We start from the raw sequence: 53532 nt of genomic DNA on the forward strand, positions 1-53532 counted from the left end.
CGGTAGCACACTGGCAAACGGGCAGATCTCCCAGGGTAATTCGCGCGACCTTCCTGCTTATGCCTGTCGGATCTACGTCACAGCGTTCCGTGCAAGTATTGGGCTTTGGCAATTTTGGCTACCTTACCCCGCTGCACCGCCTAATCCGCTTCCTGTTCGTCAGGCCAGCATTTTGCCTCGGGCTTCCTTCAGATTCGCAGTCACCCGCGACACCCTTGCCTCTGGCTAACACTTCCCCTTGCCGGGTGTGTAGAGGACTTTCACCTCCAAGTCACCAGCGTGACCACCACAGCCAAGCTGGTTGCGCTTGCGCGCAACGCGCCATGCCTGGCGCACCAAAAAAAAACGGCACCTTTCGGTGCCGTTCGTTTTCACGCTTGGGGCTTTACTTGCGTGCTGCCTCCCACGATTTCAACAGCTCGGTGTAGCTCACTGTTTCACCTTTAGGCTTCTCGTTCGCCAGTTTCGGCTTCGGTGCGCCCGGTTGGTCGAACCAGTATTGCGCGTCGCGCTCGGGGTTCATTTTCGGGGCGCAGGTGGCTTGGGCCTTGGAGCGTTCCAGGCGCGTCATGATCGCATCCTGGTCCTTGGCCAAGCCATCGAGGGCCTGCTGCGGGGTCTTCTCGCCACTGGCGGCTTCGGCGATGTGGCTCCACCACAGCTGAGCCAGGCGCGGGTAGTCCGGCACGTTGGTCCCGGTCGGGGTCCATTGCACGCGGGCCGGGCTGCGGTAGAACTCCACCAGGCCACCGAGTTTCGGCGCCAGGTCGGTCAACGCCTGGGAGTTGATGTCCGACTCACGAATCGGCGTCAAGCCAACGATGGTTTTCTTCAGCGACACGGTCTTGGACGTCACGAACTGCGCATAGAGCCAGGCCGCGAGCTTCTGCTTCTCCGGCGTGGACTTCATGAACGTCCAGGAACCCACGTCCTGATACCCCAGCTTCATGCCCTCTTCCCAATACGGGCCGCGTGGCGAAGGTGCCATGCGCCATTTCGGCGTGCCATCGGCGTTCACCACCGGCAGGCCCGGCTTGGTCATGTCGGCGGTGAAAGCGGTGTACCAGAAAATCTGCTGGGCGATGTTGCCTTGGGACGGCACCGGGCCGGACTCGGAGAAGGTCATGCCCGCTGCTTCCGGCGGTGCGTATTTCTTCATCCAATCCACATACTTGGTGGTCGCGAACACAGCCGCGGGACCGTTGGTGTCGCCGCCACGGGTCACGCTGGAACCGACCGGATGGCAATCCTCGACGCGAATGCCCCACTCGTCCACTGGCAAACCGTTGGGCAGGCCCTTGTCGCCGCCGCCGGCCATGGAGAACCAGGCATCGGTGAAGCGCCAACCCAGGGACGGGTCTTTCTTGCCGTAGTCCATGTGACCATAGACGCGCTTGCCGTCGATTTCCTTGACGTCTTCGGAGAAGAACTTGGCAATGTCCTCATAGGCCGACCAGTTCACCGGCACGCCCAGCTCGTAGCCGTATTTCTCCTTGAACTTGGCCTTCAGGTCCGCACGCTCGAACCAGTCAGCGCGGAACCAGTACAGGTTGGCGAATTGCTGGTCGGGCAGTTGATAGACCTTGCCGTCCGGCGCGGTGGTGAAGGAGATACCGATGAAGTCCTTGAGGTCCAGGGTCGGCGAGGTGAAGTCCTTGCCTTCATTGGCCATCAGGTCGGTGATCGATTCGGTCTTACCATAGCGAAAGTGCGTACCGATCAAGTCCGAGTCGTTGACCCAGCCATCATAGATATTCTTGTCCGACTGCATCTGGGTCTGCAGCTTCTCCACCACGTCGCCTTCCTGGAGCAGGTCGTGGGTCAGCTGGATCCCGGTGATTTCGCTGAAGGCCTTGGCCAACACCTTGGATTCATATTCGTGGGTGGCGATGGTTTCCGACACCACGTTGATTTTCATCCCACGAAACGGCTGGGCGGCCTTGATGAACCATTTGAGTTCTTCGAGCTGCTGCTCGGCTGTCAAGGTAGACGGCTTGAATTCACTGCCGATCCACTTTTTAGCGGCGTCTTCATAGGCGTCGGCCCAGGCCGCAGCACTCAGCCCGCTGAGTGCCAGCATGGCTGCCAATGAAACGCTATGTCGCAGCTTATTGTTTTTATCGAACATAGAGACCTCCTGTTTGGGTTTAAGAGCCTGATCGTCGAATTGTCGCGATTAGCCCCACCGCATCACTGCCAACAGCCACACCACAGACAACGCGAACGCTATCCAGATGCTCCAGTCGGTAACGCCAATCACCAGCAGATGCAGATAGGCGCTACCGAGAAGACCGATAAACAACCGATCGCCACGGGTGGTGGCAATCGGCAGGAAACCACGCCGAGGGATACTCGGCGAACGCAATTCCCACGTGGTCATGCCTGCCAGCAGCAAGGCGATGACCCCAAAGAACACCGCCGTGGGGGCGGTCCAGTTCATCCATTCCATCATCGACTCCTCAGACCCGGCCCAGGGCAAAGCCCTTGGCCACGTGGTTGCGAACGAACCAGATCACCAGCATGCCCGGCAGGATGGTCAACACCCCCGCCGCCGCCAGCACGCCCCAGTCGATACCGGACGCCGACACCGTACGGGTCATGACCGCCGCGATCGGCTTGGCATTCACCGAGGTGAGCGTGCGCGCCAGCAGCAATTCGACCCAGGAAAACATGAAGCAGAAGAACGCCGTGACGCCGATGCCGGAGCCGATCAACGGAATGAAGATCTTGGCGAAGAACTTGGGGAAACTGTAGCCGTCAATGTAGGCGGTCTCGTCAATTTCTTTCGGCACCCCGGACATGAAGCCTTCGAGGATCCACACCGCCAATGGCACGTTGAACAGGCAGTGGGCCAGGGCCACGGCGATGTGGGTGTCGAACAACCCGATGGACGAATACAGCTGGAAGAATGGCAACAGGAACACCGCCGGTGGCGCCATGCGGTTGGTGAGCAGCCAGAAGAACAGGTGCTTGTCCCCCAGGAACCGATAGCGGGAAAACGCATAGGCGGCCGGCAACGCGACGCCCAGGGAGATCACCGTGTTCAGGCTCACGTAGTACAGCGAGTTCAAGTAACCGGTGTACCAGCTCGGGTCGGTGAAGATCACCTTGTAGTTGTGGAAGGTGAAATCCTGCGGCCACAGGGTCAGGCTGCCGAGGATCTCGGTGTTGCTCTTGAACGACATATTCAGCAGCCAGTAGATGGGCACCAGCAGGAACAGGATGTAGATCAGCAGGGGTATCAGCTTTCTCTTGCTCATCGTGCGGGCCTCAACGGTTGGCGTCGGAGTGCGTCATGGCGGTGTAGAACAGCCAGGACACCAACAGAATGATCAGGAAGTACACCAGGGAAAACGCCGCCGCCGGGCCCAGGTCGAATTGGCCGATGGCCATCTGCGTCAGGGTCTGGCTGAGGAACGTGGTGGCGTTGCCCGGCCCGCCGCCAGTGAGTACGAACGGCTCGGTGTAGATCATGAAACTGTCCATGAAACGCAGCATCACCGCGATCAGCAGCACGCTTTTCATCTTCGGCAACTGGATGTGCCGGAACACCGCCCAGCTGGAGGCCCGGTCGATCCGCGCGGCCTGGTAGTACACGTCGGGAATCGCCCGCAGACCCGAGTAGCACAGCAGCGCCACCAGCGAAGTCCAGTGCCAGACATCCATCACCAGCACGGTGACCCAGGCGTCCATGGTGTTGGCCGCATAGTTGTAGTTGATACCCAGGCCGTTGAGGGTCGAGCCCAGCAAACCGATGTCGGCGCGGCCGAAAATCTGCCAGATGGTGCCCACCACGTTCCACGGGATCAGCAGTGGGATCGCGAGGATGATCAACACCAGGGACGACCATTTGCCCTTGGTCGGCATGGTCAGGGCGATGGCGATGCCCAGGGGGATTTCAATCAGCAGCACGCACGCCGAGTAGATGAACTGGCGCAGCAGCGAATCGTGCAGCCGTGGATCGAGCAGCACCTGCTTGTACCAGTCGGCGCCGACGAAGTAGCGGCTGGACTGGTCGAAGATGTCCTGCACCGAATAGTTGACCACCGTCATCATCGGGATCACGGCGCTGAAGGCCACCAGCAGGAACACCGGCAACACCAGCCACCAGGCCTTGTTGTTCTGCACCTTGTTCATGGCTGCACCTCACTCAACGGTTCCAGCAAATACTCATCGGCATAGACCATCAGCCATTGGCCCGGAAAACTGATGTACGCCGTGCCTTCAGGCACGGGCTTGTCTTCGGCCAGCCGCACTTTCAGCGGTACGCCATCGAGGTTGAGGGTCAGGATCTTGTAGGTGCCCAGGTCTTCGACATGGACCACGTCAGCCCGCATCGCGTCGTCGTAAGGGCCATCCCAGACATGCACGAACTCGGGACGGATACCGACCTTCAGGCTTTTGCCTTCGGCTTCGGCGACCCGGCTTTGCAAGGTTTCCGACAGCGGCAAGTGCGTCGAGGCGAAGCCGACGCCACCGGGCTGTACCGTGACCTCGATCAGGTTCATCCCCGGGCTGCCGATGAAGTAGCCGACAAAGGTGTGGCTCGGGCGCTCGAACAAATCCCGGGGCGTGCCGAACTGCACGATCTGGCCGCCGTACATCACCGCGATCTTGTCGGCGAACGTCGAGGCTTCCAACTGGTCGTGGGTGACGTAGACCATGGTGATGTTGAACTGCTCATGGATCTGCTTGAGCTTGCGCCGCAGTTTCCATTTCAGGTGCGGGTCGATCACGGTCAGTGGCTCGTCGAACAGGATCGCCGACACATCGTCGCGCACCAGCCCGCGGCCCATGGAGACTTTCTGCTTTTCATCGGCGGTGAGGTTGCGGGCCTTTTTGTCCAGCAGGCTCTGCAGGTCCAGGACCTCGGCGATTTCCTGGACCTTGGTGTGGATCCTGGCCTCGGCCATGCCCTGGTTACGCAGCGGGAACGCTAGGTTGTCGAACACGGTCATGGTGTCGTACACCACCGGGAACTGGAACACCTGGGCGATGTTGCGCCGCTCCGGGGTCAGGTCGTTGACGACTTTGCTGTCGAACATCACCTGCCCTTCGGAGGGGCTGAGCAGTCCGGAAATGATGTTGAGCAAGGTGGACTTGCCGCAGCCCGAAGGTCCGAGCAGCGCATAGGCGCCGCCCTGCTCCCAGATGTGGTTCATCTCGCGGATCGCGTAGTCCTCGGGGCCCGCCGGGGTGCTAGTGTAGCTGTGGGCGAGGTTCTGCAAACGAATTTCGGCCATCAGGCAACCCTCGCGATACGCTGCCCTGGGGCTTGGACCAGCTTGCCCTGGGCGTCGAAGACAAACAGTTTGTGGGTCGGAATGTAGATGCGGATCGGCGCATCCACGTCGTACTCATGCACTCCTGGCAAGTGCAGCACCAGCAGGAAATGCTCGTTGCGCACGTGCAGGAAGGTCTCCGAGCCACTGATCTCGGCCACCTCGACGGTCACCGCCAGTTCGAGGTCGTCGTCGTTGCTCGGCACCAGGGAAATATGGCTGGGGCGCACGCCGAAACGGAACTCACCCTCGCCCACCGGGCGCAGGTCGACATTCAGCGGAAAGTGCACGAAATTGGCGAAGCTGACTTCGTTGCCGGCGATACGACCCGGCATGAGGTTGATCGGCGGTTCGGAAAACAACTCGGCGGCCAGCACGGTTTGCGGCTGGTGATACACAGAGGACGATTTGCCGCTCTGGATCACCCGGCCCTCATGCAGGATCGTGGTGGTGCCACCCAGGGCCAACGCCTCGTTGGGCTCGGTGGTGGCGTAGACAGCGATGGTATGGCGGGCCTGGAACAGCTCGCGCATTTCCTGGCGCAGCTCTTCACGCAGCTTGTAGTCCAGGTTCACTAGCGGCTCGTCGAACAGGATCAGTTCGGCGTCCTTGACCAAGGCCCGGGCCATGGCCGTGCGCTGCTGCTGGCCGCCGGACAATTCCAGCGGATGGCGCTGCAGGAATTTCTCGATGCGCAGCATCCTGGCGGTTTCCAGCACCTTGCTCTGGATCACCTCGTTGGACACACCGGCCTGGCGCAACGGCGAGGCGATGTTTTCGAAAACAGTCATGGTCGGGTAGTTGATGAACTGCTGGTAAACCATCGACACATTGCGCAGCCGCACCGGGCGGTGGGTGACGTCGACGCCGTTCATCAGGATGCGGCCGCTGTCGGGCTTGTCCAGACCGGCCATCAGGCGCATGAGACTGGTCTTGCCGGACAGCGTACGGCCCAACAGGACGTTGAAGGATCCGGGTTCGAAACTCAGATTGGCATCGTCGATCCAGGTCTGGCCTTCGACGGTGCGACAGATGTGCTCAAGCTTTAATGACATGGCTCGGCCTTTTTATTATTGGAGTCAAGCGACCCGAGTTAGAAAGCGAAAGCCGTGCCAGAAATGACAAGCCGCTGATCTGGCTTGTTTTTTTCAGAAAACCTGAGAAAGCCACGTTCGCAGATGAACACAAGTGAACAGCCACGACTGAACAACTGAACAACTCACGGGTTGACAATGAACAATTTTGAACAACACTGAAAGAACGTTTTCGGCTAGCCTGGCCATGCCCTTGTGGGAGCTTGCTCGCTCCCACAAGGGCATGTGTATGAAGTGGTACTCAGGCCTGCCCCAGCACAAGGAGTCTGTGCGAGACTTGCCACAACAATAAAAACAGCTCCTGCGAGAGTGCCCCATGGCCGCACCTGCTCCAGCCTTGTCCCACGAGGCCATCATCCAGGCCTCCTGGTCCCGTTGCCGCGCCTTCGGCCTGAACCATCAAAGCGTGCCGGCCTTCGACCAGTTGCCCGCCCAAGGCATCGCCCAGTTGCTGGAGAGCCAGCATTCGCTGGTGCAGACCACCCACCAGGAAGTCTTGCCGTACTACGAAAACATCCTGAGCAACTCCAACTGCCTGATCATGCTGGCCGACAACCAGGGCCAAGTGCTGACCTCCTGGGGCACCCAGCGTTTCATCGAGCCGAAACTGGCCCATGGCTTCAGCGTCGGGGCGAGCTGGATGGAGCGCTGCACCGGCACCAACGCCATCGGCACCGCGCTGGCCTGCGAACAGGCGGTGCACATCGAACACGATGAACACTTCCTCAAGGCCAACCGCTTCATGACCGGCTCGGCCGCGCCGATCTTCGATGCCGAGCGCAAGGTCATCGCCGTGCTCGACGTCTCCAGCGACAGCTACCTGCCGCCCTCCCACACCCTGGGCATGGTCAAGATGATGAGCCAGACCGTGGAGAACCGGCTGATCCTCAACCTGTTTCGCGGTGAACACTTCCAACTGACCTTCAACACCGGCCTGAACAACCTCGACAGCCAATGGGCCGGACTGCTGATCTTCGATGAGAGCGGCCAGGTCCTGTCCGCCAACCGTCGGGCCGACAACCTGCTGGGCCTGAGCCTGTCACGGGTCAGTATCGAAAGCCTGTTCAAGGTCTCGCTGCTGGAACTGCTGAACCAGCCCGACGGCCTGCCGTTCGCCCTGCAAGCATCCGGCAGCAATCGTTTCCAGTGCTTGCTCCGGCGCCCAAGCCAGGTGTCGATCAAGGCTCGCGTGTTCACCGAAACAGCACCTGCGCCGGCCCCCGCCAGCAACGCTATCAGCCTCAACACCTTGCACTTCGGTGACAGCCGCGTGGAGAAAGCCGTGCGCCAGGCCGAGCGCTTGCTGGAGAAGGACATTCCGCTGCTGATCCACGGCGAGACCGGTGTCGGCAAGGAAGTCTTCGTCAAAGCGCTGCACCAGGCCAGTTCACGCTGCAAGCAGCCGTTCATTGCCGTCAACTGCGCAGCGATCCCCGCCGAGTTGGTGGAGTCGGAACTGTTCGGCTACGAAAAAGGCGCCTTCACCGGTGCCAACCAGAAAGGCAGCATCGGCCTGATCCGCAAGGCCGACCGGGGTACGTTGTTCCTCGACGAGATCGGCGACATGCCCCTGCCAACCCAGGCCCGGCTGCTGCGGGTCTTGCAGGAACGTTGCGTACAGCCGGTGGGCAGCGCCGAGCTGTTCCCAGTGGACATCCGCATCATCTCCGCCACCAACCGCTCGCTGCGTGAACAGGTGCAACTGGGGCGGTTTCGCGAAGACTTGTACTACCGCATCGGCGGCCTGACGCTGGAGCTGCCACCGCTGCGCGAACGCAGCGACAAACAGGCCCTGTTCAAACGCCTCTGGGAACACCACCGCGAACCGACCCAATGGGCCGGCCTGAGCCGCGAGGTACTGGACCTGTTCGAACGCCATCCATGGCCGGGCAACCTGCGACAGGTCAGCAGCGTGCTGCAAGTGGCCCTGGCGATGGCCGAGGAACAGCCGATCCGCCCGGAACACCTGCCCGACGACTTCTTTGTCGACCTTGAAATGGAACCGGTGGAAACACCTGAGCCCCTGACGGTGGACCTGAACGATGCCGAGGACCTGAACCGTCAGTTGCAGGCAGTGGGCGGGAACATTTCACACCTGGCGCGACGGCTGGGGGTCAGCCGCAATACCTTGTACAAACGCTTGCGGCAACTTGAAAGCTGATACAAGCCCACTCCCACAGGTGTGTTGCTTAACTGATTGGCATTACTCCGACTTAGTCGAACGCACCATTGAGCACTTCATAGATGATGCCAGTGGCAATCGCCACCAGGATCAGGTCCGTACCGACCTGTTGCCACTCATAACCGTCATAGTGCGGCAACCGCCCCAGCAGTCGCCCATCGAGCTTTTTGGCGATACCGGGTGGCAACGGCTTGCCTCGTGCAAGATTTTTCTGGATGCCTGGCGGCAACGCCGGGCCGGGGCTCCAGTAATCGCGATATCCGCCAATCACACCCAGGATGCCGCTGCGGTCGAGGCTCGGGCCGTTATGCCAATCGCCGCCGCCACCACCTTGGTTGCCTTTGCCGCCCTGGTTCCCCTTGTTACCGGGATTTCCTTGACCGCCCTTGTTGCCTTGCCCGCCTTTGCCTCCCTGGCCAGGACCTTGATCGAATTGAGCATTCCCCTTGCCGTTGCCCGGGTCCGCGACAACAATGCCTGGGCCAGCCGCCAGGGCGAAACACGTCACTGCAGCAATCAACGAGCGCGATTTGAACATGGCAGTTCTCTCAAAAAAGGGATGTCCCCTGTAAAGATATAGAGACTAACGGTGATATTAGTTCCATATCACACTGCGCGCCGCTTGCCTGGACCGGATGCACCTGAACACAGCAATCAAGGAGTTTCATGCGCAAGGATTACCTGGCTTTTTTCGTCTCGATGTTCCTCTCCCGGTTGGCCGACCAGATTCTGCTGTTCATCGTCCCGCTGATTGTTTTCCAGACCACCAACAGCGTCTCCTGGGCAGGCCTGGCGTTCTTCGTCGAGTCCCTGCCACGCTACCTGTCGTTCCCGATCTGCGGCGCGCTGTGCGACAAGTTCTCGCCGATTCGCATCCTGCACATCAGCCAGGTCTATCGCGCCGTCGCCTGCGGGGTGGCGGTCGTGCTCCATGGCGTCTTCGGCGGGATCTATTGGATCGTCGCGCTCTCGGCCCTGTGCGGCGTGCTGACCACCCAGGGCATCATGGCCCGCGAAGTGGTGATGCCGTACATCTTCAAGCACTACACCTACACCAAGACCCTGTCCTACTCGCAAATAGCCGACCAGACCGGCTTGGTGCTGGGCCCGCTGATCGCTGCGCTGCTGCTTGAGGTGTGGGCGTGGCACTGGGTGGTACTAGCGATTGCCGGGCTGTTCCTGCTGGCAGACCTGGCGATGCTGTATTGGCAGCGCATCAGTTCGGTCACCCTGGAAACCTTCGAGCAGCATCATGACCTCTGGCTGAACCCGCTGCGCATTGCCTTCGGCCACATCCGCAACCTGGCAGAACTGAAAAAAATCATCAGCCTGGCAGTGGGCGTCAACCTGATCATCGGCGTCACCCTCGCCACCTCGGCGGCCATGGTCATCGGCCATTACGGCGCCGGCAAGGATGACTACGCAGGCCTACAGGCAGCCGGTGCCGTAACCACCATCCTCATTCTGTTCCTCCTCGCCCGGCTGACCCTGCCCTTGAAACTGCTGGGCGCCCTCTCCTACACGCTGATTGCCGTCGGCGCCTTCATCACTGCGCTCAGCCCGAACACAGGGGGCTACGTCGTCGGTTTCTTGCTGATTGTCGGTTTCGACAAAATGTTCAACGTCTACTTCCGCACCCTCCGCCAGCAAGTCATTCCGCCCCAGGACTTCGGCAAGACCGTCGGCGTCATCACGCTGCTCAACAACCTGTCGCAACCACTCGCAGGCCTACTGGTCGCGGTGCTGGCCGCGCCTATTGGAACGCAGCAGGTGATTCTGCTGCTGGCGGTGGCCACCAGCCTGATCGGCGCCGGGGTGGTTGTGGTGCACAGGTATTCGACACACCGGTCAAGCATCTACAGCGCCGAGACCGACTGACCCTGCCGGGGAGCGGTTTGTATTATCAGTGACTTATTGTTGAGGCATGGTTGCAACGTTGCCGCCGTCAATGCACGTCTGCCCCGCCATTCGTCACCTGTCCAGTGGCGGAGCCAACAGGCGGCCACGTCTGGCTCAGGGCTTGCACTGACTTGTCTCAGCAGCCAAGAACGACGTAATTCTGACGCGGCGGCAAATTAATCAATGCTTGGTCAGCAAACGGAGATGTACCGTGTCAACTCTCAACGAAATCGCAGCGAATCACGCGAGAATGGCAAAGTTAAAGGAAGAAGAGTCGATGCGGCTGAGTGCGCTTCAGGGGCAGGTGGTGGGGAGTTTTGAAATTCCGCCCATCGAGGCGCCACAGGAGATGTCGCTGCACTTTATGACGGGTGTACAGGATCACTCGTTTGGGGAAGCGGCGGCGCTGAGTTTTTGACCTGGGTGTTGATGGGGTTTCGTCGCTCGCTTGTTCGCGGGCGACTCGACCATTCAGAACTGCCTGGCTAAAGCCGCTGCAAGTATGCCGGCCGCAATTGCCGGCAACGGTTTTTTCAGTATCAGCATGACGATCGCCGTAGTCAGCAAAGCCAGGCGTGCGCCGTTATCACCTTTAACCGCCAGCGGAGCCAACACCGCCACCAACACCGAACCGGACATGGCCGTGATGAATTGTTGCACCCGATAGTTGATCGGCACGAACGACATCACGAAAACACCGCCCCACCGAGTCGCCAATGTCACCGCGGCCATTATCAATATGACAATCAGGGTGCCGTAACCCGCCGTTTCAATGCTCATTGTGTTTTCTCCATCCACAGCGCACCCAGAATGCCCCCCGCCAAAGCGCCGACCACGACATGACTGTTCGCCGGCAAGTACCAGTAAGCCAACAGCGATGAGCAGGCCGCCACGGTCCAGATAATGAACATGCGCAGGTTTTTCTTCCCGCCCACGACCATCGCCAACAAGAAACAGCCCATCACCATATCGAGTCCGAAACTGACCGGGTTCTCAATGGCGCTGCCGAAATGAAGTCCCAGCCAACTGCCCAGGATCCACGCAACCCAGAGCGCAATGCCGCCGCCGAATAAAAGCCCGAGCCCCGGCTTGCCACGACTGAGCGCCTGCATCGCCATGGCCCAGTTGGCGTCAGAAACAACCAGCATGACACCGTAGCGTTTGGCAACGGGCAGCTCCCGCAGCCACGGGTAAAGCGTCGCGCCCATCAACAAGTGCCGGGCGTTGATAGCGAAGACGGTGATCATCAGGGGAACGACCGGCACTTGCTGCCCCCACAGATCCAGTGCGGCAAATTGAGAAGCGCCGGCAAAAACCAGCGTGCTCATGAGTACGGCTGACGTATCACTCAAGCCCGTTTGCGCAGCCGCCAGGCCGAAAGCAACGCCGAACACGACGACGAAAAGAGAGATTGGGATCAGCTGTTTGAAACCGTCATAGATGTGATTCAACGTCAGCGCGTGCAAGTGGGGTTCAACATTCGACAAAACAGGGCCTCATCTGGATATCTACGGTGCAAAAACCGAGAGTATGGGGCTGAATCTGCTTGCCGAACACTTTTTGGCGGGGCTATGGGCAACTCAACCCACCGAGATCAGGTCATAGGACAGCTTGCTGATCAGAATCACCAGCAGCACCAGGAACAACGCGCGGACAAAGGGCACTCCCTTGCGCACCGCCAGCCAGGTGCCGGTCAGCGCGCCGAGGATATTGAACAGCGCCATCGGCAGCGCTACCAAGTAGAGCACGTTGCCGCTCGGGATAAAGAACAGCAGCGCCGCGACATTGGTGGCGATATTCACCAGCTTGGCCGACGCCGAGGCGTGCAGGAAGTCGAAGGCGAAGCAGCGAATGAACAGGAAGATCAGGAAGCTGCCGGTGCCCGGTCCGAACAACCCGTCGTAGAAACCGATGGCGCCACCGACCAGTACCGCCAGCAGCTTCTCCTTGGTGCCGATGCGCATGGGCTTGTGCAGGCTGCCGAAGTCCTTCTTCCAGAAGGTGTAGATCGCCATCAGCACGATTAGCACCAATACCGCCGGGCGCATCACGGCCTGCGGCACGAGCGATACCGTCGCCGCGCCAGCGAAGGCCATGACAAAGGCCGCGCCGGCGGCAGGAACCACCAGGCTCCAGTCGATCACCACCTTGCGCACGAACGAGCGCGCGGCAAAGGCCGTGCCGCAGGCCGCCGCGACCTTGTTGGTGCCGAGCAGGGCGGCGGGCTGGGCGCCGGGCAGCACATTGAACAGTGCCGGGATCTGGATCAGGCCGCCGCCGCCGACGGCCGCATCGATCAGGCCGGCGGCGAAGGCGAAGACACATAGCAGGACGATATCGAACATTGGATCAGGCTCTGGCGATAAAGGGGTGGGTGGCCGAAAACGGGAGCAGGCGCTTGCGGTCGTTGACGCCGAAGACCCGCAGCATCCAGCGGTCCAGGCCGTCGTAGCGCGGCGCGAAGCCATCGCGTGCGTGCAGGGTCTGCTGGTTCTTGAAGATCAGCATGTCGCCGGGCTGCAGCAGTACCGAGCGGACCACGTCGGGGTGATTGGCCGCGGCGGCGAACAGTTGCAGGGCCAGTCGCGAGTGCTCGCAGTGAGCGCTGATGCTGGCCATGTTGTAGCGACAGTGCAGGCCGCCGCTGCTGGGCCGGTAGAGCAGCGGGACTTGTTCCAGGACCGTGTCCTGGCGGGCGAACGAGTCCGGCCGGCGGACTGAAAAGCTCGGGCGCAGCAGTTCCTGCTCGACGAAGTCCGGCAGCATGTTGAGCACGTCGGCAATCGCGACGATCCGCGTCGGCACCGTCAGCTCGCAGCGCAAGCCGGTCAGGCTCAGGTACTCGGGGCAGGCAGACAACTGCTGCACGGCCTCGCAACTGAGCGGCAGGTGTGGATTGTCGACATGCATGCCCAGGTCCAGGCGCGAGCCGTAAGAACTCCTCTCGGTTTCCCGCTGCTGCTTGGGCGAGACATGGCGAAATATGCTGTCCTCGCTCTCGCCCTGGTAGCCCACCGGGCAGGTGCCGAGCACGGCGAGTACCGCGAGGATCGCCCCGGCGACCACCGGCAGTTCGGCAATATCCGGGTTGCCACCGTAAGGCGTCGCCGGCAACTGCGCGTCGACCGGCAGGCCACGGATCACCAGCGCCACCTCGTCGCAGTGCTGGAAATCACGCAGCAAGCGGGATTTTTCCGGAGCCAGCAGTTGTTCCAGGCAGCGTCCGAGGGCGGGCATCTGCCGCAGGCCGCTGGCGCTGTCGCCGATCGCGAAATGCCTGAGTTCGTTGTGGAGTTTTCTTTTTTCTTCGTAGGAAAGCTGTAATTCGACCAAAGGCTTTTCTGTCGAGAGGGGGGCTTTTGGCACCAGCCATTCGTGGGTCGCTTCGCCCGCAAGGGCGGTTGCTTTTCTGAGCGTTTCATCCAGCGTTGACATATCCATCGCTCCTGTCTACCTACGTCCTTGTGCTGAGAACGGGAAGGCTAACGGAAGGGGCTTTTTTGTGTTGCAATGTCATATTGTGAAAAGTGCAATGAGGTAGCCGGTGGCACTGGATATGTTGGCTGATCTTGAAGCCTTTGCGACGGTGGCCCGCAAGCGCAGCTTTGTCGTCGCAGCCCGCAGCCTGGGGCGCTCCCCCAGCTCGCTGACCCGCGTCATTCAAGGGCTGGAAGAGCGCAGTGGGGTCAAGCTGTTCAATCGCTCGGCCAATGCCGTGACGCTGACCGAGGCCGGCGAGCGGCTACTGCCCCACGCCCACAGAATGCTCGATCTGCAACGTGAGGCGGACGAGGACCTGGCCGGGCTCAGCGGCCTGGCCACCGGCTGGATCCGCTTTTCCGCACCGCAATCCTTGGCCCACACGGTGGTCCCCCAGTTGATCACCCAGTACAGCCAGCGTTATCCCGATGTCAGCGTGGATGTGATCTTTACCGATGCGGCGGTCGATCCGGTCGAGGGCAAGCTGGACTTTTCGATTCGCGGCGCCTTCCCACAATCCAGCGACCTGATCGGCTACCCGCTGTGGAGCTATTCGCGCTACCTCTATGCCAGCCCTGGCTACTTGGAGCGATGCGGGCTGCCGACATCCATCGAGGCGCTGGAACAGCACGCATTGATCCTGCACACGGCGCCGCGGATTCTCAAGGAATGGAATTTTCGTGGGCCGGGCCAGGCCGGCAGCTTTCGCGTGCACCCCAAGTTTCGCTTCAGTTCCGGCACGGCGGTGTTCCAGGCTGCGCTGGCCGGTGCCGGGATTGCCCGCCTGGCCGACTGGCTGGCGGAGCCGGAAGTGGCTGCGGGACGCCTGGTGCGGGTGTTCCCTGAGTACAAGCTAACCTCCAGCACGGGTGAAGACCCGCGCATGCATGCGGTCTATCCAGCCGGCAACCTGCCGCTGCGGGTCAAGAACCTGCTGGACATGATCCGTGTCTACGGTGACCGCGTCAGCCGCTCCTGAAGGTCAACCGTCTAGTTGTGCTGCTCTGTTCTCGAGCTGCTGCTCCCGATCCGGATTCAGCACACCGGGGGCCCCATTGAAAAAATAGGGTGAAGCACGTCACAGACCAGGCGACCGTTCCAGCGGCCAGTGCGGAATGTTCCACACCAAGGCCCATAAAACGGCAAAATAAACACCTCAGGCGACTCACTCGCGCCCTTTGTCAAAGATCAAAGCAATCAATGCGCTAGAAACAGAGCACAGGATTTCTTGGAAGAAAGAAAAATTACTAATGGAAAGCAGGAGCCTTGCAAAATGAGCACAACTGAACAAGTACAAAGCACGGGTAAATACAGCGCCAAGTGGCAGGAACGCTTTGACTTCTTTGAAACCTATGGCGCACCAAACGACCCGCGCTATAAGGAAGCCGTCAAGACGCTGCCAGGCGTCAAGAAGAAAATCCTCATCAACGCCAACGTGATTGCTTTTTTCTTTGGCCCTATCTACCTGTTCGTCCTCGGCCTCTGGAAGAAAAACCTCGCCCTGCTGGGTATTTTCCTGGCGATCAATATCGCGTTGAGCGTGATTTTCGCGATCCTCGGCATGGAGTTTCCGCGGCCGTTGAGTACAGGCCTGAGCATCGCCATGTCGATGATGTACGCACTCATGGCCAACTACGCCTACTACCTCAAGGAAGTGAAAGGCGAGCAAGGCTGGAACCCGTTCAAAGGCATGCGTCTCTGATTGCAGGCTTGGGTCATCGAGAGCCCGCGCCTCATCATGAGTGTGCGGGCTTGTTGTTTCTGAGGATTAAAAATTCTTGGGAAGCAGTATCAGGCCGACGCTCAACTGCCCCGATGAGCTGAATGTTGTTTTTTTACACCATTTTTAGTCTTTCGCTCAAAATAGGCGTGAACAAACCACAGTGCCAAGGCAAACCCGGCAAAGCCAAAAATGAATAGCAGCACCTCTATTGCAGCACCTTCATGAGAAAACATTGTGTTCACCTCATCCTTAAGTCGGTTGACCGAAAATTGCCACGCTTGAATTTTCTCGTAACAATCCAAACATTTTCAGGGTAGTCGCCAACAACCTGAGTGGCAACCCTTGACCCGGCATAAACCCCCGGTCTAGACGAGTCGCCGACCAATGACACCCTGCCACGGCGGGCCAATGTGTGGTTTCATGACGGTCGACCCAGACCTTCCAAGGAGCTGCGGTGCCCCCCAGGACGAATCAACCACCACCCCGTTACACGCATCGATACCAAGACCTGGCGCTGGCAACTCGGGACATTGCCGAGGGGTTGGGAGAACAATGGGTAGCGCCGTTTCTGCGGCGATATGGAGTGATCGAGGTTGATCGGGATAGAATTTATTTTTATCGGCTTCTGGATGAGTTTTTTAGCATCGGCACCCGGTTATGACTGACGATCAGCAACAACCAGGCGCAATGTCACGTCGTGCAACTGACTCAGCGGGCGCTGGACGCAGATCCCTGATCGGTCTGCGCAGAAAGCGGAACATCGAACACTCGATCGAACACCCATTGAAAAACCAGTGCGTAAAAAAAGAAAAATACAAACAACCCCAGATTGGTCACCAGCGCCAACCACAGGCTGATGCCCAACCACGCGCCAATCACCGGGGTAAGAATCAACGTCAAGCCGCCTTCAAATCCCAGAGAATGGAGTAGTCGCCGCTGCCAGTTACGATGGCGACTGGGTTGGCGGCGCTCCCACCACTCGAACAGGCCGTTGAAAAGCATGTTCCAGGCCAGCGCGACGGCGGAAATCACCAGCGACAGCAGGGTTGAATAACCCATGCCTTGACCGTAGGTCAGCGCCAGCGCCGGTGCCACGAACAGCACGCCACCGGCTTCGTAGAGGATGGCCTGAAGGATTTTACGGGGCGTACCTTGCATCGCTGGGCTCCTGAGCCGGTTTGGAAGACCCCAGCCTGGCAAGTTGAGCCCTCGCGCACAATTGAGCTAAATTGAGCCACGCTCAACCTGAGTAACCTACCCGCCCATGTTCGCCAAACTGCCCCTCACCGCCTTGCGTGGCTTCGAGTCTGCCGCACGGCTAGGCAGCTTCAAGGCAGCAGCCCTGGAACTGAATGTCAGCCCGGCGGCGATCTCCCATCAAATCAAAAGTCTTGAAGCCTTCCTTGGCGTGCGACTGTTCGAACGCTCCAGCCAAAACGTGCGCCTGAGCGCCGATGGCGAGCGCCTTCACCCTTTCATGCACCGCGCCCTGCTTGATATCCAACATGGCCTGCAGGTGCTGTCACCACCTTGTGCGGCACAGTCTCTGGTGGTGAGCACGACGCCGGCATTCGCCAGCCTGTGGCTGATACCGCGGCTCGGGGATTTTCATCGGTTGTACCCGGAGATCGACGTCAGGCTGCATACCAGCAACGACGTGGTCGACCTGCAGCGTGACGCCAGCATCGACCTGGCGATCCGCGCCCTCTTCAGGCCGGCCCCACAGCTGTTTGAACAGCCTCTGTTGGATGAGCACTTTGGCGTTTATTGCCGCCCCGGTTGGCAACCACCCGCGGCGGGCTCACCCGTCGAACTGATCGACGTGCCATGGCTGAGCAGCGCAAACGTTGCAGTCGACTGGCCTGCATGGTGTGCCAAGGCCGGCACCCTAGGCTGGCTGGAGAACGCGCGTTTTCGGCGTTATGACGAGGAACAACACGCCCTGCAGGCGGCGATCGCCGGGCACGGGCTGGTGCTTGCCAGCAATGTGTTGGTTGCTGAGGCTGTTGCGCGTGGGGAGCTGGTTGAATATCGCCCTGAGGTTCGCTTGGCGGGTGCGCGGTACACCGTGGTGTGCGTGCCGGGGCGGGAGCGGCAGGTGGCGGTGCGAGGGTTTAGTGAGTGGTTGTTGGGGCGGAGTATTGGTTGAATTAGTTCTGCCTACATCCCCACGAATCGGGACGCTTGCAGCCTCGGGGTAGAACCGGGGACAGGCCACGATTTGAGCTCACCTGTTACCAGCCCGGCTCATAATCGTGGTCTTTCCCCAATTTTTACTATGCCCCGGAAGAATCATACCGTTTGACAAAACGACGCTCGTCGACCACATAACCTTGCTGCTGATAAAAAGTGTGAGCCTGTATTCGGTGGTCACTGCTAGTCACCTCAGCCCGTACGCAAAGTTGCTCTGTAAAAAACGCGTCAGCAGCGGAAACAAGCATTGCCCCCACTCCCCGCCCTCGAAAGTCTTCATCGATGACAAGGGAGGTAATGCGTCCGAGCCTACCCGACTGATGAAACAGCTCAAGTACGTGCAAGCTTATGACACCGACAATATTTTTACCGTCTTGTGCCAGCAGCACGGTATCGCGAGCGCTAAGTTCTAAAGCCTCAAGCTTATCTCGGATTAGCTTTGGCGAGGCTTGGTAGCCTAACTGGCCTAGGAGTTTGGACACCGATTCTGCATCGGCTAGTAAGGCTTTTCGAACTTTCATGTTGTTCTCAACTGGGTATTGCATAGGCTCGCCCATCATTTGTATCCGAGCGGCACAGGGATGCTACTCACTGGACAAAAATCGGTTGATGATCATCGAGACCGCTTGCACCGGAGAGGTCGAGGCTGTGTCTATGCAAAACGGAGCTTCATCCCACGGCTCATATTCATGATCCAGCACAGACTGCCAAGTTGGTGGAGTCAGGCCGGGAATATCAACCATCCGTGTTTCGACCCGGCGCTGATGCTCATGTTTATCGGAGCAAACCACTTGGATATTTGCCAATCGAATACCCGCCTGTGAGGCGATTTCGCTCCACGCGACTCGGCTTTCGAGGACGGGATTGACACAATCAACGATGACTGTCCGCCCCAAACGAAGGTTGCTCAGGGCAAGCTCATTGGCGACCATGTAACCACTGCACCCCACATCTTGCGCAAGAACACCCGAGTTTCGAATCGCCTGCTCAATCGTATCGATCCGCAGGTACACGGCGCCTGTTGTAGCGGCAAGATCATTGGCGATAGTCGTTTTTCCGGTGCCGGGAAGGCCGCTGAAGACGATGAGCATTCCATGTCCTTCGATTAATGAGCTAATCCAGTGTAGGCGGCAGCCGGTTATGCGGCAGCGATTGGTCGATCTCACTCGCTCGCCACGTCGACAACTGGATCAACATTTCTTTAATGGAACCAGGGGCACCACGATTTTAAAACTCGTACTGAACGCAATCTTTCACATCCCTTTCACAGCCGAGCGCCTATGGTCATCTCAGCTCCTAGTGAAACCCTTTCAGCCCGGCCTCCCCAGTCGGGCTTTTCTTTGCGTGCCAAAGGTAGGTCGACGCCTAGAAACCGGTGACAATCCACGATGTTGAGTTTATCTGTAATCAGTCCGTCCCATAATCGTGGTTTTCTCCCGCTTTCCCCTGGGGCTAAAGCACTGCCACTTCCAGCTTTGGCCAGTTAAATTTGTAGTTGAGAGGAGGCAGCTCGAAATGCTGGGCCAAATAGAGGGCCAACATCTCCCCTTCTTTTGCATAGGCGGCTGTCTTATCGAGAGTCGGACACCAGCTAACCCAAAGTGTGTCCAAAGGGAAAACGGTTTCGAAAGAGGCGTAATTAAACCGCCAGCCCGCCATATGCCCTGAGACTCCGGGATTCCTTGCGCAGCGCACAAACGCAGCAAGACGCCGCCGTAAATTGTCCGATTCGCCAATAGTCAAGATACCGTGCTCGTCGGAACCGACAGCCCGGCGAATCTCGTGGTCTGCACAGATTATGTAGGCGCCGGGTGCCGCCGGTGCATTGAGGAAATGCTCAGTCAGCCTAAGCCACTCGGGTTCCCAGCTTTGCCAATTATCGACTTTCATCGCTTGCCTCCATTGCTAAGTAGCAGAACGATATCACGACTTGCATGGGCTTGATAAAACGCCAACAGACTGGCCAGGCATCCACCAAGGACAAAAGCCCAGTGGTTGGCGGGGATGGAACTGGGGGACAGACTACGGTTCTAGCCCCTTGCAATCGGCCCGTTTCATATCGTGTCTGTCCCATTTTCCTTCGCACTTCAATGAAGAACCCTGCGACTCTCCCCAATCCTGATCCTATCGAGCGCCCTGTTTAAAGCATCCAAGGCATCGAGCAGGGCTTTCGCCTCAGCCTCCCGACCATCGCCCCAGAGGCGTTCAGCCATCTTGTTCAGTGCCTGGATAGAGCGCTCAATGTCAGCAGCCGTCGCTGCTTTGCTTTCCTGAAGTTTCTTTGGCATTGATTCCCTCTTCCTCAGGGCGTGCTTCATCAGCTTCAGAGAAAACTGGGGAAAACTGAGTACAGACCATTGCGTGAGCTCAAATGTAATCGGTCCGTCTCATAATCGTAGTCTGTCCCATCTGCCCCCGTCTTATCTAGAAATCATACGACAGAAGCATGAAAAGCCATCAAGCGGAGCCCATATACCTGATAAAGGTATCACCGTACCCCCAAACTAAAGCCCCCATTAATGCCACCACCATCGCAGAGGCACGCGCCTGATATATTTTTTTCAGATAAGCATCAACAGCTTCTTGTGTATGAGTACGAAAGTCTTCACTAGGCTTGGGTATCAAACGAACAGCAGTGTCGGCGAGCGCAATACAGACCAATGAAAACACAGTAGTTATGCAGCCTGTGCGTTGAAACCAGAAGACAGGGTTTTCAAAAGCAGGACGGATATCAAAAAAAGACATAAACGGAATAGATGTCGCAATGAATAGGAGGAGATAACACGTCCAAAGGCACATTCTAGCTTTCATCCAAGACGCTGACCCCACATTAGATCGGAAACTCTTCGCAGCATTATCCATTACGTCCACCTACAAAAAGAAACCAACTACCCACAGGCAATTCATGCCTACACAAAATCTATAACGAGGTTACGTCATATGCAGCCTTCTGACGTTGATGGGAATTGGTGGAAACTGGGAACAGATCACGATTTTTGGTTAATTTTCAATCAGCCGTCTCATAATCGTGGCCTGTCCCGGTTACCCCCAATTCTTTCTGCCCCTCACCTCATCCGCTCACAGCATAAAAGTGATTCAGCGCCATCAGCTCAAACACAGCCACCAGTGTGCAGAACGCGATGAAGCCGGGGCTGAAGACCCGTTTGCGTTTGGATGGGCCGTCGCCCAACCAGGGCGCGTCGGAGTAAAAGGAAAACACTACGAGAAATACCAACACCACATAGGTCCACGCCTTACTCCAGAATCCCTGTGTTTTCCATTGACTCATCCGCGCTCTTCCGCAACCCGCTTCATTCGTCCGTTCATGAGCTCATCCGCATAGCGACCAAACCGATCGTCGACTTCCTGAAGTTTCACACAGCGTGAATCAGATCGACGGCCCGGTCGCCGACGCTCATTAGCCAGAATCGCATTACTTGGCTTTTGCGCTCTTGATATCACTTATGATTTTTTGGGAAATAGCTTGAACCTGCTCTTTGGTCATAGCCGACATGACACCTTCCCAAGCCGACGAAGACGTGTCATAGGTACGAGTTCCAATCAGGCGGCCCGATTTCAAGTCCGAGTAGTCTGCACTGGAATTGACCCACGCATTTCCCACCATGACCCCGGCTCCGTAGCGCGCGCCAGGGGTCAGGTAACGGAAATTGGTTACGTTGATCTTGATACCGACACCGTCCTTGCCCTCGAGGCTTGATGCCTGAGCCTCTTTAAGGCTGTAGCCGGCGCGAGTCGCTTCGACGTGCAGGGCGTCATTCCACTCTTGCTTCAAGCGAGGCCAGTCCTCGTTTTGTTGAACCTTGCTATTGCCTTGAAAGTTTACGACCAGGTTCTGCTTGGCTGACTCCTGAATGACGAGCGTTTCAGTCCCGCCGCTTTTTACAGAGGCAGCGCATCCGCTCAACATCAAAACAGCTGCAGCGCAGGACAGCGTAATCGAAAGCTTGAATGTGCTCATTGAATTTCCATATCCACAAAATCGGTTGAGAGAGGCGTTAAATATCCCGCCGAGCCAGATGGGCCCGCAGGCTGGACGCGCAGAATTTAGCACCAATACTTCGCTGCTACGAGGCAAGGACGAGACGCAGTGAGCATCAGGATTTCCCGCAGGACTAACCCCGGCGCTGCTGGGTCACGTGGACGAGAAGATGACTGGCCGGCTAGTGGCAAGGGTACTCAGCTTGTAGCGCAAGCATTGTTATCGACACCGCATTACTCTTCAGCTTGTCAGGGTGGTTTTCCAAGAATCTAACGACAGTCTTTACGCCCATGCTCTCAACGTAGTCGGCAGGTAAACACAGTTTGGCATGATCATTTTTCATCCACCCATTGAGGTTTTGCAGCGTTCCACGGACCCCATTCACCACGCCCACACAGTAGCCCATAGCCGCTACATCAGCGTCTGCTGTTAACAGTTTTCCATCCCAGAAGCTAAGCAGGCCCTTACAGCCGTTTAAAAACTTCAGTCCCTCCCCACCATCTTCAGCATTGACCGTACCACTTGCCAACATCCCAACCAGTACAATCACTGCCGCTAACTCTACCTTCATGGTGACTCTCTCAATGTGCGATTCACAGTCCTGGGGAACCGGGGGGACAGCCGACAATCTTGAGTTCACTTGTAATCGGCCCGTTTGATATCGTGGTCTGCCCCTTTCCCCCTACTTGAGTGAAACCAGGGGCACGAGACTGTGGACAGACCACGATCTTGAGTTCGCCTGTAATCAGCCCACCTCATTACCGGTACGCTTACCGGGCCTGCGGTCGAGACTAAAGATGACATTGGCTCTACCGACACAGTGGAAAACCGAACATCGAACAGCCCCGCTTTTCAAACGTACAACTCATGCGAAATGGTGTGTGTGTTTCGGCTCAGGAACGTCTTTTACGCCACTATGGAAGAGTACTCAGTGAAGAAGCTTTACCCCTTGATTTTCGCGGCCCTGTCTTGGGGCGCTCATGCAATGCAAGCATCAGATCCTGCGGTCGGTTCATCGGTGAAAGTCGACCACACGGTTCTACTAGGTGCCTGGGCAATGGCGCCCCTACGCAACGGCATCGCCAACGTAGCGGAATATCTACCAGATGGAACAGTGGCATTGCATTCATTCAACTGCACCGAGCCAAACGTCCCAGGGGAGGTTGAAGTATCCAAGTACACCCTTGCTCATGACGGTAAGTCGATCCATATCGAGTCGCCGAACGATACCTTCGATCTTGAGGTTCTTTCGCTGACGCCGACTGCCATGCGCCTGAGCATGACGCTGTCAGGCTACCCCCTGATCTTTAGCTATCAGAAGGTGCAAAAAATCGCCCCATTGTGCGCTTCGTACGTAGTAGACACTGCAGAAGAAGCCAGGAAGTCTCCGTACCAAGTGAAGGATTTCGTTCCCGCGCCTACTGTACCTCCACACACCGACCTGAACCGATACATCGGCCAGTGGGCAAATGAGCAAGGGGATGTCCAGCTTGAGGTCCGTATGGACAAAGGCGGCGACGCATATCTCTATCAATCAAACAGCGAGAACTGGGTCTACCTGTTCAACGGTGTTAGTTGGAAAAGCGACGGTCTTCACTTTACCGCCTTCGCCTACAGCAATAAGCCCGACCTCTATGACCACCCCTATCATAAGTCCAAGACACCGAACGTGATTGCTATCAACGAAGACGGGACGCTTAAGCAAATAACGTTCATCAAAGGAACCCACCGCTTCGAGTCCACGCTTATCCGTAAAAGCGACAAGTAAGGCCGAAGAAGCTGGGGGCAGACCACGGTTTTGAGTTCGCTCAAGATCGTAATCTGTTCCCATTTTCTTCCTCACCCCGCCACCCGGATTGAAGATACTGGGGACGACCAGCATCAGCATCTTGACTTCCAGTATCCAACTGGATACGGCCCACTCATGAATTATCTCATCCAGCAAACGCAGACGTTCACTGCTTGGCATTCATCGGTCCGTGATCTGCGAACAAAAATCGCTATCGCCCGCCGCATTGATCGCGCCGCAGCAGGAACCTGGGCGATGTGAAACCTGTCGGTGATGGTATTTCAGAGTTGCGTGTGGATGTAGGCGCTGGCTACCGGGTCTATTTCACCATGCGCGGTGGAGTGGTCATCGTGCTACTGGCGGGTGGTGACAAGTCTTCACAGAGTGCTGATATCCGGCGAGCGAAGAAATTGGCAAAGGAGATTTGAACATGAGCCAACACCTGACGACATTTGACATGGCGGCACTACTCGATAGCGACGAAGCCATCAGTGAATACCTTTCCCAAGTGCTGGCTGACGGTGATAGCGAGGAGTTTCTCCGAGCGATCGGCTATGTCGCCAAGGCCCGCGGCATGGCGCAGATCGCCAAGGACTCTGGCATGGGGCGAGAAAGCTTGTACAAGGCGTTCGCACCCGGATCAAAGCCGAGATTCGATACCGTACTCAAGGTCATTCATGCGCTAGGCATTGATCTTCATGCGCAGCCTGGGCATGCAGCTAATCATTCACCTGCCTGACGAACGGATTAGACACCGGGACAAACCACGATTTTGAGTTCGCTTGTAAAATTGGCCGGTCTCATAATCGTAGTCTGTCCCTGTTCTCCGCTTATGAAACGGGCGGCTTATAAGTCGCCCGTCTTCATTATTCCGCCGCCTGCGCCCGCAATCGTCTTCCAATCACATCCATGACATCACAACCATCGCGTAACGATGTGGTCAGCAATTTACAAAAATCAGTCAGCACCACAGTGTCTGAGCTGATGTCCGAGCGAAACGCGATATTTTCCAAGACTTGGGTCACCGTGCGGATGCGGTAATCGGCGGTTTCGAAAAGGACGTCTAGAGGCGCTTCGGTGTCGATGAGCAGGGTTGCGGGGATGCAGTCGATGCCGGTGATGGGCATGTATCGGGTCATGAGCAGTACCTTCATTCAATTGATTTAGGAGCAGGAGCTTCTGCGCTTCATTCAATCGAGTCGCCAAACCCGAATCGCCATCTGTGCGACACAAAGACAATAAGTTGCATACCCAAATGCTGCAATGCGCTCGTTTCCGAGGTTTGTGTAGGAATTTGCGTCAATGCCTCTCGCAACGCTCGTTTGAACCCTCATAACAGCGCTGCCGCGAGTTCTAAAGATAATTATCTTCTGGTGTGATGCTTCGCTTAGCTCTTGAAAAGCTCATTGCACCGGGTACACCACCCTTCAGCTGCGCTCCGGTTCATTGGAAAACGGAAGGGAGGATGACTTGTATCGGCAACCGTCAAAACCAGTGAGAATTTTATGAATTTACGCCGAAGCTCGTCGATAGGAACGCTCATGCCTGCCCCATCGACTATTTGCAGAACCCCGCCCGACACCCGGCTGTCAATCCGTAGCCACTCAAACTGCCAGCCTGTCACCCACGTGAAGTCTCGAATTTGATAGTCGCCGGTGGCGCTTTGGCATTGAGCGAGTTTCTTGTTGGGGAGGTCGAAGACAAAAAATAGGGGGCTTGGATAGCCGAGCAGCCGAGTGTCGTCAAGGTTCAGACTTTCTTTCAGGTTGATGGAGGCTACAAGTGCTTTTGCTCGTCGCTTGCGCCGTATCAAGTGCCATATGGCGAGAAAAAAAATAAAAAAAGAAGCCAGAAAGAGCTGACGTCCTTCGACTGTAAGCTTATCGGGCCAAAACACTATCATGCCCCACAAGAGTCCTATCGTCACAAGCCCCGATAACCAAGCGGCGGGGATCACTATACTGTTAGCGAGGCTAGCTCCGAGCGTCCTCAAACAGCGTGTCATAACTGTATCCAATATCATTTATAGAAGAGCTCGTAGACTATCACTTACAGGGCGCTAACTTATAGGACTTGGCCCGCAAGGCGCGGGTACCAAAATAAATCTGAGAATTTTTTCATCCTTTTTTCCTTTCTCATTCGACTTGACCAGCAAACGAAGCAGTGAGCACCGGCAGAGAACGGCCAGAAGTGAACGCCTGACATGCCCCCCCGACCTTCACATCGCCTTGGAAGCGATCGCACGTGCCAACCCAAAACGTGCCTTGAGCAAACGCGGCTAGGCGCGTTCACGGCGCTATAGTCGACTCTATTGCCGACCGTACTTCCAGGAGCCTTTTCCAAGTGTCTGACATGTCGACCAACTTCGCTTACGCAAAACGCTTCAACGCCGTCCTCGCCTACATTAATGAGAATCTCGAAGGTGATCTGTCGGTGAATACGTTGAGCCATGTGGCGAACTTTTCGGCATTTCACTTCCATCGACAATTCACCGCGTTCGTAGGCGTGCCTGTTTCACGTTATGTGCAACTGATGCGATTACGACGCGCGGCGCATCGCCTAGCCGCGGTTGCTGATCACTCGGTACTGGAGGCCGCACTCGGTGCCGGCTTTGAAAGTCCGGAGGCATTTTGCAGGGCGTTCAGGCGGGCGTTCGGTATGACGCCGAGTGCGTTCAGGAAAGAGCCGAACTGGCAGGTCTGGAATGCGGTGTTCTCAATCCCTCATTTTTCCAGGACTATCATCATGCAAATACGAATCGTGCAATTCCCTGAAGTCAGGGTCGCAGCATTTGAACACTGCGGGCCCGCCGGGCTCGTCAATGAGAGCGTGCGTAAGTTCATCGAGTGGCGTAAGCAGAGCGGACAGTCGCCGGTGGCGTCGAGTCGCAGCTTTGGCATTCCCTATGGCAACCCCGACACGACACCTGCGCAAGCATTCCGCTTCGCAATCTGCGGCGAGATTCACGAGGCCGTGGCGCCGAATGAGTTCGGCGTGCGCGAAATCGTCATTCCCGGCGGTCGCTGTGTCGTGGTGCGACATGAGGGGTCACCGGATCACATCGGCGAAACGATCTATCCGATTTACCGCGATTGGCTTCCTGGCAGTGGAGAGGAACTTCGTGACCAGCCGCTGTTCTTCCATTACTTGAGCATCTATCCCGAGACACCGCAGGATCACTGGCAAACTGATGTGTATGTTCCGCTGCAATAGCGGAGCAAGCAGTTTTCGACCCTGAACTGACGTCGATGAATGTCCGTTCAGGGTTGTGGATTCAACCGGTCGACGCAACACAGCTGAGAGGCACCCGCTTACATCCATCAACTGCAAACAGCTGGTCTGCGCGATGCTCGTTTTGCTCGTCAGTTCATCCAGGTAGCTGTGCCTGTGCCGAGATCAGTAGGGTCCATCGTCCTTTCAGAATAAAAGTGGCCTGCATGGCCCGGGCACTGCTCGAACCAAACAACACACAAGTGTTGTATTAACACAGAAATGTTGTAGAGTGGACTCATCCAAGCAACCAAGCAAAGTGATGAAGCTCAGCGAGCTCAGACGATGGTTGAAGACCCAAAGGATGGCCTTCGAAGCAGGCAAAGGAAGCCACTTCAAAGTCCTCCCACGGCAACAAGGCTACCTCGCGGATCACAGTTCCAAGGAAAAGCCGGAACCGACCGGTAAGGCGATCATTAAACAACTGGGCTCTGAAGAGCCCTTTCACCACGCCTGAGCACTGGACTTCACCTCCAAGGAGTGACGATGTACGACTATCCAATCCGATTCGAACAGGACGTTAGCGCCCCAGGCGTTGCCGTGTTCTGCCGCGACCTGCCAGAGCTGAACAGCTACGGCGATGATCGGAAGCACGCTATCCGCGAAGCCTTGGACGGGATTGAATCCACCCTCTCCATCTACGTCGATGAGCGCCGCTCGATTCCGCCGGCGTCCGCCCCGCTGGAAGGCGAACACGTTGTTCATCTACCTGCGGTGACCGTGGCGAAGATCGCGCTTTGGAACACCATGATGGAGCGAGATATGCGAAAGGCCGACTTGTGCCGACTGCTCGGTGTGCATCAGGCCCAAGGCGATCGCTTGGTCGACTTTCTTCACACCTCCAAAATGGATCAGGTCGAGCGCGCCCTGGATGCACTTGAACTCTACGTTGATGTCAAGGTAATGAGCCAGAACCCAACCAAATTGTTGATTCGCCAAATTCAAGAGCCGACGGCCACCCGTTACCTCGTGCATCTTGCAAATAAAGGCTTGGATGAATTGAGCCTGCCAATTGGACTGGCACAGGAGTACGCCGCCGTTCCACCAAAGCTCGCAACCGTAGTTCTAGACGATGACGACGATAAGTTCTGGTGGCTCAGTGAAAGTTCTGAACGCCTCAGCAACTTTGGCTGGGACGCTTTTAGCCTTGCGAGACTGAAACATGAAGACCTGGGCCCTACTCATGACGAGGATTTGAAGCAACAAAAAACCCAGCGTGGCTGAAAACGAAAAGGCCCCGATTACTGTAGAGGCGCCTATGCCTCTCGTTATCCGCCGCAACGCAAAAGCCCCGATCCAAGTCGGGGCTTTTTCGTTTCTGCCAGACGCAAAACCCGCTCAATGGCGGGCTGTGCCTATCAGTTTTTGCAGACCACCTGCGGAGGCGCAGCAGGCGTCAGCTTTTGGGGGATCACAATCGAAGTGCCAGGCAAAGTGGTAACTTCAAGAACCGCCAACATGCAAATAAGCGCTGGCTCGCCATCTTTGCTTGGTCTGCCATCCACCCCTACCACTGCTTCGTAGTCTTTCCCGGGTTCCAGCTTGTAAACGAGCGCCTGGCCACCACAGGTCCGGTAAGAGCTGCCGCTGCCCGCAATGGTCGCGCCCCGGGTTGCAATTTGGAATGGCAGATCCGTCCTGACGCGATACTCGGTCACGACCTCTTTGTAAGCCCCTTCCCCCATCCGAATTGCAGGGACGTACTGGATAAGACTGGGCCAAACTCTTTTCGGTATGCCAATGCTCGCCGACTTCAGGGGATACTGCGGGTAGTTGATGCTCGCCGTACCGTCCTGCCCGAAACGTCCGGCCTCTGCCATCTTATGCCGGGTAGCAGGAGCACAACTGCCGACGATGCTATCTCCATACACATCGGAGTTCGTGATAACGCGAACACGCGCCACGCCCTCTGATTGAGCAGGCTCTTCGTATGGAACTGAAGGTATTCCAGAGCAACCAGCAAGTGCTAAAGCAAGAAAAGTTATGGAAGTGACAACCCGCATGACCATGTCCTTATGTGTACGCCAACAAAAAAGGGCCCACCTTTCGGTGGGCCCTTCTAGACCGCCCAGCAGAGCGGATTTTGTTTGGTAGGCGCGATTGGACTCGAACCAACGACCCCCACCATGTCAAGGTGACCGAGACGCAACTGTAACCTTTTGATTTTAAAAATAAAACATACGATTTAAGACCTTATCAAATTCGTCAAATCAGCCTATAAGAATCAACAACTTAGCGTTGGATATTCCTACAGTACCTCGCCCCCCCCCTCCGGCGTCCTGCCGACCGCTCACAACCCAAACTCCTACAGCTCGTCGCCTCGCCCTCGCCCGAATTGTCGCGCCTCAATTACTGTACATCCAAACAGTAATTGAGGCGTTACCCGTGGGCCCGTTAGAAATCGAAGACACCAGCGACTGGCTGGGCTGTCCCACTCCGCTGGAGATGTACAAGCACTCCTGCCACATGCTGGAGAACGAGGTGCAGGAGTTGACCAGCCAGCTACGCAAGGCTCGCCAGGACATCTTCGGGCTTGTGGAGATGTATGCGACCGAGGCCAAGGAGTGCGCCAGGCTTCGGGCTGAACTTGATAAGGCAAAATGGGCGTGGAATTCCGAACACCTTCGATATGTCGAACTGATGAACAGGTCTAATGGTGAGCGCGTGGCGAACAGCACGCTTATCGCCGAGCTGCATCGCCGGCTCAAGGTTTATGAAGGGGATAGGCTTCCCGATGACATAATCCCGAGCCCCCACCCAAGGTGACAGAAAGGGTCAGGCAGCATGTGCGGAAGGGTCTCGCAATACACAGGCATCCACGACTTCGTGGCGGCGCTGAGCATGCCCAATGCCCTGGTCAACTCTGCCGGTGACCTACCCCTGGAGAAGTACAACGGCGCGCCATCGAGTCAGCTCGCCCTGTTTCACCAGGAAGGCGATGTGCTGCATGCCGACATGGTTCGCTGGGGCTGGCGACCAGCCTGGGCCAAAGACCGGGCAGCGCCAATCAATGCCCGGGTCGAGAAAGTCGCCCACGGCCCCTTCTACCGGTTGATCTGGCCGAACCGCGCCGTCACGCCGATAAACAACTGGTTCGAGTGGGTCGATGAGGGTGGGCCGAAGAAACAGCCCTACCTGATCCGCCGGCGGGACCAGGCCCCGGTCCTCTGCGCAGCCATCGGCCAATTCCCCGTCGGTGGTCGTCAGCCAAGCGAGCATGACGGATTCGTCATCATCACCGCCGACAGCCAGGGCGGCATGATCGACATCCACGACCGCCGCCCCGTGGTGCTGAATGCCGAACTTGCCCGGGAATGGCTGGACCCGGACACGCCCAAGGAGCGGGCCGAACAAATGGTCCTGCAGCAGGGCGAGCCGGCCGAGGTCTTCGAGTGGTTCAAGGTGGACAAGGCCGTCGGCAACGTGCGCAACCAGGGCCCCGATCTGATCCGCCCTATTGCTGACTCAATCCCCTGACATACGCCTGGCATGCCCGCAACGCAATCAGCCCCCGGTCGCCGGTGTCGGTGATGGCGACAATTCTTTGAGCATGCGCTGGGTCAAGTTGGGCTCGACGGGCTCCATGAACCACGCCGACGGCGCCGGCGGTGGCAGGCACTGCATTGCAACTGGCTGGATCCTCGAGGAGGACTGACAGCCGCAAATCAGCAGTGGCAATGCGATCGCGCAGGCGGTCTTGAGTGGTTTGAGCATCGCTCAGTTCCTTGTAGTGGGTTTGTTCGCTGGCCGAAAGCCGCTGTTCCAGGCTCAGGCGCTTGTCCTGCTCGACTCGGGCCTGAGTGACTGCGGCACTGCTGATTGCTGACAGGTCGGCCTGGTGCAAGCCGGCCTGCTCTGCCAACTTCTTGCCCATTCGCCATTCCTGCACCTGCCAGGTCGCTCCCGCGGCGCCGGCCATCAGCGTCAGGACCAGCAACAACAACCCGACCATCCTCTGCACCGGGGTCATGCCAGCGCCCGCCGCACGCCTTCAGCCAGCACCGCGTCAGGGTAGGCATACCCTGCGTTCTCATGATGGATGATCGCTTTGACGAAACCAGCCATGACCGCCGGCTGACTGAGGTCCACCTCGGCGCCCGGCCTGGTGCCGGTGTTCGCCTCGACGGCGCGCACGTAGGCGGTCGTGTCGTTCTCCGCCGCCGGCGCCCAGCGGCTGATGATCGCCTTCACCGTCTTGAGACCATGCTTGCGCTGGTAGGTCAGCAACACCTTGCCCAGGGCGCGGATACCGTTCTCCGGCGTATCGAACCGGGCAAAGCGCTTCTCGATCGCAGGGTCTGGCTTGAGCTGGCCCTGCCACTGGTTGGCCGGGTTGTAATCGATGTTGCCGGGGTTGCGGTTGCGCACCCCTCGGGTTTCGGTGGAAGGCATGGTTTTCTCCAGGCAAAAAAAATCCCGCTCAATAGCGGGTTGCGTTGTTCAGCGTTGATCAGGTTGCTGGGGCGGTAACCAGCATTGGCGCGGCGATGATCTCGGGGATAGGCGGCTCTACCGGCCACACTGGAGCCTGGTACCAAGTTGGCTGAACCGTGACCTTGCCGAGGGCGAACTTGTAGGTCTTCCAGGACTTCAGGATCAGCAGCAGTGCGGCCTGCTCTGCCTCGTCTTCCTCGGCTGCCTCGCCGATGTCGATGCCGAAACCGATCGTGTCAATTCGATCTTGGATGCGGGCGATCTGGCTCACGGCGGTGGCATTGCGGGTGGACAGCGCCGATTTCGCGGCAGTCAGTTGAGCGGCAGCGGCAGCCTCGTCCTTCATGGCCTTGGTGATCAGTTGGGACCAGTCAATGTTCACTGGGCGTCCTCCTGCATTGGTGCTGATACTTGCATCGGCAAGGGTCCCGGCAATGCCACCGGGCCATTTGGTACGTTTTCCAGCGGAGCCGGGAATGCCTGCTCTTGGCTGTAGTTCCATGGATTTGGGAAAAGAAGAGTGAGTACCAGCTCACCTTCGATGCGATCCACCGGGCCGGCAAACCAAATGGACGCAATAGCTTCGCGAGGCAATGTGTCGCCATCGCCTATCGGAGAGAGATCGAAGTCTTCTCCATTGATAGTAAGGACATCCCCGGACTTGATAACCTCAAGCACATCGTCCCGCCGTTGCGGGCTCAACAATATTCTCATCAGTACCACCTGCCTACGAAGTTGAAGTACAAGATGTAGTTCTGGGTGACGCTAAAATTGGTTCGGAACTGCGCGTCCGCAACCGAAGCCATGCCCGACTGGAGTTTGTTCGTGTTGTAGACGTTAGTACTGGAGGGCGACCTCACAGAAACGCTAGGCACTCCCGTGTTTAAGGCGGCGCACGGGTAGGGGAGCGTCCACGTCGTGATCAGGTCCACGTTAGCCGTGTGAGAGAGGGCAGTGACAGCGGCCAGCCAACAATGCAGTGTGCCGTCCGCGTACCTAACATACTCTCCGTTCACGTTCGAGCCGCGCTCAATGATTGCGCCTGTAGGAACCCCACCCGATTGGGATACGGTGCCGACGATATCGGCGACAGAAGCAGACTTCAAACCAAGTCCAGTTCGCGCGGTCGCCAAGGTTGTCCCGCCTGTCCCACCTCTTGCAACCGGAACAACGTTATCCGTTGATACCGCCCCAAGCCCGAGCCCCGCACGCGCTTCTGCCTGCGTTGTGCCTCCGGTGCCCCCCTTGCTTACCGGCAGCACGTCATAGTTACCGGTGGTTTTGAGCGCGGCAAGCTGGGCGCCGTAAGTGTTGACGATGGCACGCAAAGCATCAGCCGAATCCTTGACGTAGCCCTGCATGGGAGCCAATGCGTAGCTGCCGCCAGACGCGGTTGCGCCAATGTATGGAGGGTCGATGGAGATCGCAGTGTTGCTCGCCACGTTGGTGACTTCGTACCAGCGACCATCGGGGCCGCGGAACGCATCGCCAACCCGTGAGTTCACGATGAACGCTGTGCCAGTGCCTGTTACGGCATTGGAATTCAGGACGACAGAAACCGTCCCAGTTTTATACCAGGGCATAAGAAGTTGTCCTTTAGAGTTTGGCGAATACTGCGGGCAGGAAGAAGGCTATTGGATTATAACCTGGAGGGCCAATTACTATCGCATAAAGATTACCCCCCGAAAAATCCCACCAGCAATACAGTTGTCTATCGTAGGGCTCATATGCGAGCATCGGCATGCTGAAAGTATTTATCAGCATATATTCACCAACCGGAAAATTGAATGCAACCCGATAATAGTTCCGCGACTGCCCTTGATCAGTGGAATCGTTTTTAACGTAAGTCCAATTCTGGAATGCTCTGGTAAACCTGGCATAAGGTGTTCCGCTATCGAACAACAACTTCGAACTACCATCCCATAATCGCATTCCGTAAGAAGCCAGGGCAGTTGCAGAAAATCCACAGGCAAAATAAGAGCCGTTCGGCTGTAGTGTGAGTGCGTTGTATGCCCTGACATAGAATCCCGTCCAAGCGCCCGGCGATCCAATCACCCGCATCAAACACAACCCTGCGATACCAGTGCTTCCCGCGGGACGTACAAAAACAAGCGGCGGCTCTTGGCTAGTAATTGTACGTGGAAATGATGTGACCGATCCAAGTCCAGACTCTTGAGTTGGATGATAAGTCCCTTTCGCCAATACAACGAGTCTTGTGAATTCGGAATCTACGGTCACAACATTGCTGTCATTGGTAAACTCTAATCCATATGACATTATGAGAACCTTATTACAATTAGACGCATAGTTGAACTAGTTGTGCTGCTATACTGTTCATAGGGTGAACCCCTTATATAGCTATAGACCCTAACTGCGCCTGAGATAACCTCAGTTTCAAGTTGTCTGTCTACAGCATCGTTCCATGCCCCGATTGGGACGACGAACGCCGCCCCGTTCGTCGTGGTTAAACCGGGTACTGAGATTGTCTGGTAAGTCTTGGCGTTACTTCCAGTGACTACACCGCTATAAACAACCCGCATCGTGAACGACGAAGGATCGAGAATTACGTTTCCATTCTCGTCTCGGATTTCCAACCCATAAGTCATGCTGAGAGATCTCCAAGTTGCACCCGCTTGACGCCGTTCTCGTCGTAGACCTTGATTGCACGGTTGGTCATGGTCAGGCGACCACCACCCGGGGCCGGTCCGTTGAACTCCAGATTCCCGGCCTTATCCAGGCGCCAGCCCTGCGAGCCGGCAACATAGTTGTCTGATTGCAGGTACTGGCCGATCTTCAGCATCGTGATGCTGCCGTCCTGGATGAAGGCCGAGTTCATGAACACCTGGCCGCCCTGAACCGCGAACGGAACCGAGATGGCGCCGCCGGCGATGGTGTTGACGATGGCGAATCGGTCAGCACTGACCAAGAACTGGCTTTGTAGGCCGGCAGCGGTGTTCTCGATGCCAAGGCCAATGCCTGCGGCAACGTACTTGCCGTCGGCGGTCAGCTGCATCTTCACCGACCACATGGTGTTCAGCTTGCCGCTGGTATCCGCGTAGGCCGTGGCCGTCTGCTGAATGGCTGCGGTATTCGAGCCGACCGTTGCAGTCAGCTGGTCGATCTTCGTCGAGGTCGCCGAGTCGTTCGTGGCCACCACCTGCTCGAGCGTGGTGAGGTTCGCCGCGTTCTGACCAATCTGGGCATCAAAGGTTGTCAGCCTGGTGGCTGTCGCCTCATTCTCGGAAGCCCGAACGCTGGTTTCCTGAGCGATTGCCGCAGTGCTGGTCCACCCCTTGAGGGCATCGGCCAGCTCACCTTCCCCATTGTCATCGCGGTACGACGCCCGCAACGCCTCAAAGGCTGTGGCCTGGGCCGTGACAACACCGTCGATCTCGGTGATATCAGCGGTATTGGTCGCTACCTGCTGAGCCAGGCCGTTGGCCGTCTCTACCGACTGGCCTACATCCAGCCAGTAGGTGGTGTTCGGCGGTGCCGTGTTGATCGGTACCGGTCCTAGAGCCTGGTACAAGCGCTGTCCCTGGCGAACGATGTCGTTTTTGACATAGGTCTTGGCGGGGTCGTAGAGCAGGATGTCGTCGAGCGCATCGATCTGGGCCTGGAGGCCTGGAATCTTGTCGATTTCACCCCTCAGCTCTTCGCTGAGTTCGGTTTCTCCAATCTGCCCGGCGATCAGGTCGAGGATTGGCCCAGCCTCCGAACTGGCCTGGCCCAGCACACCATTGCCGACTGGGTACCACGGCCCAATGTTCCCGGTGCGGTCCACCAGGCGCGCCCAGAAGAAGAACGACGCACCAGCCAACAGGCTTTGCAAGCTGTAGTCGCTCTGAGGGTAAGCCAGGTCGGCCAGCTTGGTGGCGTTCTCCAGGGCGTTGGCTGGGCCGTACCAGATCTCTGTCCGCTGGGTATCCTCGGCGCCAGCGGGGAATCCCCACTTGAGGCCGATGCCGAACAGCAGCGACGTTGCCGTCAGGAACGAAACCGCCGGCGGCAGCCCGGTCTTCCCTTCCAGGTCGGTCAGTGCCGAGGTGGTCGGGATGGAGGAAACGTTCATGGCGCTGACGGCTCGCACCCGAGCCATATATTGCCCGGAGTAGATGCCGCGAACGTCCACCAGCAGCTCGCCAGTCCGCGGCACCTTGATCCACTCCCTGGCGCCCCAACGCCATTCGACGTCATAACCTACAGCACCTGGTGCCGCATCCCAGGCGATAGTCATGGCCGTGACAGCGATGCCCTGCTCGATGACCACGTGCTGGCTGATCAGCACCCGGGCCGGCGCGTCCTGCGTGCCGACTGGAATACCCGTGATAGGCCGAGGGTCAACCACGGCGCCGTTGTCGATGAAGTCGAATTTGCTCGGCTCGTGCTGGATAACCTCCAGTTGATACTGGTGCCACTCCGGCCGCGTGACGTTGCGAACGTAGAACTGCATGACCTTCAGATCGTCGAAGTCGATCACCCAGCCGCACTCAGGCTCGGGCACTTCGCTATAGTTCGCCGCCACGGTTACGGCCCGGCCAGCCACCGAGCTGATGACTCGGGCCTCAGACTTGCCGCTGGGCAGGTTGAGGTATAGGCGCGCGCCGGTCGGGATGGTCACGTCACGGTCGAGCGTCACGACCTTGCCGGCGACAGACGAGACACGCCCACCATTCGCCCGGCCGGCAAGCATCGGATCGCCCACGGCAATGATCTGTCCGGGCTTTGGGATTCCACCGTCCAGGCCGACCCGGAACGTAGCACCCCGGGTTTGCAACTGCTCGGTCATCAGTGCCCACTGGCCGGCACGTTGAGCCTGGCCCAGGGAGGTGCAGCCGAACGCCTCGACGCTCAGCTCACGCACGGAGCCAAGCTCGCTCAGCGCCTCGTTGTCGAAAACCGGCTCCTTGTCGGTCTCGTAACCCTGGTCCGGGTTGTCCCAGGCCACCATCGCGGCCGTATGGCGGTCGCGCCAGCGGGTGCCGTCGTACTTGATGGCGCCATTGTTGAGGATCTGCGATGGGCTGTAGCTGAATGCTGGGTCGCCAGGCATGTCTGCGTTGACGACGATCTGGCTGCCGTCCCAGTAGGCCATGCCGTGGAAGATCGACGCCAGGTCCTGCAGCACTGCGTAGGCCTCGGCCTGCTTCTGGAAATACAGGTTGCAGGTGAACCGCGGCTCCTGGCCGCCTTTCCCATCCGGGACCATCTGGTCGCAGTACTGCGCGATTCGATACAGGGACCAACGGTCCACCATGGTCGCGTCGATGCGCTCGCCCAGGCCGTAGTACGGGTGCAGCACCAAGTCATAGAAAACCCAGGCGGGATTATTGGTGTACGCCTCCTTGAAGGTGCCGTCCCAGATCCCGCCGCTGGTACCGGCGCCAGCAGTGGCATAGGTCCGGGTTTCCGGGTTGTAGTTGGTTGGGACACGCACGATGCGTCCGCGCATCAACACGGCAATCTTGGCGATATCGCCGCCGAACTGCTGGGCGTCGTACTCGACGCAGCCTACCGACGTCAGCGGGTACTCCTGGTCGCTGTCGACTAGCTCGGCCACTGCTTCGACGAACATGCTGTCCTGTACCAGCGAACTGTTGGCCTCGGGCGTCAGGCGTCGGGCGCGGATCGTCCACTGGTTGCCATCAGGTAACTCGATTCGGTGAGAACGTTCATACTTCGTGACGTTCTTGCGGTCGACAAACGACGTCAGCACCGTGAAGTAGGGACCGTTGTCGGTCGAGACATCCACGGCGTACTCAATCCGGACGCCGTTGATGTTGCCGCTCGCGTCCTGGCGCTGCAGCGTGGGCCAACTGAAGCGCAAGCGGGCCGCATCGATCATTGAGTTGTTGATGCTGTGCAGCCATGGAGTGTTGGTGCGCAGCTCCTGGCCAACGGCAATTTCGTTGCTCGACTCAGTGACGCCCGTCAGGCGCTCTTGGTTCAGCTCGCCGGAACGGAACTGCCATTTCACGCCTGGATAGTTGATAGTGCCGTCCTGGGCCTGAATAGGGGTTCCGTCGAGACGCACGGAGCGCAGCCCATCAACTGGACCCGCGATGGGGCCCCAACTCCAGATGTAGACCAACCTGGCCGTGGCCAGGGATGGAACGCTATTGGAAGCGATGCTAGGTTGCTTCGGTTTCGATTGGCCGCCCTTTGCCCCCCTGACAGCCCTGGCCTTCTTCGCAACTGCGCTCATGCGCTCCTCCAAAAATGCAAAAACCCGCCGAAGCGGGTTGGGTGTTTCCGAAAAATCAGATGTTGTCCTGGGTGTAGATCCCCCCGGATTCGACGGCGCCGCCGATCTCCCGCTCCCCATAAAGCAGGGGGTATGGGTTGCCCTGGGCGATGGTCGTCACGGCAGAACCGAAGCCATAACTTGGGTTGTTGCCGTCTTCGTTCTTGTCCGCCGTGTTGGCTTTCGTGGTGGGTGACAGCATCTGCACCACGCCGCCCATCACGACGCCAGCGCCGGCGACGAGCAAGCCCATGCCAAGGCCGGTGGTCGTGCCGCCGGTGAAGAGGCCGGCCACGATCAGCGCCACTCCCAGAATCGTCTGGAAGATGCCCGCCGACTTGCTGCCCTGGATGATGGGCATGATGCGGATGACCTCGGCACCGGCGCCTTTGAGGTCCAGCTCCTGCTCGCCAATGTTGCGTTCATCGATAAACACCGCGAACACCAGGCCCCGTTCCTCGGAGGTGCGCAGGAATTTCTCGAAGCCAGGCTTCATCACACACAGCGCGTTCATCGCATCCCGGAACCCGTGCAGGTCCAGCCGGTACTGACGGCCGAAGCGCTTACCCAGCACGCCGCCCAGCTTGATCGTTGTCATTGTCATGGCCGGTAATCCTTGTGGCGCAAGATCAATTTCACCCGGTTCGCCATCGACCAGCCGTAGACCTCCCGGGCAGCCAGGCGCCCGGGCATGTGGTGGTAGATGAACGGACCAGATCCGCCCAAGGCTGGGGCCGCTTCGCTGGTTATCGAAGGGTCATCGCCCAGGTAGATGGCAGCGTGGTTCGGATGGAAGCACGGCCGGCCAGGGGTCGGCACCTGAAGCACCAGCATGTCGCCGCGCTGCGCCGTCTCTACCTGGTAGAAACCGGTGGCCTTGAAGTTGTCCTCATACAGGCTTGGGCCGGTCTCATCCTCCCACCACAGATCCTGGCGTTCGAAGTTCGGCAGCTGCAGGCCGGCCTCGCGGGCGTACCAATCGCGGCAAGCGCCCCAGCAGTCCAGCAGGCCGTGGGAGAAGTCCCGGCCAAGCAGCGGCGCCTGGAAGCCCGTCGGCTTGAACCATGCGAACTCACCGCCCGGCCAACAAACGATGCCCCAGGGCAACTCATGCAGTTCACAGCTCACCCGATCGGCCATGCTCGGCGTGGGCGCCTTGTCCGGGTGACTGTGGATGATCGCCAGCACTTCGCCCAGGTCCTCGGCCGCGGCCTGGTCCCGCTCATCGATCTGGAAGTTCTCCCGCTCCGACTTTGCCCGGTTGGCACACGGCACGTACTGGCGGCCGGCATCGGACTTGATCAGCAAGCCGCACGCTTCGCCCGGGTAGGCACGCTCCGCATGGGCGCGGATCTCGTCCTGCAATTTTTGATTGATGCGCATGGTTACCTCGAACTTGCGATAAGGCTGGCGCCCATGGAGCCGCCAAACCGCCGCGTATTCGCCCGGAGCTTGCAGCTGCTCCACCACCCGCCGCACTGGTCCAGGGCCGGGTTATCGGTGGGCTCATTCTTCTTGGTGAACATCGCTGTGCCGGTGTAGGTACAAGCCTCGCCCCGATACCCACCGCGGCACGCCCACCTGCAGAGCTTGGTGATCTGCTGGGACGGCAGCATCTGCCCCTCCATGTCGGTGGGGCTGGACATCGAGAACGTCACCGAGTCGAAGCTTTCTTCAGTCTTCTGCTCGATGTACCAGAGGTTTCGCCTACTCTGGTTGCTGGCGGTGGGGTTTCCATCCGGGAAGTTCGCCGCATCCAGGTAGTGCCGGAAGGTTTCAATGACGGTGCACTTTGCCCCGGCCAGGTCGCGGAACTGCAAGCACAGCGCAGTGATCGCCCCGCGCACGCCGCCGAGTTCGTTGGCGATTTGCAGCGTTGGGGATGCCGGCCGGCCATCGCCGCGGATGTCGAAACCCTTCGCCGTGATCTGGATCGGGGAATACAGCTGCCCCTGCCAGATGATGTCGCCCTCCTGGGCATGGCCGTGGAACCGCCATAGGTTCGCACCCAGGCGCGTGGCGTCGAGCTCGAATAACCGGATCTGGTTGCCCGGCTCGAGCTTTTGGATATCGCTGTTGTAATTCATGGGGCTCCAGAAACAACAAAGCCCGCACTTGGCGGGGTCGGTGGTCGAGGTGGATCAGGGCCTGTAGACCTGTTTGAAGGTGGCAGACAACGTGAAAATTCCAGCGCCGCCAGCAGTCAGCTTGTAGCCGTTGGCGCTGTATCTGCCCTGGGCTCCGCCGGGCGGCGTCCAGAGAAACGATTTGTAGCCTTCGTGCCTATCAAGGAAATCACGGATCCCCAAAAGGTCATCGCCTGCGACCAAACGGCCTACGGCACTGATATCCCAGGATTGCGACTTCGTGTTGATTCCGATCCCACCGGCCTGGACGTATCCGTCGCCGAACTCGTTCTCCCAGGTTCGCTGCGCTATGTCGCCGGCGGCACCGACCCGGGTGCAGTAAGTGAAGGTTTCAACCATCACACACGCCTCCAGAGAACGCCGCCTTGCAACGTCTCACCTTGAATGATGCGGATGACCTCGGCGGTGAAAGCCTGGCCCATTGATTCGCCTTGCTGCTGGGCTTCCTGATCGCTCATTCCCTTCTGAGCCTGGACGGTGATCGGGGCGTTGATGCTGATCGCCGCAGCGCCCGAACTGGCTCCAGCGGATCCGGAATTGATTCGCTCAAGGGTGCGATCAAGCTTGGCGCTGGTTTCTGCCGTGGTTACCCGCTCCCCCTTCTCCAAAAGCCAGGTGCCAGTTTCTGGGACCGCGTCGATGCCATCGTGGGCCATGCCGGCAAGCGCGGCGCTTGATACTGCCGCGACCATGGGAATGGTTGCCGTCTGGGCCGCCAGGGCAGCCCCTGGTGCCAGTGCTGGACCAACAATCGGAATGGCCGCAGTGGATGCATAAGCGGCAAGCGCGGCCTGTGCGGATGTAGCCTGAGCGTTGGCTACCATGGCAAGTCCCGCTGCGCTTTGCGTGGTCTTTCCAACAATCAGTTGGACGGCCTGGTACACCAGCCACTGTGCGGCCATGTCAGAGAGGGCGTTGACCATCGATTTGCCAAAACCGGCAATCATGTCACCCAGAGCGTCACCTGCATCCTCCGCCCCAGTTGCGACATCAGAAAAGAAAGTGCCGAGATTGCTGCTCGCACTGCCCAGGGCTGACGAAGTCAAATCCGCGGCCATCTGTGAATAATCTTCAGCAGCATCCGCGAAGTTGGCCCAGGCCTCATTGACGCCATCCATCCAGTTGGATTGGGCGGCGTCGAGGCTTTCGTAATACTCGTGCTGCAATTCCATGCGCTCTTCCAGCGCGTCCTTGAGCATCCCGGTCTCTGTTGCGTACAGATCCGCCGTAATATCCCCCGCGTTCAGCTGCTTTTGCAGGTCGGCCATCTGCTCGTTGTAGTCCTGCTGAATCGCCAGGTCCTGCTGGAGCCGATCCCGGGCTTTGTCGCCCATCCCTGCCCCGGCCAACTCCATGTCAAACCCTGATTTTGTCGTGGCATTCGTTGCCTTCAGGTTCGCCAGGAATGCAGCCGACTTTGCTTCCTCTTCATTCGCAAGCTTGAGTTTCTGGAGCGCATCTAGCTCCTTGGCCAGCCCCTCCAAGCGCTTTTGCTGATCAGCATTGATGCCGACGAGCTTGCCGGATGCAATCTCGAAGCGAAGTTTATCAATCTCTGTCGCTTTCTTCTGAGCATCTGCCGAGGTGTTGATCAGGGCAATCTGACGCTGAAGATCTGTCTCCGAGCTCTTGAAGGTATCGTTGATTTTCTTCGCCGAAGCCTCAGCCTCTTGAGCAGCCTTCTTCGCCTTTTCGCGAGCAACTGGGTCAATGCCGGTACCGGTGCCAGGGGTTACGCTCTTTGTGGCTGCCGCAACCTCTGCCGCTGCCTTTTTGGCGTCCTGTACATATTGCTTGAATTTGTCACCCGCCAACGGAGCCGTGAGGCTTTCGTCAATACTCGCAGCCGCCTGGGCTGCGATACTGAAATTCATGGCGGCCTCATTACTCAAGCGCTCGCTATCAGCAATGAACTGGTCCGCGGTATCCCCTATAGTGACGGCGGCAAGGCCCGTGGCCAGACTGCTCATAAGCGACGACATTCGGGCGACCGCCGTGGAGTAAAGCCCCACTAGCGTATTACCCAGTATGTCGAATACGCGCACAACACCATCGCCAGCGCTTATTACGAAGGCTGAGGTTTCGACTAATTTGTCACCGAGATCACCGACAACCCCTTTAAGGCCGCCGGCGTCCTTGGCCGACTGATTCATGTCCTTTGAGAACTGCGCCAATACAGGAAGAAACTCAGCTGCCAACATAGTCTTGCCAGCAGTGATGTACTGCCCCATCCCTTGCAATTCGATGCCGAATTGTTTTGCTGCTGCGATGGTGCTCTCATCCATAACCACACCAGCGTTCAGTGCTGCCTGGCCGAGTTCATCAAAAGCCTTACCACCATTGCGCAGAAGAGGCACCAGCGCCGTGGAATCATCCGCTATGGACTCCATGTAGAACGTCATTTCCTGCTGACTGACGTTTGCCTTCTCTAGACTGGTGACGTAGAGGGCCAGAGCGTCCTTGCTGTTCAACTTTTTGAAGCTGTCAGCGGTGACTCCAACCTTCGGTGCGATGTTCTCGAAAAAGTCTTTCAGCTCACCAGCCCCGGTACTGGCGAAGTCCCCGAGCTTATCGTTGGTGTCTTTGAAAATGTCGGAAAGCTTGTCTTGTTCAACGCCGACGCTTTTCGCTGCCGCCGCATACTTCTGGAAATCGGTGGTCCCCAGCCCCGCCAGCGCTGACTGGTTAGATATTTCTTTCGCCACACTCGCCGAGTGCACCACCAAAGCAGTCAAAACTGCGGGGATGCTGCCTATCGCTGTGCCAACGCCTTTTGCCAGGCTGCTAAAAGACTTGCTGATTTCTTCGTTGCGCTTTTTTGCCTCCCGACTTGCCTTGTCCAGCGGCCCGGTGAAAGCACCAATTTTTGCAACCAAGTCCAGCGTTAACGTGCCGAGTGATTTGCTGGACATTCAGTTCTCCACGCATAAAAAAACCCGCCGAAGCGGGTTCTGATTATTTTACTGCCCCTGATATTTTGTCGTCAGGAGATCGAGACGTTTTTGATTTTCTTCGGTGAACAGGCCTGAGCCAAACATAGATTTTTTATCCGCACCATCGAGACGGACGACCTCTACGGTAAATACTGCATCGGCTGGCGCGTTCACCTTTCCCCAATCGCTGAACATATTTGGAGCCAACGTCCATGACTGCTCTTCACCGGGTTCCAAACCGCCACTGATTTCGTAATTGAAGTCTTCCACCAGCCAAGGAATTGAGCGCCCAGGCGAGGCGATGGTGCCCTTGAAGTAGGCACGAGAAACCGCCTCCGACATCCCATTTTTTACGGTGACTTCGATGATCGGCTTCGGGCGTGAAGAATACTTTTCTTCTTGAAGATAAAATCTGGATTTCGATACAGTGAATTTTTGGAGTTCATTTTTTGCCAACTCCGAATCAACCTTCTTCTTTTTCAGCTCTTCGATCTCAATAATCGCTTGCTCTTTTTCCTTTGCCTCCCGCGCAATCCTAATGGCCGCTGCGACTGAAGAAACTTCATCGACCGTCTTTCCATCCAAGCTGGACAGCAGTCCTGTCGTTAGGTCTGACGTCTTCTTTTCTCCCCTCATGATTGCGGGAACATCCATCCCACTAAGGGCTATCAGCTTGAGGTCAGATTCGAACTGACTTTTTTTATCTGCCGGAAGCTTCTGATTGATTTCTTGCACTGACTTTTTCAAAGCGGCTTCCGAGCTTCCGTCAAGTTTTGGCTCCCCACATCCAGCAATGAAGAGAGCCGGAACAGCAACGGCAAGTAGCTTCCACATAGGTAATCCCTCACGTAATAGTGGCGCGAGGATATCAAAACTTCCCAGCGAAGCGTTAAGCCCAGGCCTTCATCGCCTCGGCGAGCGTTAGCACGCGCTCACCTGCATGAGGCATGAAATCCTCCGGCTTGAAACCACCGTCCTTGGTGATCCTGTTCGCGTACATGGATGACAACACTGCCAGGCTTCGCTCGACTCGCAGTCCAACATTCAAAGACCCGCGCTCCTTGCGATACTTCGCCCACCGATTGAACTCGCGAAGGCTCAGTCGCTCCTGCGCTTCCGCGATCGTGCAGCCGAAGGTGATGGCGAGTTCGTGCCAGAGCTCTTCAAGGCCGGTGAGCTCGTCGTCTTTCCCAGGTTGTTCACCTCGAAGATAGCGGCCAGCAGCGCCACCGTCAGGCGGCCGTCCAGCGCCCCTCGCTGGGGATCCGCATCACCGGTGATATCGCCGACGGTGAAAATAGCTGCCCCGTTTTCATCGCACACGCTTGCGGCTATGCGCCCGGCCAAGCTGTCGTGCTTGCCGTTCAAAGCCGTCACATCGCTGATTGCTGCCTGATAGCCAAGCGGGCGGATGAAAACGGTGGCAGAGAGCTCTTCATCGCCCTGCGACCACTTGATTTCCTTCTCCACCGGTCGGCCGGTGAAGGCGCCGACCGACTTGAGACTTTCGAGTGTCAGTTTCATCGAGCCCCCTTAAGCGCTTGTCTTGCGGATCCAGGCCGAACCGCCGGAACGCTGGATGGAAGCTGCCGTGGTCACCACGCTATTCGCCGCAAAATCGAACGGGAAGTCAGAGACGTACCCGTCGAAAACAAACCAGGTTCGAGTGTTTGGCAGGCTGAACCCTCCATCGCCAAGCTCAGCAGTGGCCGCTGCCCCGGTACCGGCGCCGCCGGTAAAGGCAACAGTAGGAACTGAGGTATAACCGGACCCTGGGTTGGTAATCGTGATGCCGGTCACTGCGCCGCCCGAGATGCTGGCCGTGGCCAGAGCACCGGTGCCGCCGCCGCCAGTCAAGGCCACGGTAGGTGCGCTAGTGTACCCAGTACCGCCGGAGGTGATTTCGATGGACGAGACAGTGCCATCGACGCCGACCGTCGGCACGATGTCGACGCCATCAGACCAGCCAACCGCCCAGCTGATGCTCTCGATGCTGTCGTCTTCGGACAACTGATGCAGGCGAACGTGGGATGCGTTGCGCGGATCAGCATTCAGCGTCAACGATGCCTGGCCAGGGGTGCGCAGACCGCGCATATAGGTCCGCACCTTGTTACTCAGGCACGTGGTTTCAATCTGGTCAGCAGGATTGCCGCCGGGGTTGAAAGCGGTAGCGCATTCGATCTCAAGGATTTCGAAGACGGCCGGATTCGCAATGGTGGGCACGAGTGCGTAGATCTGGGTTCCTTGGGAAAGGATCGACATGGCGTTCTCCAAATGTCGGGCATAAAAAAACCCGCACTCGGCGGGCTGGTTTCTGGGGTTTAGTTATCGGCGGACTATCCAGTCCACGCTGAAGCTGTAGCGATATCGGCCTGTTTCGGTGTCGCGGTCTTCACCGTTGTAGCTGGCCACCGAGGCGGATAGCTCCACGGCATACTCCACCGCCTGGCCCGCGGCGCGTGCCTCGGCAGCGGTGGCAGCGTAGACATCAATCTGCAGGGTGTGGCTCTCAACGTCCGGGCGGCCGGCCAGGTAGTTGTCAGGCGAACCGTTGATGATCTGCCAGACGCAATACGTGCCCGCGGGGTTGTCCGGGGCCAGGCCGAACAGATAGAGCCTGGTCGGATTCACGCCGAGCAGCGCGGTCACTGCCGGGTCGGCCGCAGCCACTTGGAAAATTGGTGGATACTTCATGGGCCCGCCTTCTTGGCTGCACGCTTGATCGCTCGGTCCAGGGCCTTATCGAACTCCGACACGAACATGGCTGTGGCCGCCTCGATGTTTTCCGCCAGGGCCTTTCGCATGAACGGCTTCGCGGCCATTCTCGCCGTGCCGAACTCCAGGAACCGCCAGTAAAACGTGTCACCGCCGGGGTTGCTTTGGTCGCCACCAGTTTCAAAAGTGCCACCGGCCCGCCCGCGGCGGGTGTGATAGTTGTTCTTCTGCTTCGCGCCGCCCAGTACCCCGACACGGAAACCGAGATCGCCGCTCTGCTTGAACAGGCGATTGTTCCAGCGCAGCGCGATGTTCTTGGCGATCTCGGTGGAAGTTTCCGGATCGTTCAGGCCTGCGGCGTTTTGCCGAGCCGCATCTGCGACCAACTGAGCGGCCTTCCTCAGCGCCGCCCGGCCGCCCTTGCGCCTGGTGTCGTAGCTGATGGCGTCAAACTTCCCCAGCAGCGACTCAAGGCCGCCAATCTTGAACTCGATCACCTCAGCCATCATTGACCCCTTCGCTGCAGGGCAGCGTCAGATAGTCGAGCCCGCTTTTGGGATCCGCCAAAACCCCTTCAATTTTGTAGATTTTGGTACGATGAAGAATCCTCATAGTCGCATCGACATCGTTTCGATGCCGAATAACAACCCGGGCTGTTATTTTCGACTGAGCCGCGGCAGCAGCAATGAAGTCACGAGCCGACAGTGCTTCAATTGATGCATAGACTTCCGCCACGCGGGCCCAGCTCGGGATCATTTCACCACTCACTGGATCCTGCGTGAACGCCGCACGTTGCAGCTCGACTCGATGACGAAGATCGCCCGCTCTCATGGCGTCTCCTCGGGCTCAGGATCCAGCACGCCTCGCCAGTTCCTTGAAGCCCATAGAAGCGAATCAACGGCCGGATGGAGTTCAGCGGCAGTGGTACCGACCACAACCGCTTCACGATTCGCATACGATTCCCCCAGCAACAGCAAAAGTGCTGATTTGAAAGAAGCAGGGAAGTCCTCCACCAACTTAAGAGCCGGGTTGTCGCAATACCACAGCGCCCAAGCCAGGGCCGACTCAGCGTAGAGCTCGATCAGGTCGTCATCGTCTTCATGGTCGACGCGCAGATGCTTGCGCATCAAAGCGATCGACAGTAGATCGGTGACGGGGATGCTCATTTTTTACCGCCTGTTTTTTTCGGTGGTTCGGCGGCGGACTTCGCCGCCGGCTCGACCTCTTCGGCCAACTCCATGCCTACCAAGGCTTGAGCGATCTCGTCCGATACCGACCTTTCCTCGAACTGATCGAAGTTGCCGGCGTGATAGTGCGAAAACTGGCGCAGCGCGCGAATCTTGATCATTGCGCAATCGGGGCAGTTGCCTGCCCCGGCCTCGGTTACGGTTACGGTGCGGTGGCGAAAGGACCGGTAATGATCGCGGTTGGCCGGTAGTGAGCCAGGGCCAGACGCTCTTCACAGAGGATGGTCAACATGTTCTTGACGAAGTTGTCACGATCTTCGCGGCTAACCTCAACAGTCGCATCCATGCGGTCCCAGACCTGGGAAGCCAGGTCGAAGCCGCCTACGGTGAAGGTGCCCAACGCCTGAGCTTTGGTAGCTACGACCGGCAAGCCCCACATGACCTTCGCAGCAAATGCCGCAGGACCACCGAAGATGTAACGGCCGTCGGCATCCTTCAGCAGTGCGATAGCGTGCCAGTCGCGAGGGTTGAGGATGATGCCCGAGGCTTCAAACTCGGACTCGCTGGTCTGGAAAATCGCGTGTGCGATCTTGTCCGCACGAGTGTCACCGGTGACGTTCAGGGTCGCGTCGTAAGCGGTTGCGACCTTGTTCAGCCCGGTGAGGTTGTCGCCAGTACCGTCGCCATTCAGCAACTGACCTTCTTCAACCAAGGCCAGACCGAACAGAAGGCGATTGTTCACGTACGACTCGAGCATCGGCGCATCGTCCATGACCTGGCGAGAAGCCTGGATCCAGTGAGCGATGGTTTTGACGTTCGCTGTTTCCTTTGTAAACGTCAGGTTGGACTCGGGTTTCAGCGTGCCTTCCGCTACGGGCGCGGCGCTGTTGGTGAAGACGTTCTCGCGAACATACTCCAGGGAGTTCGAACTGATGCGGCCTTGAGCCAACAGGTCGCGGATGGTCAGGCGGCGCAGGCCGGGCATCAAGATCCCGGCATTGCGTTGAGGCTCAATCAGGGCGCCGGCGGAACCAGCACCACTTCCGAGCTGCTTGTTGAAGCTCTTGACGTCGACTTTTCCGGAGGACTTGCCATCCCAAGACTTTTGCAGGTCCAGCGCGGTCTGCTCGGCGAAAGATTTTTTGGCTTCCGGGTTATCCAGGTTGCCGGTGGACAGCTTCTGCTCGAGGTCGAACAGTCGGGTTCCGGACTTGGTCAGCTCTTCTTGAACAGTCTGGAGATCGGTTTGCAGCTTTTTGCTGATCGCGCCGGTCTCGGAGATTTCCTTCTTCTGCGCCTCGAACAGTTGGGTCATGTTCGTTTGCGCGTCTTCGATTGCCTTTTGGATCTGGGCCAATTCGGACATGTTTTAGTTTCCTACAGTTGGGAAGGTTTTGAGGCGATTGAGAATCGCGGTGATTTCGCCACCTTCGGAATCGCTCCGAACTGCGGACTTGATCCGGGCGATGAAGCCCAGGGCTTGCGATTTAGAAAGACCTGCCGAATCCCTCAGCCAGTGCTCTACGTCGCGAATGGTGGTGATCGATTCCAGGCTTTTCATGGACTCGACGGTAGCTTGCTCGTTGGCAGGGAAGGTGCAGATGCTGATCTCACGCAGGGCTTGCACATTTTTGAAGGCGCGCCCGGTGCTGATCAGGTCGAATCCGTCCTTCAGGACCGTGAATCCGACAGACATCCCTTCAACCGTCTTGTGCTCCATGGCGGCGCGTAGATCGGTAGACATCGATAGCCCGGGGGTCAATTCGCCGCGAGTAAGCAGGCCCTTGCTGTCCTCCTCCAGCGACAGCCATTTGCCTACCGGAAGCTCCCAGGTTCGATGATTGAAGAACATTCCAACCTGACGACTTTGGCTTGATAGCGCTTTTTTGAAAGCCCCAGGCATGATGATGTCGCCATCGCTGTCGACCACGCCGAAGACACTCGCGTAGCCCTCGAACGTCCCCGTTTTTCCAGACGAATCGAACTTGATCTCGACCTGATCAAAGGCCAAGGTCTTTTGAATATTGGACATTGGGTAGCTCCAGAAAACTAAACCCCGCTGGGTTTGGGGTTCGTTTGGCCGAGTTGGGTAAGCGGTACGTTTTGTGATTGACGGGTCGCAACATCACCGCCTGGCACTGGAGGCCGGTTGTTCACCCGCCTTCCCTCGTTGATCGTGAGAAGGCCGGTGTCTACCAAAGTCTTCATGTAATTCGCCCGGGCGGTGGAATCACCACTCAGCAGGCCGTCGCGATTGTGCTCGGCGTGGATCACGCCCAGGTCTTGGGGCTTTACAAGCCAGCGAAGAATGCAGCCTTCCCAAATCTCCAAGTACGGATCGAGTGCGTACTGAAGAAACCCGAGGTTTTGCTGCTCAATGCCTGATCCCCAGCTTGTGGACTTTTCAACGTCGCCCACCAAGTGCGGCGGCACACCAAAGAATCTCGCAAGCTCGCTAACTTGAAACTTCCGTGCAGCCATTGTTTCCGCATCTTGCGGGCTCACACCAATGGCTTGCGTCGTGAAACCACCCTCCAGAATCCACAGTCGCTTCTTGACTGGACCGCCGGATATCTCCTTGAAGTTTTCTTCGACCTGGGCTCGCTGGTCCTTGTTGAGGACCTTTCCCTCACCTGTCATCAGCAACTGCGGAGACTTCGCACCATTCGCGTAGAAATCGCGCTGCTGATCCTCCATCGCCACTGCTACCCCGGCGGTCTTGGCGGCAAATGCGATAGGGGAAAGACCAACCAGGCCGTTGAAGCCAAATCCCTTGAGGTGGAAAATTTCACTCTGCTTGAAGTCGGCATATTCGTTGTCGCGGCGGTACCGGTAGACAACTCGCTTCCCTTCGAGTCGAACATCCATGTTTACCGACATAAGGGGAACTAGGCTGATCACGTCGCCGACGCTGTTGCGCTCGATCAAGGCGTAAGCGTTGCCGTAGTAGCAAAGCTGCATGGTCATCGAAACGCGGAAATCGAACGCCGTCATGTATTGATTCGGGCTGTATCGCAGAAGGCGCGCCAACGGATTGTCCAAACCCACCTTCGTTCGGTCATCCCCCTTGGTCTGAAATACGTCCAAGGGCATGCAGGCCGTAACACTCGAAATTAATCGGACGCAGGCGAAAACCGTTGATATCTGCAACGATCGCTCATCGTTGACAACCGAGTCCCCTACAACTCCGGACGCGGACACCGGCCCGGTCTGCGACCCCTTCTCTGGTGTAACGAGGCGGCCGCCGACGAAGAAGCTCGCCATGCGCGCCCAAAAGGGGCTGCGGGTGCGCAGGTCAATGCTGTAGTCGGTGTCTGCCATCACATGCTCATTGGTCTGGAGAGGAAGTCGTCGACAGAGCCTTGGATGTCCGCGTTAGCGAGTACCCGGCCTATCGTCATGATCAGCGCCACCGCGCCATCTATCTTGTTATCGTCGCCCTGCTTAATCGGGCGGACTACGTCATCGTTACCCGGCAGGTTTTTTCCGATCACGTTACCGATGCACCAGGTCATGATCGGGTTACCGTCATGATGAAACCGGCCTGCGGTGATGGCCGCCTCTAGTTCCTTCATGGGGTCCGACATGTTTGTGTAGTTCTGAGTAATGGTGATCGGGTTGAAACCTTCGTCGTCGAGATCGTGGCTCAGACCTGTTGCCCCATGAGGATCGATTGGGGACTCCCGCAGTGGCGCATGATGATTAGCCTCCTTCGTGTCCTCGAGGATTTCCCGATAATCGATCTCTGCGCCGTCGGTCACCTCCAGGTGACCAGAGTTGATCCAAGCTTGAAAACGCTCCGACATGCGTTTGTTGTCACTTTGATAAACGGTGTCGTATGGCACCCAGAACTTGGGGGCCACGCTGTAGTAATGTGTCTTTCCGTCGATGACACGCCAGAAAAGTCGCGCCCGAGAGTTCATGTCCAGCTTTCGCGCCAAGTCGAAGCCGGCATTCCACTCCTGCCCCTCGAATTGCTCGAGCGTGAGCGTGGTGTCTTCGCACGCCTTCCAGTCTTCCATGTTGAAGAAGCCAGCCTTCGCGCTTACCCACAAATTCAGGTGCTTCGTTTTGAACGTGTTGGTAAAGCGCGCGGAACGGATCGCCCGGGCCTGCTGGCTTTCCAGATACTCTTGGAACACCGAAACCCCATGATTGGGATTGGCCTTGGCCAGCATTTTCGGATCTGTCCAGTCGTCGCCTTCATCCAGCGTCCAGATCCATCCGAAGAGCTCCTCATCGGGCACCGTTCCAGCCAGCATTTCTACAACCTGACGGCGCTTGTCGTAGCATGGGCCCTCGATGTCGGCACCGGCCGTGGTGATGATGAACATCAGCGGCTGCCGACGGGCGCCCATGCCGGTGAGCATGGTGTCGTACTGGGCTGAGGTCGGGTGCTCGTGATACTCGTCGACTATGGCGCAGCTGGGTGACGCACCGTCACCGGGGTTGCCGATCAGGGGCTCGAAGCGACTGAAGTCCGCGGGAATATTCATGTTCGAGGCGTTGACCTCGATGCCGGCCGCCTCGACCAACATTGGCGACTTGCTGACCATGAGCTTGGCAGGCCGGAAAACTTCCCAGGCTTGCTTCTCCGTTGTCGCGCCTGCGTACACCTCGGCGCCGAATTCACCATCAGCCACGAACATGCTGATGCCCACACCGCCGGCGACAACAGACTTCCCGTTCTTGCGAGGCACTTCCCAGTAGCTCTCGCGGAACCGGCGGTGGCCGCCCTTCTTCTTGACCCAACCGAACGTCACCGCCAGGCCGAACAGTTGCCAAGGCTCAAGCGTTATCAACTGGCGCTTGAATGCCCACTCGCCCTTCGTGTGGGGCAGCAGCTGGATCAGCTTTAGCTTCTTCTCGGCTTTTGCGGGATCGAACTTGAAGCGGAAACCACGCTTTCGGCTGGCGGCCAGATCATCGAAGTGGCGTTGAATCGCCTGGTGGATGTATCGGCACGCTGGCACTTTCCCGCGCAGAACAGACCGAGCCCACGCCATCGCCTTGTCAACGTTGGCGTGCGCGGCTTTGGTCATCAGGAACTCAGTAGTTTGGCGAATTCATTGGTTGAGGTTTGCTTGTTACCGCCGATGATCCTGGTGCGACTGGAGGGATCCAGGCCCAGCAGCGAACCGAAGGTCACCAGTTGCCGCATCGATTCATTCGCCGCCGTGAGTGCCGGGTTCTTCATGGGGCTGCCCTGAGCGGACTCGACCACGATGCCGAACTTCTGGACCGCCTCTTCTGCCATTCGCCACTTGTCGTAGGCGGTGCAGAACGCTTCGACGTTGTGCAAATCAGTGAGCGCAACAACATGCTCGCGCAATAATTCAGGTATCAGCATCCGCCACATGGTCGCGGCCCGAGGGCTCAGCCAGTCCGGCGGATCAATATTTGTGACCGTTGAAAACTGCGGTTCGGCCTCGTTCAAGGCCCGCTTACCGGGGTTCCCAGCGAGTTTCTTCTGGGCCGTCGGCTTGGGTTTGCGACCACGGCCGGCGACCGTGGCGGTGCCCCCCATCGCGCAACTCCTGATTTTTTAATTTCGCGGTCGTGAAAGAAAGGCTGAGGGCGCGGTCTAGAAGCCAAAGGGCCTGGACTTTTGACCCACCCCCACCCCATGAGCGCGAATCTCTCTCATTTGGCTGGATTTCGCTGTTTTTTCGGTGGTGTTCTGCTTTTCAGCGCCGCGCATTGCCGAACCCACCGTCTTCAGCCGCCGTCTTGGCCGAATGACATGGGCCGCACAGGCTCTGCCAGTTGGTCTTATCCCAGAACAGAACCATGTCGTTGCGGTGGGGAATGATGTGGTCAACATCCGTGGCCACGACCACCAAGCCGCGTTCGGTACAGTGTCGGCACAGTGGGTGCTTCGCCAGCCAGCCAGCCCTGGCCTGCTGCCACTTGTAGTTGTAGTGGCGCTTGGTGCTGCTCTCGCGTGGCCTGGCACGGGCCGCACTCTTTAGTAAATGAGCGTGCTCGTCGCAGTATCGGGGATTGCGCGTGAGCGTATTGCACCCTTGGGCGTTGCACGGCTTCTTTGGCCTTAGAGGCATGGGGTGCCATCCATGTAAGTCAGCGGCAGCGCATCAGGATCTTCCGGCTCATCAGCCATTGCCTGGATCAACATCAACTGTTGGTCGGCCATCCGCTGCAGCAGTGCGGTCTGCCTCCCCTGCTCGGCCAGTATCTGGCTCAACAGGTTTGCCAAGGATTTGAGCTGCTCGCTCATATGCAAGCCTCTTCATCTTAATGATCCATTCGCGCCGGGCGGCGCATCCACTGCAGGCCATTACTCTGGCTTGCGGCTTGGCAGCTTGAAGTCTGTGACCCGGTCGGCAATGGAACGAATCTTCTCGACACCCAGGAAGCCAACCCAGCCACCAACGAAGGTAGCCATGCTCTGTGGGAGCGAGAAGAACTCAAGCCCACTGATGATCGTCAGGGCGAGTCCGCCGCAGATCGCGCCTTCCACGATCATCTGGCGGCGGGTGCCGCCACCATAGGTGATCCGCAGGACAGCCATTGCACAGGACAACGAGGCGGCGTAGAGGATTGGCGAATGCTGGCTCAACCACGCAAGCGCTATCGCCCAGGTGTCTGGTTTGTCTGGCATGTTCGGCATCTCAGCTTCCTCCCTTTCGGGGAGCGAATAGATCCAGCTCCTGGCTCACTCCCAGTTTGGAACGATGGGTGTGCAGGAGCCGAAAACGAAAAAGCCCCGCTCAGTGGCGGGGCTTTATGTGTGTCGTTGCGTTCGCTGGAGTATCACGACACGCAAGATCGACATGATGCGGTTAATTTACGGCCAGTCGGCCAACTGGTCAAGCGGCATCTACAAAGATTTGCTCACTGTCGAATATCTCGGTCGCGTGGATCACAGCCTGCTCTTCGAGCTTCTCCAGACGCTTGTGGATTCCGCCTCGCCAGTTGCGTCGGGTTCGCTCCGGTGAA

Annotated in this window: 64 protein-coding genes and 4 pseudogenes (1 of these 68 only partly in view); 13 read left to right on the forward strand and 55 right to left on the reverse strand. The window is 58.0% G+C overall.

All coding sequences use genetic code 11. The features are described from left to right. Positions 1-385: 385 nt before the first annotated feature. Genes BLO97_RS19510 through BLO97_RS19535 form a run of 6 tightly spaced genes read right to left on the reverse strand, consistent with a single transcriptional unit; the run spans position 386 to position 6337 of the window. A complete protein-coding gene (locus BLO97_RS19510; protein ID WP_063320348.1) occupies positions 386-2128 on the reverse strand; it encodes an ABC transporter substrate-binding protein in 1743 nt (580 codons plus the stop codon). A gap of 48 nt (positions 2129-2176) precedes the next feature. Then, positions 2177-2449, reverse strand: coding sequence for a DUF2160 domain-containing protein (locus BLO97_RS19515; protein ID WP_092347431.1), 273 nt, complete (start codon positions 2447-2449; stop codon positions 2177-2179). Positions 2450-2459: 10 nt separating this feature from the next. Continuing rightward, positions 2460-3260, reverse strand: a complete 801-nt coding sequence (locus tag BLO97_RS19520; RefSeq protein WP_063320346.1) for a carbohydrate ABC transporter permease — start codon at positions 3258-3260, stop codon at positions 2460-2462. 10 nt (positions 3261-3270) lie between these two features. Beyond that, positions 3271-4137, reverse strand: a complete 867-nt coding sequence (locus BLO97_RS19525) for a carbohydrate ABC transporter permease (RefSeq protein ID WP_003179834.1) — start codon at positions 4135-4137, stop codon at positions 3271-3273. After that, entirely contained in the window at positions 4134-5243 is a 1110-nt protein-coding gene (locus tag BLO97_RS19530; protein WP_092149337.1) for an ABC transporter ATP-binding protein, read from the reverse strand. The genes BLO97_RS19525 and BLO97_RS19530 overlap by 4 nt, the downstream gene beginning before the upstream one ends. After that, positions 5243-6337, reverse strand: a complete 1095-nt coding sequence (locus tag BLO97_RS19535) for an ABC transporter ATP-binding protein (protein ID WP_063320344.1) — start codon at positions 6335-6337, stop codon at positions 5243-5245. Before BLO97_RS19535 ends, BLO97_RS19530 begins: the two co-directional genes overlap by 1 nt. A gap of 355 nt (positions 6338-6692) precedes the next feature. Between BLO97_RS19535 and BLO97_RS19540 the strand changes: the two genes are divergently transcribed. Next, positions 6693-8537, forward strand: a complete 1845-nt coding sequence (locus tag BLO97_RS19540) for a sigma-54-dependent Fis family transcriptional regulator (RefSeq protein WP_092347434.1) — start codon at positions 6693-6695, stop codon at positions 8535-8537. 52 nt (positions 8538-8589) lie between these two features. Here BLO97_RS19540 and BLO97_RS19545 read toward each other — a convergent pair whose 3' ends face one another. Further along, positions 8590-9096 carry an anti-virulence regulator CigR family protein gene (locus BLO97_RS19545; RefSeq protein WP_092222598.1) on the reverse strand — a complete coding sequence of 169 codons (507 nt, stop codon included), beginning with the start codon at positions 9094-9096 and terminating at the stop codon, positions 8590-8592. A 128-nt stretch (positions 9097-9224) separates the two neighbouring features. Here BLO97_RS19545 and BLO97_RS19550 point away from each other — a divergent pair, with 128 nt between their 5' ends. Both BLO97_RS19550 and BLO97_RS19555 read left to right on the forward strand, forming a co-directional pair. Then, positions 9225-10436 carry an MFS transporter gene (locus BLO97_RS19550; protein WP_063320342.1) on the forward strand — a complete coding sequence of 404 codons (1212 nt, stop codon included), beginning with the start codon at positions 9225-9227 and terminating at the stop codon, positions 10434-10436. A 232-nt stretch (positions 10437-10668) separates the two neighbouring features. Beyond that, positions 10669-10875, forward strand: a complete 207-nt coding sequence (locus BLO97_RS19555) for a hypothetical protein (protein ID WP_027912993.1) — start codon at positions 10669-10671, stop codon at positions 10873-10875. 53 nt (positions 10876-10928) lie between these two features. On the opposite strand, the gene BLO97_RS19560 is transcribed toward BLO97_RS19555, so the two are convergent. The 4 genes from BLO97_RS19560 to BLO97_RS19575 form a co-directional block, all read right to left on the reverse strand. Then, positions 10929-11237: an AzlD family protein gene (locus BLO97_RS19560; RefSeq protein ID WP_063320341.1), complete on the reverse strand. Its 309-nt coding sequence runs from the start codon at positions 11235-11237 to the stop codon at positions 10929-10931. Further along, positions 11234-11944 (reverse strand): AzlC family ABC transporter permease, encoded by a 711-nt coding sequence (locus BLO97_RS19565; RefSeq protein ID WP_072339852.1) that lies wholly within the window; start codon positions 11942-11944, stop codon positions 11234-11236. Before BLO97_RS19565 ends, BLO97_RS19560 begins: the two co-directional genes overlap by 4 nt. A gap of 93 nt (positions 11945-12037) precedes the next feature. Continuing rightward, a complete protein-coding gene (locus tag BLO97_RS19570; RefSeq protein WP_072339857.1) occupies positions 12038-12802 on the reverse strand; it encodes a sulfite exporter TauE/SafE family protein in 765 nt (254 codons plus the stop codon). 4 nt (positions 12803-12806) lie between these two features. Then, positions 12807-13892, reverse strand: a complete 1086-nt coding sequence (locus BLO97_RS19575; RefSeq protein ID WP_092149325.1) for a TauD/TfdA family dioxygenase — start codon at positions 13890-13892, stop codon at positions 12807-12809. Between the two features lie 109 nt (positions 13893-14001). Here BLO97_RS19575 and BLO97_RS19580 point away from each other — a divergent pair, with 109 nt between their 5' ends. Together BLO97_RS19580 and BLO97_RS19585 are read left to right on the forward strand one after the other, a co-directional pair. Next, complete coding sequence (locus BLO97_RS19580) at positions 14002-14916, forward strand: LysR family transcriptional regulator (RefSeq protein ID WP_092347437.1); 915 nt, start codon at positions 14002-14004, stop codon at positions 14914-14916. A 294-nt stretch (positions 14917-15210) separates the two neighbouring features. Beyond that, positions 15211-15639 carry a DUF2628 domain-containing protein gene (locus BLO97_RS19585; protein ID WP_072339863.1) on the forward strand — a complete coding sequence of 143 codons (429 nt, stop codon included), beginning with the start codon at positions 15211-15213 and terminating at the stop codon, positions 15637-15639. Positions 15640-15740: 101 nt separating this feature from the next. Here BLO97_RS19585 and BLO97_RS31685 read toward each other — a convergent pair whose 3' ends face one another. Beyond that, on the reverse strand, positions 15741-15893 hold the full coding sequence (locus tag BLO97_RS31685; RefSeq protein ID WP_170862055.1) for a hypothetical protein: 153 nt from the start codon (positions 15891-15893) through the stop codon (positions 15741-15743). Between the two features lie 475 nt (positions 15894-16368). Next, a complete protein-coding gene (locus tag BLO97_RS19595; RefSeq protein WP_092149316.1) occupies positions 16369-16818 on the reverse strand; it encodes a PACE efflux transporter in 450 nt (149 codons plus the stop codon). A 106-nt stretch (positions 16819-16924) separates the two neighbouring features. Between BLO97_RS19595 and BLO97_RS19600 the strand changes: the two genes are divergently transcribed. Further along, on the forward strand, positions 16925-17809 hold the full coding sequence (locus tag BLO97_RS19600) for a LysR substrate-binding domain-containing protein (protein ID WP_092347440.1): 885 nt from the start codon (positions 16925-16927) through the stop codon (positions 17807-17809). Positions 17810-17936: 127 nt separating this feature from the next. Here the strand turns inward: BLO97_RS19600 and BLO97_RS19605 are convergent, their stop codons facing one another. The 8 genes from BLO97_RS19605 to BLO97_RS19635 all read right to left on the reverse strand — a co-directional run bounded on the left by BLO97_RS19605 (position 17937) and on the right by BLO97_RS19635 (position 22424). Then, positions 17937-18374 (reverse strand): GNAT family N-acetyltransferase, encoded by a 438-nt coding sequence (locus BLO97_RS19605; protein ID WP_256572108.1) that lies wholly within the window; start codon positions 18372-18374, stop codon positions 17937-17939. A 63-nt stretch (positions 18375-18437) separates the two neighbouring features. Further along, positions 18438-18944: a P-loop nucleotide/nucleoside kinase family protein gene (locus BLO97_RS19610; RefSeq protein WP_092347446.1), complete on the reverse strand. Its 507-nt coding sequence runs from the start codon at positions 18942-18944 to the stop codon at positions 18438-18440. 361 nt (positions 18945-19305) lie between these two features. Next, on the reverse strand, positions 19306-19743 hold the full coding sequence (locus tag BLO97_RS19615) for a hypothetical protein (protein ID WP_092347449.1): 438 nt from the start codon (positions 19741-19743) through the stop codon (positions 19306-19308). A 197-nt stretch (positions 19744-19940) separates the two neighbouring features. Continuing rightward, the gene (locus BLO97_RS19620) at positions 19941-20141 is read right to left on the reverse strand and encodes a hypothetical protein (protein ID WP_013693816.1); all 201 of its coding nucleotides are present in this window, start codon (positions 20139-20141) and stop codon (positions 19941-19943) included. A gap of 169 nt (positions 20142-20310) precedes the next feature. Next, positions 20311-20715 carry a hypothetical protein gene (locus BLO97_RS31110; RefSeq protein WP_139197709.1) on the reverse strand — a complete coding sequence of 135 codons (405 nt, stop codon included), beginning with the start codon at positions 20713-20715 and terminating at the stop codon, positions 20311-20313. A gap of 208 nt (positions 20716-20923) precedes the next feature. After that, positions 20924-21142 (reverse strand): hypothetical protein, encoded by a 219-nt coding sequence (locus BLO97_RS19625; RefSeq protein ID WP_092347453.1) that lies wholly within the window; start codon positions 21140-21142, stop codon positions 20924-20926. A gap of 144 nt (positions 21143-21286) precedes the next feature. Further along, on the reverse strand, positions 21287-21832 hold the full coding sequence (locus BLO97_RS19630) for a DUF4410 domain-containing protein (protein ID WP_092347456.1): 546 nt from the start codon (positions 21830-21832) through the stop codon (positions 21287-21289). A 202-nt stretch (positions 21833-22034) separates the two neighbouring features. Then, on the reverse strand, positions 22035-22424 hold the full coding sequence (locus tag BLO97_RS19635; protein ID WP_092347459.1) for a Rap1a/Tai family immunity protein: 390 nt from the start codon (positions 22422-22424) through the stop codon (positions 22035-22037). Positions 22425-22784: 360 nt separating this feature from the next. Between BLO97_RS19635 and BLO97_RS19640 the strand changes: the two genes are divergently transcribed. From BLO97_RS19640 to BLO97_RS19650, 3 genes and pseudogenes are all read left to right on the forward strand, one after another. Then, complete coding sequence (locus BLO97_RS19640) at positions 22785-23621, forward strand: hypothetical protein (RefSeq protein WP_139197710.1); 837 nt, start codon at positions 22785-22787, stop codon at positions 23619-23621. A gap of 156 nt (positions 23622-23777) precedes the next feature. Beyond that, positions 23778-24070: pseudogene (locus tag BLO97_RS19645) on the forward strand (type II toxin-antitoxin system RelE/ParE family toxin). A 2-nt stretch (positions 24071-24072) separates the two neighbouring features. Continuing rightward, the gene (locus BLO97_RS19650) at positions 24073-24381 is read left to right on the forward strand and encodes an addiction module antidote protein (RefSeq protein WP_038858737.1); all 309 of its coding nucleotides are present in this window, start codon (positions 24073-24075) and stop codon (positions 24379-24381) included. 127 nt (positions 24382-24508) lie between these two features. Here the strand turns inward: BLO97_RS19650 and BLO97_RS19655 are convergent, their stop codons facing one another. Next, positions 24509-24781, reverse strand: coding sequence for a hypothetical protein (locus BLO97_RS19655; RefSeq protein WP_003203821.1), 273 nt, complete (start codon positions 24779-24781; stop codon positions 24509-24511). 248 nt (positions 24782-25029) lie between these two features. Beyond that, positions 25030-25545: a hypothetical protein gene (locus tag BLO97_RS19660; protein WP_256572111.1), complete on the reverse strand. Its 516-nt coding sequence runs from the start codon at positions 25543-25545 to the stop codon at positions 25030-25032. Between the two features lie 440 nt (positions 25546-25985). Here BLO97_RS19660 and BLO97_RS19665 point away from each other — a divergent pair, with 440 nt between their 5' ends. Continuing rightward, positions 25986-26855: an AraC family transcriptional regulator gene (locus BLO97_RS19665; protein WP_092347468.1), complete on the forward strand. Its 870-nt coding sequence runs from the start codon at positions 25986-25988 to the stop codon at positions 26853-26855. A gap of 543 nt (positions 26856-27398) precedes the next feature. Then, positions 27399-27815, forward strand: a pseudogene (locus BLO97_RS19675) (type II toxin-antitoxin system HicB family antitoxin); the annotation flags it as partial. Positions 27816-28270: 455 nt separating this feature from the next. Here BLO97_RS19675 and BLO97_RS19680 read toward each other — a convergent pair. After that, positions 28271-28915, reverse strand: a complete 645-nt coding sequence (locus BLO97_RS19680; protein WP_092347471.1) for a hypothetical protein — start codon at positions 28913-28915, stop codon at positions 28271-28273. Positions 28916-29297: 382 nt separating this feature from the next. On the opposite strand from BLO97_RS19680, the gene BLO97_RS19685 reads away from it, so the two are divergent. Next, complete coding sequence (locus BLO97_RS19685; RefSeq protein ID WP_092347474.1) at positions 29298-29678, forward strand: hypothetical protein; 381 nt, start codon at positions 29298-29300, stop codon at positions 29676-29678. 18 nt (positions 29679-29696) lie between these two features. Then, positions 29697-30389 carry an SOS response-associated peptidase family protein gene (locus BLO97_RS19690; protein WP_092347477.1) on the forward strand — a complete coding sequence of 231 codons (693 nt, stop codon included), beginning with the start codon at positions 29697-29699 and terminating at the stop codon, positions 30387-30389. Here BLO97_RS19690 and BLO97_RS19695 read toward each other — a convergent pair. From BLO97_RS19695 to BLO97_RS19845, 31 genes and pseudogenes are all read right to left on the reverse strand, one after another. Then, the gene (locus BLO97_RS19695; RefSeq protein ID WP_092347480.1) at positions 30367-30882 is read right to left on the reverse strand and encodes a lysis system i-spanin subunit Rz; all 516 of its coding nucleotides are present in this window, start codon (positions 30880-30882) and stop codon (positions 30367-30369) included. The two genes, BLO97_RS19690 and BLO97_RS19695, sit on opposite strands and share 23 nt — an antisense overlap. Then, on the reverse strand, positions 30879-31304 hold the full coding sequence (locus BLO97_RS19700) for a structural protein (protein WP_092347483.1): 426 nt from the start codon (positions 31302-31304) through the stop codon (positions 30879-30881). Before BLO97_RS19700 ends, BLO97_RS19695 begins: the two co-directional genes overlap by 4 nt. 58 nt (positions 31305-31362) lie before the next feature. Next, a complete protein-coding gene (locus BLO97_RS19705; protein ID WP_092347678.1) occupies positions 31363-31692 on the reverse strand; it encodes a phage tail protein in 330 nt (109 codons plus the stop codon). 32 nt (positions 31693-31724) lie between these two features. Next, complete coding sequence (locus BLO97_RS19710) at positions 31725-32060, reverse strand: hypothetical protein (RefSeq protein WP_092347486.1); 336 nt, start codon at positions 32058-32060, stop codon at positions 31725-31727. Next, the gene (locus BLO97_RS31995; RefSeq protein WP_256572112.1) at positions 32060-32929 is read right to left on the reverse strand and encodes a phage tail protein; all 870 of its coding nucleotides are present in this window, start codon (positions 32927-32929) and stop codon (positions 32060-32062) included. The genes BLO97_RS19710 and BLO97_RS31995 overlap by 1 nt, the downstream gene beginning before the upstream one ends. A gap of 13 nt (positions 32930-32942) precedes the next feature. Continuing rightward, positions 32943-33623, reverse strand: coding sequence for a hypothetical protein (locus tag BLO97_RS19720; RefSeq protein WP_092347489.1), 681 nt, complete (start codon positions 33621-33623; stop codon positions 32943-32945). A 325-nt stretch (positions 33624-33948) separates the two neighbouring features. Continuing rightward, positions 33949-37551 carry a TipJ family phage tail tip protein gene (locus tag BLO97_RS19730; RefSeq protein ID WP_092347495.1) on the reverse strand — a complete coding sequence of 1201 codons (3603 nt, stop codon included), beginning with the start codon at positions 37549-37551 and terminating at the stop codon, positions 33949-33951. A gap of 55 nt (positions 37552-37606) precedes the next feature. After that, the gene (locus tag BLO97_RS19735) at positions 37607-38194 is read right to left on the reverse strand and encodes a tail assembly protein (RefSeq protein ID WP_092347498.1); all 588 of its coding nucleotides are present in this window, start codon (positions 38192-38194) and stop codon (positions 37607-37609) included. Beyond that, positions 38191-38973, reverse strand: coding sequence for a C40 family peptidase (locus tag BLO97_RS19740; protein WP_092347501.1), 783 nt, complete (start codon positions 38971-38973; stop codon positions 38191-38193). The genes BLO97_RS19735 and BLO97_RS19740 overlap by 4 nt, the downstream gene beginning before the upstream one ends. A gap of 2 nt (positions 38974-38975) precedes the next feature. Continuing rightward, positions 38976-39677 carry a phage minor tail protein L gene (locus BLO97_RS19745; protein ID WP_092347504.1) on the reverse strand — a complete coding sequence of 234 codons (702 nt, stop codon included), beginning with the start codon at positions 39675-39677 and terminating at the stop codon, positions 38976-38978. 54 nt (positions 39678-39731) lie between these two features. After that, a complete protein-coding gene (locus tag BLO97_RS19750; protein ID WP_092256640.1) occupies positions 39732-40076 on the reverse strand; it encodes a phage tail protein in 345 nt (114 codons plus the stop codon). Continuing rightward, positions 40076-42649 carry a phage tail tape measure protein gene (locus BLO97_RS19755; RefSeq protein WP_092347507.1) on the reverse strand — a complete coding sequence of 858 codons (2574 nt, stop codon included), beginning with the start codon at positions 42647-42649 and terminating at the stop codon, positions 40076-40078. The genes BLO97_RS19750 and BLO97_RS19755 overlap by 1 nt, the downstream gene beginning before the upstream one ends. A 48-nt stretch (positions 42650-42697) precedes the next feature. Continuing rightward, the gene (locus BLO97_RS19760) at positions 42698-43504 is read right to left on the reverse strand and encodes a DUF6694 family lipoprotein (RefSeq protein WP_092177125.1); all 807 of its coding nucleotides are present in this window, start codon (positions 43502-43504) and stop codon (positions 42698-42700) included. A 55-nt stretch (positions 43505-43559) separates the two neighbouring features. Continuing rightward, positions 43560-43718, reverse strand: a complete 159-nt coding sequence (locus tag BLO97_RS19765) for a hypothetical protein (protein ID WP_256572113.1) — start codon at positions 43716-43718, stop codon at positions 43560-43562. 50 nt (positions 43719-43768) lie between these two features. After that, the gene (locus BLO97_RS19770; RefSeq protein WP_092177120.1) at positions 43769-44194 is read right to left on the reverse strand and encodes a phage tail assembly chaperone family protein, TAC; all 426 of its coding nucleotides are present in this window, start codon (positions 44192-44194) and stop codon (positions 43769-43771) included. A gap of 9 nt (positions 44195-44203) precedes the next feature. Beyond that, positions 44204-44356 (reverse strand): annotated as a pseudogene (locus BLO97_RS32380) (phage tail tube protein); the annotation flags it as partial. Between the two features lie 231 nt (positions 44357-44587). Then, positions 44588-44932, reverse strand: a pseudogene (locus BLO97_RS32005) (phage tail tube protein); the annotation flags it as partial. Between the two features lie 63 nt (positions 44933-44995). Continuing rightward, on the reverse strand, positions 44996-45364 hold the full coding sequence (locus BLO97_RS19780) for a tail completion protein gp17 (protein WP_092347516.1): 369 nt from the start codon (positions 45362-45364) through the stop codon (positions 44996-44998). After that, complete coding sequence (locus BLO97_RS19785) at positions 45361-45891, reverse strand: HK97-gp10 family putative phage morphogenesis protein (RefSeq protein WP_092347681.1); 531 nt, start codon at positions 45889-45891, stop codon at positions 45361-45363. Before BLO97_RS19785 ends, BLO97_RS19780 begins: the two co-directional genes overlap by 4 nt. Further along, positions 45884-46216 carry a phage head closure protein gene (locus tag BLO97_RS19790; protein WP_092347519.1) on the reverse strand — a complete coding sequence of 111 codons (333 nt, stop codon included), beginning with the start codon at positions 46214-46216 and terminating at the stop codon, positions 45884-45886. The genes BLO97_RS19785 and BLO97_RS19790 overlap by 8 nt, the downstream gene beginning before the upstream one ends. Continuing rightward, positions 46213-46551: a head-tail connector protein gene (locus BLO97_RS19795; RefSeq protein ID WP_092347522.1), complete on the reverse strand. Its 339-nt coding sequence runs from the start codon at positions 46549-46551 to the stop codon at positions 46213-46215. Before BLO97_RS19795 ends, BLO97_RS19790 begins: the two co-directional genes overlap by 4 nt. Then, a complete protein-coding gene (locus BLO97_RS19800; protein WP_092347525.1) occupies positions 46548-46733 on the reverse strand; it encodes a hypothetical protein in 186 nt (61 codons plus the stop codon). Before BLO97_RS19800 ends, BLO97_RS19795 begins: the two co-directional genes overlap by 4 nt. A 41-nt stretch (positions 46734-46774) precedes the next feature. After that, a complete protein-coding gene (locus BLO97_RS19805; protein WP_092347528.1) occupies positions 46775-47938 on the reverse strand; it encodes a phage major capsid protein in 1164 nt (387 codons plus the stop codon). 3 nt (positions 47939-47941) lie between these two features. Next, positions 47942-48604, reverse strand: a complete 663-nt coding sequence (locus BLO97_RS19810; protein ID WP_092347531.1) for an HK97 family phage prohead protease — start codon at positions 48602-48604, stop codon at positions 47942-47944. Between the two features lie 17 nt (positions 48605-48621). After that, positions 48622-49893 (reverse strand): phage portal protein, encoded by a 1272-nt coding sequence (locus BLO97_RS19815; protein ID WP_092347534.1) that lies wholly within the window; start codon positions 49891-49893, stop codon positions 48622-48624. Continuing rightward, positions 49893-51614: a terminase large subunit gene (locus BLO97_RS19820; RefSeq protein ID WP_092347537.1), complete on the reverse strand. Its 1722-nt coding sequence runs from the start codon at positions 51612-51614 to the stop codon at positions 49893-49895. Before BLO97_RS19820 ends, BLO97_RS19815 begins: the two co-directional genes overlap by 1 nt. After that, positions 51614-52099, reverse strand: coding sequence for a phage terminase small subunit P27 family (locus BLO97_RS19825; protein ID WP_092347540.1), 486 nt, complete (start codon positions 52097-52099; stop codon positions 51614-51616). The genes BLO97_RS19820 and BLO97_RS19825 overlap by 1 nt, the downstream gene beginning before the upstream one ends. Before the next feature lie 160 nt (positions 52100-52259). Continuing rightward, complete coding sequence (locus tag BLO97_RS19830; protein WP_092176537.1) at positions 52260-52634, reverse strand: HNH endonuclease signature motif containing protein; 375 nt, start codon at positions 52632-52634, stop codon at positions 52260-52262. After that, on the reverse strand, positions 52625-52810 hold the full coding sequence (locus BLO97_RS19835; protein ID WP_092256602.1) for a hypothetical protein: 186 nt from the start codon (positions 52808-52810) through the stop codon (positions 52625-52627). The genes BLO97_RS19830 and BLO97_RS19835 overlap by 10 nt, the downstream gene beginning before the upstream one ends. Before the next feature lie 60 nt (positions 52811-52870). Beyond that, positions 52871-53203 carry a phage holin, lambda family gene (locus tag BLO97_RS19840; protein WP_092176527.1) on the reverse strand — a complete coding sequence of 111 codons (333 nt, stop codon included), beginning with the start codon at positions 53201-53203 and terminating at the stop codon, positions 52871-52873. A 199-nt stretch (positions 53204-53402) separates the two neighbouring features. Then, positions 53403-53532 carry the end of a hypothetical protein gene (locus tag BLO97_RS19845; protein WP_092347543.1) on the reverse strand. 434 nt of this gene lie beyond the right edge of the window, so 130 of the gene's 564 nt are visible here — the last part of the coding sequence; its start codon lies beyond the right edge, outside the window — the gene reads right to left on this strand; it ends in the stop codon at positions 53403-53405.

This window comes from Pseudomonas sp. NFACC05-1, assembly GCF_900100135.1.
Lineage (GTDB): Bacteria > Pseudomonadota > Gammaproteobacteria > Pseudomonadales > Pseudomonadaceae > Aquipseudomonas > Aquipseudomonas fluorescens_Q.

Bases quoted from the DNA above. Each gene is read 5' to 3' on its own strand.
- BLO97_RS19625 (WP_092347453.1), bottom strand. From the start codon at position 21,142: ATGAGTCAATGGAAAACACAGGGATTCTGGAGTAAGGCGTGGACCTAT.
- BLO97_RS19510 (WP_063320348.1), bottom strand. From the start codon at position 2,128: ATGTTCGATAAAAACAATAAGCTGCGACATAGCGTTTCATTGGCAGCC.
- BLO97_RS19705 (WP_092347678.1), bottom strand. From the start codon at position 31,692: ATGAAGGACGAGGCTGCCGCTGCCGCTCAACTGACTGCCGCGAAATCG.
- BLO97_RS19690 (WP_092347477.1), top strand. From the start codon at position 29,697: ATGTGCGGAAGGGTCTCGCAATACACAGGCATCCACGACTTCGTGGCG.
- BLO97_RS19570 (WP_072339857.1), bottom strand. From the start codon at position 12,802: ATGTTCGATATCGTCCTGCTATGTGTCTTCGCCTTCGCCGCCGGCCTG.
- BLO97_RS19515 (WP_092347431.1), bottom strand. From the start codon at position 2,449: ATGGAATGGATGAACTGGACCGCCCCCACGGCGGTGTTCTTTGGGGTC.
- BLO97_RS19575 (WP_092149325.1), bottom strand. From the start codon at position 13,892: ATGTCAACGCTGGATGAAACGCTCAGAAAAGCAACCGCCCTTGCGGGC.
- BLO97_RS19820 (WP_092347537.1), bottom strand. From the start codon at position 51,614: ATGACCAAAGCCGCGCACGCCAACGTTGACAAGGCGATGGCGTGGGCT.
- BLO97_RS19585 (WP_072339863.1), top strand. From the start codon at position 15,211: ATGAGCACAACTGAACAAGTACAAAGCACGGGTAAATACAGCGCCAAG.
- BLO97_RS19840 (WP_092176527.1), bottom strand. From the start codon at position 53,203: ATGCCGAACATGCCAGACAAACCAGACACCTGGGCGATAGCGCTTGCG.
- BLO97_RS19535 (WP_063320344.1), bottom strand. From the start codon at position 6,337: ATGTCATTAAAGCTTGAGCACATCTGTCGCACCGTCGAAGGCCAGACC.
- BLO97_RS19520 (WP_063320346.1), bottom strand. From the start codon at position 3,260: ATGAGCAAGAGAAAGCTGATACCCCTGCTGATCTACATCCTGTTCCTG.
- BLO97_RS19605 (WP_256572108.1), bottom strand. From the start codon at position 18,374: ATGAAAGTTCGAAAAGCCTTACTAGCCGATGCAGAATCGGTGTCCAAA.
- BLO97_RS19635 (WP_092347459.1), bottom strand. From the start codon at position 22,424: ATGAAGGTAGAGTTAGCGGCAGTGATTGTACTGGTTGGGATGTTGGCA.
- BLO97_RS19700 (WP_092347483.1), bottom strand. From the start codon at position 31,304: ATGCCTTCCACCGAAACCCGAGGGGTGCGCAACCGCAACCCCGGCAAC.
- BLO97_RS19810 (WP_092347531.1), bottom strand. From the start codon at position 48,604: ATGTCCAATATTCAAAAGACCTTGGCCTTTGATCAGGTCGAGATCAAG.
- BLO97_RS19545 (WP_092222598.1), bottom strand. From the start codon at position 9,096: ATGTTCAAATCGCGCTCGTTGATTGCTGCAGTGACGTGTTTCGCCCTG.
- BLO97_RS19530 (WP_092149337.1), bottom strand. From the start codon at position 5,243: ATGGCCGAAATTCGTTTGCAGAACCTCGCCCACAGCTACACTAGCACC.
- BLO97_RS19710 (WP_092347486.1), bottom strand. From the start codon at position 32,060: ATGAGAATATTGTTGAGCCCGCAACGGCGGGACGATGTGCTTGAGGTT.
- BLO97_RS31685 (WP_170862055.1), bottom strand. From the start codon at position 15,893: ATGTTTTCTCATGAAGGTGCTGCAATAGAGGTGCTGCTATTCATTTTT.
- BLO97_RS19735 (WP_092347498.1), bottom strand. From the start codon at position 38,194: ATGACAATGACAACGATCAAGCTGGGCGGCGTGCTGGGTAAGCGCTTC.
- BLO97_RS19630 (WP_092347456.1), bottom strand. From the start codon at position 21,832: ATGAGCACATTCAAGCTTTCGATTACGCTGTCCTGCGCTGCAGCTGTT.
- BLO97_RS31995 (WP_256572112.1), bottom strand. From the start codon at position 32,929: ATGCCCTGGTATAAAACTGGGACGGTTTCTGTCGTCCTGAATTCCAAT.
- BLO97_RS19660 (WP_256572111.1), bottom strand. From the start codon at position 25,545: ATGATAGTGTTTTGGCCCGATAAGCTTACAGTCGAAGGACGTCAGCTC.
- BLO97_RS19835 (WP_092256602.1), bottom strand. From the start codon at position 52,810: ATGAGCGAGCAGCTCAAATCCTTGGCAAACCTGTTGAGCCAGATACTG.
- BLO97_RS19755 (WP_092347507.1), bottom strand. From the start codon at position 42,649: ATGTCCAGCAAATCACTCGGCACGTTAACGCTGGACTTGGTTGCAAAA.
- BLO97_RS19720 (WP_092347489.1), bottom strand. From the start codon at position 33,623: ATGTCATATGGATTAGAGTTTACCAATGACAGCAATGTTGTGACCGTA.
- BLO97_RS19760 (WP_092177125.1), bottom strand. From the start codon at position 43,504: ATGTGGAAGCTACTTGCCGTTGCTGTTCCGGCTCTCTTCATTGCTGGA.
- BLO97_RS19795 (WP_092347522.1), bottom strand. From the start codon at position 46,551: ATGAGCATCCCCGTCACCGATCTACTGTCGATCGCTTTGATGCGCAAG.
- BLO97_RS19815 (WP_092347534.1), bottom strand. From the start codon at position 49,893: ATGGCAGACACCGACTACAGCATTGACCTGCGCACCCGCAGCCCCTTT.
- BLO97_RS19805 (WP_092347528.1), bottom strand. From the start codon at position 47,938: ATGTCCGAATTGGCCCAGATCCAAAAGGCAATCGAAGACGCGCAAACG.
- BLO97_RS19780 (WP_092347516.1), bottom strand. From the start codon at position 45,364: ATGAAGTATCCACCAATTTTCCAAGTGGCTGCGGCCGACCCGGCAGTG.
- BLO97_RS19730 (WP_092347495.1), bottom strand. From the start codon at position 37,551: ATGAGCGCAGTTGCGAAGAAGGCCAGGGCTGTCAGGGGGGCAAAGGGC.
- BLO97_RS19620 (WP_013693816.1), bottom strand. From the start codon at position 20,141: ATGCCAAAGAAACTTCAGGAAAGCAAAGCAGCGACGGCTGCTGACATT.
- BLO97_RS19800 (WP_092347525.1), bottom strand. From the start codon at position 46,733: ATGATCAAGATTCGCGCGCTGCGCCAGTTTTCGCACTATCACGCCGGC.
- BLO97_RS19785 (WP_092347681.1), bottom strand. From the start codon at position 45,891: ATGGCTGAGGTGATCGAGTTCAAGATTGGCGGCCTTGAGTCGCTGCTG.
- BLO97_RS19750 (WP_092256640.1), bottom strand. From the start codon at position 40,076: ATGGTTGAAACCTTCACTTACTGCACCCGGGTCGGTGCCGCCGGCGAC.
- BLO97_RS19560 (WP_063320341.1), bottom strand. From the start codon at position 11,237: ATGAGCATTGAAACGGCGGGTTACGGCACCCTGATTGTCATATTGATA.
- BLO97_RS31110 (WP_139197709.1), bottom strand. From the start codon at position 20,715: ATGGATAATGCTGCGAAGAGTTTCCGATCTAATGTGGGGTCAGCGTCT.
- BLO97_RS19695 (WP_092347480.1), bottom strand. From the start codon at position 30,882: ATGACCCCGGTGCAGAGGATGGTCGGGTTGTTGTTGCTGGTCCTGACG.
- BLO97_RS19540 (WP_092347434.1), top strand. From the start codon at position 6,693: ATGGCCGCACCTGCTCCAGCCTTGTCCCACGAGGCCATCATCCAGGCC.
- BLO97_RS19650 (WP_038858737.1), top strand. From the start codon at position 24,073: ATGAGCCAACACCTGACGACATTTGACATGGCGGCACTACTCGATAGC.
- BLO97_RS19655 (WP_003203821.1), bottom strand. From the start codon at position 24,781: ATGACCCGATACATGCCCATCACCGGCATCGACTGCATCCCCGCAACC.
- BLO97_RS19550 (WP_063320342.1), top strand. From the start codon at position 9,225: ATGCGCAAGGATTACCTGGCTTTTTTCGTCTCGATGTTCCTCTCCCGG.
- BLO97_RS19680 (WP_092347471.1), bottom strand. From the start codon at position 28,915: ATGCGGGTTGTCACTTCCATAACTTTTCTTGCTTTAGCACTTGCTGGT.
- BLO97_RS19770 (WP_092177120.1), bottom strand. From the start codon at position 44,194: ATGAAACTGACACTCGAAAGTCTCAAGTCGGTCGGCGCCTTCACCGGC.
- BLO97_RS19615 (WP_092347449.1), bottom strand. From the start codon at position 19,743: ATGAAAGTCGATAATTGGCAAAGCTGGGAACCCGAGTGGCTTAGGCTG.
- BLO97_RS19745 (WP_092347504.1), bottom strand. From the start codon at position 39,677: ATGAATTACAACAGCGATATCCAAAAGCTCGAGCCGGGCAACCAGATC.
- BLO97_RS19790 (WP_092347519.1), bottom strand. From the start codon at position 46,216: ATGAGAGCGGGCGATCTTCGTCATCGAGTCGAGCTGCAACGTGCGGCG.
- BLO97_RS19525 (WP_003179834.1), bottom strand. From the start codon at position 4,137: ATGAACAAGGTGCAGAACAACAAGGCCTGGTGGCTGGTGTTGCCGGTG.
- BLO97_RS19610 (WP_092347446.1), bottom strand. From the start codon at position 18,944: ATGCTCATCGTCTTCAGCGGCCTTCCCGGCACCGGAAAAACGACTATC.
- BLO97_RS19740 (WP_092347501.1), bottom strand. From the start codon at position 38,973: ATGCGCATCAATCAAAAATTGCAGGACGAGATCCGCGCCCATGCGGAG.
- BLO97_RS19595 (WP_092149316.1), bottom strand. From the start codon at position 16,818: ATGCAAGGTACGCCCCGTAAAATCCTTCAGGCCATCCTCTACGAAGCC.
- BLO97_RS19830 (WP_092176537.1), bottom strand. From the start codon at position 52,634: ATGCCTCTAAGGCCAAAGAAGCCGTGCAACGCCCAAGGGTGCAATACG.
- BLO97_RS19600 (WP_092347440.1), top strand. From the start codon at position 16,925: ATGTTCGCCAAACTGCCCCTCACCGCCTTGCGTGGCTTCGAGTCTGCC.
- BLO97_RS19825 (WP_092347540.1), bottom strand. From the start codon at position 52,099: ATGGGGGGCACCGCCACGGTCGCCGGCCGTGGTCGCAAACCCAAGCCG.